Source organism: Legionella anisa, assembly GCF_001467525.1.
Taxonomy (GTDB): domain Bacteria; phylum Pseudomonadota; class Gammaproteobacteria; order Legionellales; family Legionellaceae; genus Legionella; species Legionella anisa.
Genome location: NZ_LNXS01000054.1, coordinates 1 through 57671 on the forward strand (window position 1 = coordinate 1; position 57671 = coordinate 57671).

Consider the following 57671-nt stretch of genomic DNA (forward strand, 5'->3'; position numbering starts at 1 on the left):
AAGGGTTTCATAGAAAGATGAAGTTGATTCAAAGAAGAGCTTATGGCTTTCGTAACTTTGAAAATTACAGAACTCGTGTTAGGGCGCTGTGCTGTTAAATGTGAGTGCCCCCGTAATTGGGAAAGACCCATGATTTTATGGTCGGGACGGAAGGATTTGAACCTTCGACCACTAGCACCCCATTCTATTCTTTTTCGATTTTAACCCGTATCAAATCATTTCAAAAAACTCATTTAGTCCTTGTAAATACAAGTTTATTTCCATATTATAGATTTTAATTGATATCAACTCATTTCACTTAAGAACACAAAAAGTGGTACCAAAACTGGTACCAAAAAAAGTTTAAGGAACTTCATGAAATTTACAGACACCTTCATTAAAAATCTTAAAGCAGAAAAAGAATGGGTCGAAAAAATTGAAGCAACGGGTCTAGGAGTTCGAGTAACACCCACCGGAAACAAATCATGGTTCTATCGATTTACCCTTAACGGCAAACGTTGCAAAATGAGTTTAGGTAAATACCCCGCGATTAGCATCAAACAAGCACGAGAACTCTTCTTAAAAGCTCAATCCATGAAGGAAAATGGCATTAATCCCATTGAGCACAGCAAACAAGAAAAACAAAAATATAAAAAGACAGTAAAATCCTTAATTCTCTCTTGGTACACCAACTACATTGAAAAACACCGCAAGCAACCCAAACAAGCAAAACAACAAATCGATGCGGATATTATTCCTTTGCTTGGTGATATGGAACTGGAAAAAATCCAACCTCGAGATATTACCAACGCCTTAGATAAAATTGTAAACCGTGGCTCCCCTATTCATGCAAACAAAGTGTTGAGTACGTTGAAGCAAGCATTTAATTATGCAGTGAGCCGAGGCGAAATGACAATCAACCCTGCTGCAACGATTCGCTCCCGTGATATTGGTGGTATTGAAAAACCTCGTGAACGGTTTTTAACTCTAGATGAAATTAAAGCCTTATGGCTTTTTTTAGACAGCGATAATAGCCGTATGTCATTGCAAATTCGCACCGCTTTAAAAATTATCCTACTCACAGGCGTACGCTCAAGCGAACTAAGATTAGCAAAATGGAATGAAATTGATTTCGAGCAATCACTCTGGACAATCCCATCAAACCATACAAAAAATGCTCTGGTCATGAAAATTCATTTAACACCACTCACTCAATCGTTGTTTGAATTATTAAAAGCAGAGAGCGACTCATCCTTTGTCATTCCGGGTCTTAATGATGAAGAACCCTTAACTGATAAAGCCATTGCCAGAGCAGTCAGCAGGATTCAAACCCGAGTAGGCATTCCTCATTGGACAGCGCATGATTTACGTAGAACTTTTGCAACCCAATTGGGACAAACATTAAATGTAGATCCCGTAGTGATTGAAAAATGCTTGGGGCATAAGATGCCTAAAATTATGGCCACTTATAATAAGAATGAAATGTTACCGCAAAGACAAGCAGCACTGAATCAATGGTCAGAATTTATAGAAAATTCGCTACTAGAGACGGTTTCCACCCAACTAATACATATAAATGAAGATGCAATATCTAGCCTCTAATAGCATAAATTTCAAACAGACTTGTAAACTAGGTTTACAAATATTATAATAAAAATAAGGACTGTAAGTGAAATCTGGGAAACCTTTAAAGAAAACTGATAAAGACCTTTTTGCTTTAATTGAGCAGAAAATTAAGGAGAAAAACTATCTCTTTATGCCCCATGCGAGACAAAGAGGACAAGAGAGAAATATATCAGATCTTGATGTCATTAACATTTTAGAAGGCAAACCAGGTTACGAGAGAAGCCGAAATAAACAGAAAGACTCTTATGAGCTACAGTACCTCAATGAACAACCTCAAGACTGGAAATATTGTATTGAGGGTAAAGATATAGACGGCAAGAAAGTCCGAATAATTATTAGTTTTACTGAGGATCTCATGCCTATTATTACAGTGATGAATATTCGCTAAGGTGAAATACTATGAAAACCAAAATCAAACCGTTGTTTTTGTATGAAGGCTTAGGATTTCCCATCGAATTGGAAAATGTCGAAATGCTCTATATTAATGGAGAATGGCTACCTAAAATCGACGTACGTACAATCGCCGATGAGGCCATTAAAATGCTAGCAACACAAGAAAGCAGACTTACTGGTAATCAAGTTAAATTTATTCGCTCATACTTCTCCATGCCCCTGAGAGAATTTGGTGAAACTGTAGTCCATGAATCTCATACAGCGGTCAGTAAATGGGAAAAGTATGGAGATAAAGCCACCAACATGAATGAAAATACCGAGCAAGTATTACGTTTATTTATTATTGAACAAACACAAGCAAAAACAAAAAGCCAACAATCGGATTTTTATAAAAATTTTCAGCGAAGCAAAGTTTTTCGAACTACAAAGAAAGGGAATAAATCAAAACCAGTTCATATTGATCTATGTGCTTAATTAGAAATTCAATCAGCATTATTCATTAACATAGCAAACCTGGCGCAAAGTTCATAAGTACTCAGTAACGTTTCTTGAACCTAAGCTACGATTATTGAAATTCATTTATAGTTATGCTGGAAAAATATTATTTTATAACTATAGTAATACTACTATTTTGAGAAGATTTTTTTTGAGCTTTTTTCATAATTTCCTGTATTTTTTTAGATATCTTAATAAGAGGGTTTGAGTTATCTTCGTCGTTAAAAAAAGATATGTATTCTTCCGAATTTTTATATTCAAATAAATGATCTAAAACTTTAAAGGCATTTTCTAAATTTAAGTGACTTAAATATTGTAGATGTATTTCTAAAATTAATTTAAAGTATGATTGTAATTCATAACAATAATCCCTGGCATTTTTATGTTCTTCAATGCGATGCACATAGTTATTCCTCACATTTTTTAATATTTGTATTATTTCTGAATGTTTTGTTTTACCTACAATACCTCTAAATCTATTAATTACATTGTTATAGTTGCCAGATTCAGAGTTTGTCAATTTATCAATAGCATTCCAAGCCAAAATCAGAGAAATATTAGGATCATAAGAATCAAATGCTTTAACATAAAAAATTAAACTATCAATAATAACTTCCTTGTAAGGAGATTTATTTATTAAGCTTATAATTGTTTCGAAGAATTTTTTTGATTGTGGAATTTCAATTATTGGTGCTTCAATAAAATCGATTTCATAATATAGGTTATTTTCAACTAAGCCTTCTTTATTGTGAAGAGTATGGAACTCATCGATTCTGACTCTATTTAGAGGCATTCGTTTTTTCGAAAAAAGAAATTCAAAATCATAATTGTTATATAAACAAAATAAAGCTCTAAGAATGTTTAAATTCTTTAATGGTATATCTATTTCATTTGAAAAAGTTACTGTTTCAATAACACAACTACAGTAATTACTTTTAATGTTATTTTTTGAAACTTCTTTTAATTTATTTACTCTAGAAGAAAATTTTCTGGGAATATTTGTTTTATAAAATCGTATAGTGGATTCATTAATTTGAATTTTATTGAAGCTTGGTTTTAAAATCGAGAGACCGGTTATAAAATATCTAAGTTCTTTTCTTTTGTTTAAAAAATTTTCTACTTCTAATGTTAATAGATCGATAAATTTTTTTTCAGAAATACCCCCTTTATTAAAACATTTTTTAATAGTTTGTTTAACTGCAGTAATTTTATCTTGTTCATCAATAGAACAACCAAAATTTATACTATCAATTAGGTAATCAATATCATTAAATCTAAAACCTCCTGCCTTAAATGAGACAGAACCATCTCGTCCTACAACCCCATTCTTTGCCAATGCATTAAGAATTTCTATAGGAGGTTTATGACTCCATCGAACTTTTTTTTTCATATAAATCCCTTTTCTATAATTTTGATTATAGATTTATTAAATTGTAGCAAATAAAAGTCTGGTGACTAAACAAGCGCAGGTTATGTAGACTAGGCAACTAATGGATCATCCGAATTTGATTTGTCTAATGTATGCTTCAATGCTAGCGTTGTCTAAGGTTCCGAAATGTCTTTCACTTTTATTAATACTAACCGTTTCAATTTTACTTTACGCGATTGTTCATTCATATCCTCATCGCCAACAAATAAGAAGTAATATCGATGCGCAGTTTCTTTGCATAACTTTGCAATTTTTGGGGATCAATTTGCTTTTCTCTCAAACCAATATGAAGTGCCTTAAGGGCAATTTCTTTTGAAAGAAATCGAAAGGCATCAATAATAGTACGCTCCATGTTAAAAATGGGTACTGATTCTCCATCAATATTCCATGTTGTTAGACCAGTGCTTACATCCCTCATTCTTTTTATAATGGTCTTTGTTCTTATTGGTTTCGTTGTACTATGAGGTACTGCTATCCAATGCTTACGAGGCATTTCATCTGTAAGCTCATAGATTGCTAGTGCGCTAACGAGGCAAATAACACCTTGAGAAATTGATTTCACTGTAAATATCAAATCTTCCCACTTAAAATCAAATTTCTTCTTCACTGAAACGGCTTGATAAAGGCCTTTGTCGACCCGATGAATAATATCTTTTTGTATGTAGTAGCAAAGCAAACTTGGAGACATACCAAGTTCATTAGCCTCTTTACTTGTAAAAACAGGCTTTTCTAGAAGAAATTGAATGTTAACAAGCTTAGTCTTAGTTTTCATATTTATATTTTAATAAATAAACCCAATAAAATCTAATGGGTTTATTTATTAAAATATTTGTTAAAGCCGACACAAAACCGACACCCTTTGGGTCTGTAAAATCCTGGGACTTTCAAAGATGAATATTAAAATCCAGTCATATCAAATTTTAGTTCTCGAAGGGTTAAATTAAGATATAACGGGAACACCACTTATGTAAGGAGGAAGTCCCCTCGGATGTCTTTTTACAAAATCTTTGTAGTTATTTATAAAATTTTTATCAGTACTTATTGCACTTATCCAACTTTTTGTTGCGTCTATTATATCGTTGCAGAAAATTTTTATGTCTATATTTAAGGCATTGTTTATAATATTGTTATGAAAAATATATGAAGAACTTGGTTCAACGAAAAGAATACGGGTGAAGCTACTATTTTTATGAGTTGTTTTTCCTTGGTGAAGCATAGAGCATCTAAAATAATAACAATCCATTCCATTCAAAGTATAACTATTCGGAATTCCAACATTTTTATCGAACCAATTCGCATACTTAGTACCCTTAGCTACGCCATTTACTGATTCAAGTGCTCCACAAATATCAGGAATAGCAAGACTGACAAATAGGGATAAATAATACAAGTTATTTTGAATTCCTGTCTCAATTTGATCTAACAAATCATCCATAATTTCCCACTTTCATTCTTTTCAAATGATATCTAGTAAAGTTGACTTATTTTTGTTTAAAAGAAAGTATAGACCAATATTCGGTTCATACTGCTTTATAAAAAAGTAGTAGCAATAGAAATCTTCCAAACCAACGCTTTTTATTTCCTAATAGAATTAGAGCAGATAGATGTTGAGCAAGATAAGTTTTATAAGTATATAATAGGTATAAAATTAGTATAAATTATACCTATTTAATGTTTCCGGCTTAGTGATCTGAATGCAAATATGAGTCAAATCCTCTCATTTATTCTGCCCCCCTTCCTGCCGCTAGAAAGAGTAAATTGGAATTTATTCCAATCTTTAAGATAAAATCTTATTGATGATTCTCCCCACGATACGTCCGAATATTTTGAATCACTGTCCCAACTATTTCAACTTGATCGCTTTCATTAACAGCAATATTCGGCCAGTTATCATTCAAGGTAAGTAATTCAAACTCAGATGAGGTATAGGATAGCTTTTTATACTGGCAAATAATGACATCCTGCTTGCCACTTATTTTGACAACAACAAAATCCCCAGGATTGGGAGATATGGAGGGGTCGACTATTTGAATGTCATTAATTCTTATTTCCGGACTCATACTGTCATCAAGTATTCTCAAAGCAAATGCATTTTTACCTATCTGATTTGTAATGTCTGGACTAACTGGGACAAAAGTTATTTTTTCAGAGTAAAACTCTTCTTTAATCTTTTGGATATGAGAGCTCGGCTCACAAGCTTGTTTGTAGTCGAGTAATGGTATTAAAGACCCAAATCGAGGGTTCCTGCCAAATTCACCATCGCGTTCATCGGATAAGCCCATTAGAAATGCTGGGGATACTTCTAAAGCTTTAGCCAACTGCGTAATTTCTTCGGGTCCCGGCATTCTTGTGCCGTGTTCCCAATTATTTATTCGAGAGGGTTTTATATCATTGGTTAAATCAGCTAAAGCCTGCCTGGTTAAGCCTTTTGCTTTACGCGCTTCATGAATACGTTTCCCAATCTTTTCTCTAATGCTCATTACAATAAACTCACCAAAATTGAAAAAAGCTCTGATTTATACTTGATTGTTACACGTAAGGTGTTATATTCAATATAAATTGCACGATACGTGTAATTTAATGCGTTTTACCTCTTAAACTTAACACAAAATGAGTAAGTTAACGAGCGAGAAGTTGGAAAACAACGGCATCCTACAACAAAACGTTTGCAGCCTATTATGGAGTTAATATATGGAACATACAAAAAATAAACCCTTCAAACAAAAATTACTCTTTATTAAAGACGTAGAACAAATTATTGGACGAAATAGACTGACATTAAGAAGATGGTGGTCTACCGGTAAGTTTCCTAAACCAAAGAAGCTTAATAACACTGTATTAGTATGGCAAACAGATGTTATCGAACAATGGATTAATTTGCATACCGAATCAAAATAAGTACATCTATCAAAATATCAAAAAATTTTTTAGGAAGAATGAAAATGCATTTTTTATTTGTAAATGCTCAAGAACTTGAAGCGCTTATGGAATTACCTTATATTCAACGTTTAGCTTATCTCATGGGCATTCGCCCCTATATGGACAGAGAAACTCATATAGTTGGGATAAAGCGTAGAATCAGTTATCAATCACTGCGAGAGGCGTTATACGTTGCCCCTATTGCAGGTGTAAAAACAGGCAGCCCAAGCCAGCAACAGGTAAAACGAGCAGTTAAATCGTTAGAACGTGCAGGTTTGATTGAAATTAAATCCACAACACGGCATCTTATTTTAAAATGCCTTTTAGCCGAAGGGCATCAATCTTTTCCAAAACAGGCCGACCCTAGGCCGAACCCTTTAGCCGACACAAACCCGCCACACTTTTGGCCTTTTAAAATATAGGAGTTTTATAACATGCATTGTAAAACCCGACATACCTATAATTGTATAGGCCGACCCACCTCATAACTCAGAAATTTATATTATATATATATATATATATTGTTTTTTTTAAAAAATTTTCTTTAAAAGTTATCCACAGAAAAAGTTATAAATGGTGCTGGAATTTTAGTGAGTATAAGTGACTACACAGATCAACTCCATTTAGGAAAAATCGGTGCAGCAATTGTAATGTGTTTTATGATCTAGAAGAATTAATGTAACTACCATTTAATGGTTTTACTTTACTATTAACTCATTAATAAAAGTTTCTATTCCCTTCATTTCATGGTGAACTCGTGATGAATAAGTGATGAAGGAGTTATATTTATCCCAGAAAGAGACTAGATCCTCCTTGCACCACCTAATTCACCACCCATTCACCGCATTTTTTTGCTGTTTGCCCCACGTATTTTGGTAAAAATTCATTATTAATCAGACGAATATGGAGCATATTTATATCATGCGAAAGGTGTGTGTTTGTTTTATGTAAGTAGTAACTTTTATGCCTATTCATTGGAATTTTTGTAAATTGACTTAATTTTATACCTCACAAAGCGCATTTAAAATTGCCGCGATTGTGATTTACAAAATAACATCTGTATCAATCGATTCTGACCCCATTGATCTGTGAATAAGGGTTTAGAGCAACTATCAAATAAGTCAGTAGGAGCTAGTTGTATTATAATTTCATTTAATAGTATTTAAAATATTGAGCCAATTATGGACTGGAAGAGCGCAAATAGAAACGAGGATGATACTTTTGATATACCAATGAGATGGTTACATCTCCATTATTATGAAGCTCTAAATATCCTATTTAGAATGGAAAATGCATTACGGGTTTTTGCCTATATTATTTTAAAAAATCAAGCATACGATAAATGGACTAATACAATGCTTCAATTGGAAAATGGACAACAAACAATTGCTAATATTGCAAAAATTAGGATGGAACAAGCAGAAGGGTATGGTTATCTTGGATATCCTATTTATTCCCCCCTCATGTATTTAAATAGTGGTGAGCTAACTCGGTTAATGTTTTCAGATGCCCAATGGAAAATTTTTAAAAATTATTTTAAAGGAAAAAAAGAAATAATTAAGACAAAATTTGATGAAATAGGAACTGTAAGAAATAGTTTGGCTCATTTTCGACCAATTAAAATTGATGACATTGAACTTATCAAACAGAACATAAAGCACGCTTTTTTGGGGATAGAAAAGTGCCTCAAAGAAATTACCACTATTTCAAATATTGTACCCACAAATACTGAAATGGATTGGTACGAATCACTAAGTAAATTAAATAATGAAATTTGCAAAATTCAATTATACCAAAGTAACAGTGAAGAATGGGTAAGAATAGAAATAAATTATTCATGTGCCATTTTAAATATGAAACAATCCCTGTTTGGAAATTATTATTTTTATAAAGTCCTGAATCTAATATCACCAGCAATTGTAAATTACAAATATCCTGAACTTGGAAAATATTGTACTTATGTGATGGAAGACATTCCTTATGCCTTAATGGGAAAAGATTTTAAGCCAGCTTTTAAAAAAAACACTTCTCTTATTTTCAGTAAATCGGTTATATCAGAGTATCATGAAACTATTAAGATAGCTCTTCAAGGTCTTCTAGAAACAATTAAACAAGAGTCTTATTTAATTCAGGATGACAATCTTGCGAAGGGCTCATTAATTGAATCCGTTCAAACTAGTGCACATTATAAGAAAAATAAGGATGATAAAGCAAAAGGATCGTGGAACGTCAATAGTGAAAATTTAGCATATCCTTTTAGTGATAATAATCAAGCAGAATATTGGGGGGATCTTGGATTATTATATCAATCCGATTTTATTGCTGGAGCATCAAAATATCCCTGGATGCCTTCCGATATATCAAATAACGACTCTCTATTCTAAATACTTCTATGATGCCAAGGTGCAATACGAACATCAATGGGGGCAGCTCGATTGATTTTAAAAAATTCATTTAGACTGAGTTTGATATTTTCAGTTTATAATCAATCGAGTCTGACCCCTTTAATCCAAAGATTTGATTGAAATGATCGCCCTACTCGATTCAAAAAAAATTGGTCTTAAAAGTTTGCAGGAATCAATTGATACCTCTTCAAGCTCTGGAAAATTAATATTTCATATTTTGGGGGCTTTAGCTGAATTTGAGCGAAATCTAATTCGTGAGCGAACACATGCGGGTTTGCAAGCCTCCCGTGCAAGAGGTAGAAAAGGCGGTCGCCCAAAAAAACTTTCAGTAGATAAAACAAAATTAGCAATTCAGCTTTATGAAGGAAAACAGAATAGTATTTCAACAATTTGCGAGTTGATCGGTATTTCAAAACCTACTCTATATAAGTATTTAAAAGATAGAAAGAATTAACTTAATTTAAATAAACAATTTAAAAAATTAGAGGTAAGAGTACAATGGATATAAAACAAATTAAAAATGAAATTTATAAAGAACAGCCTCAAACCACCCTCTATCATTATACTTCTTTAGGCCCATTTACTAAAATTATCGAGACTAAAAGTTTATGGGCTACAGATATAAATTACTTTTCTGATACATCTGAATTGATATATTTTAGGGATCTATGCCTAGCCAGAGTTCGAGAAATTAAGTCCAGTAATCCATCCGACCTGATTATTGAACAACTTGAAGATTGGATTACACAACACTTCAACCGTGGTCATGGTATATATATTGTTTGTTTTTCTGCAAAAGGGAATTTACTTAGTCAATGGAGAGCATATAGCAAGGAGTCTAAAGGAATTAGCATTGGTTTTTCCGCGTCAAGAATTATAAAACAGGTAACTGAAAAGCAGTTTTTAATTGGTAAATGTATTTATAATCGCGATGATCAAAAAGAAATAATAAAAAAAGTGATTGATTCTCTTGTATCAAACGCAGAAATAAAAGGAATTGATACTAAAAAGCATCCAACACAATCTTATCACTCAGCTTTTGAAGAGTTGCTCGATGTGATGTTACAGATAGCAGCCTTAATTAAACACCCTGCTTTTTCTGAAGAAGATGAATGGAGAGTTGTATCAAAAGTTTATAATACTTATTTAATCGAAGAATTAAAATATCGTGAAGGTAGTTCATTCTTGATACCCTATTTAGAATTTCAATTACCTAGCTCACGTGATAGAGCTATTGAAATTGAAATGGTCATTTTGGGTCCTTCCAAAAATGAAAATAGGAGTATGCGATCAGTGAGTAATTTTCTTGCTCTAAAAAAGAGTAACCCACGCAATGGCATTCTCAATGGTAGGATTCCATATCATCCTTGAATAGCAATATTGGAGTATTTTTTTGAACTCTATTTACATAAGATTACAACATCGAGTAATGTTGAATTAATAAACTAAAAATATCCTAGATTTAAATAAATAGTCTAAAATTCAAAAGTTATGCTTATTGGACGATTCATCATGGTTAATCATAAACACATAGTTATGTTGATTATTATTTTAATCGCAATTGCTTTATTTATATTTAATTAAAGAGAGTATCTGTTTAATGCACTGAATCTGGATGGCTACGCATTGGTAATCTACTATACCTATCCTATATCAATGAGGTGTACACATTGAATTGATTACTTTAATTCCTGGTTAAAATGACAATTGCTTTTTCATGATCCATAATTTTAATCAAAATTAAAATCAAGGTTGATCGAAATGGAAAAAATAATTAGGACTTTTAAAGTCAAAGATTCAAATAACAATGTTTATGTAATAATCGAATATCAAACACAAATTCCTTGTGGAACTGCCGCTGATCCAAGAGCAACCCGTCCCGGATTATCAAGATTTATTACGGATAAGGGATATGCTGTAAATAAAATAAATGAAAGCGAATTTTTGCTTGTCCAGAATAATATACCTTTATATATCTATTAAAATTGATGCCCTGTGTATCTCATACAAGATCAGATTAATAAAATTGTTCCTCAAAACAAAATAATATGAGTTCACCAAAAATGGTGGTTTTTATGAACTATCACGGATAACTTTAAGGAAATGGAGAAATTCACACAGAATAAATCAAACAGCAAAGAAAGCCCAATATGCACCAATATATTTGCATTGAACCACTAGATATAGTATATTGATTCTGATTTGTACGCTTTGCTCGCGTAAGAAGGGAATTGTCTTAAATATTTGAACAGGAATCAAAATATGAGCTTAAAATTAAATGATGTAATTGAACAAACCTTAGCGACCGTGAGAAAAAATCTCAAGCCGGGTACAAGTACCTCTATTGAATTTGATCTACTTATATCAGAATCTTCAAAGGATGACCTTTTAATCACACCTACTCTTGGACAACATCAAGATGGGTCTAGATTAAAATTCAAACTAAGCACATCCGTAAATCAATAGTTACCAAGACCGGGCTCAATTGATCCCGGTGTATCTCCACTTAAATCTTACCTCTCCCAAATAAAAACTTTAAATTTGCTAAAATAACAATTCAAATCTAGATATTTTCCGTAAAACAATTCATTTGAGATAAATAAGGTACGTTATCCATCTCCAAACAATTAATTTAATGTATTGATATAACTCTTGTTGAACTACTAAATTTATTTATAGTGACTATAGTTTCTACAATTAGCCGTTATAAAATAATAATTTTAAAAAAAAGGTATGGTGAAGATAAAATGAGGCATCATTACATTCCAAAATTTTATTTAAAAAACTGGGAATCAAGTCTTGGAATCTTTTGTTATTTTTATGAATACCATAAATTTTTGATGACCAATAAAAAAGCCAGTGAGGTGGGTTTTTTACATAATTTGAATTCTTTTGTTACTACAGAGGGTATTTTAGATCATACAATAGAATCTGAGCATTTAAGTGTTCATGATAACTCCTCAGCTATAATATTGCAAAAAATCATAGACTTTGGGATTAGCAGTATAGATTTCAAAGAACAAGAAGATTGGTGTGATTTTATTCTCGCTTTATTTTTAAGACACCCTTATATAATGAATGAAGCGAGAAATGACATAGAAAGTTCAATTAAAGAATTTGAAATGCATCTTAATGCTACTTTGATTGAGTCAGAAGAGTATAAGCACTTCTATAATAATTATCATATTGAGAACATGAAAAATGACATCAAGAATCAACGCTCCGCACTAAAATCATTAATGTTAGAATTAAATTGGTTCCTACTGGATTTTAAATCATCGACATATGATTTGTTGACTGGAGACATGCCTGTATCAATTTATAACCTAAATGACAAAATAATCACAGCTTTCGATGACATTAACGATTCATCCATATTCTTAACTTTCCCTTTAACTCCCAAAAAGTGCTTTATTGCCACAAAATCAAAAAAAAATTTAGATAACTTTATATTTCCAATGAGGAGATTAATACGAGACTTGAATCTTAAGATGGTGGAAAAGTCCGTTTTTTATGTGTTTTCAAATACGAATCATCCCTATAATTTTATTAAAAAACATATGAACGATACCACTGATGTAAAAAGAATTTGGCAAGAACGATTGAAAAGATAATTAAAAAAATTCTTTAGGTTGCCGTAAATGGAACCACTAAACAGGGTAATCTATAATTCAACTATAACATTTTTCGTAGCTTTTCATTATGGATCGAATCAGAAGACTTAGACGAGTAGCTATACTATGTTGCCATTTTGCAAGGAATTGTTCCTATTACAGGGCTAGCTGGATAGATAAAAAAACATCAAAGGCTAAAACTCAATTTTGGATTACAATTCAGAGTAATTTTTTAGATATCGCTATAATGGAATGGATGAAACTATTTGGAAATAACAATGACCAACATCATTGGAAAAATATAGTGACAGAACCTGACTCATTTAAAGCAAATATGTTACATCATTGCAAACTTACCTCCGAGGAATTTGATAGCTATCATAAAGAAATGAAATCATATCGTGATCAGTTTGTAGCTCATCTTGATTCTGAATTGATAATGCAAATACCTGATTTAACAAATGCTATAAATACAACAGAATATTACTATGCTTCTATCTATAGCGAATTACATGATATATCAATTGATTGTCCTAAGAATTTAGGTAATTATTATGATATTTGTTTTCAAGAATCCAAAAATTATTTCGATAAACTTTGAGATGTGGTCGAATCATTAGACCGCTATCACTAAAATTAATTTACTATCTTTATTGTTTATATTAAATGGGACTTTGATTTTTGGAAAGAGTTTCTGAACCGCTTTTAGAATTCAAAATAGAAAAATACCCTGCCCTCTCGTGTAGTCCGAAAACCTATCGTTTTACGATTAAATTAAGGTTATTCTATCCGTTGAAATCGAGAAACTGTTTTTCCATGATGAATGACATTCTCAAAAAACATTTTCATAGGGCGAACCCAAAGTTGGTTATCACCAAATTTATCACAATGATAAAGTGCCCTGTACACTATCATATCTTCATCTGTTTCACTATGACGAGCTTGGCCAATGACTTCATATAATTTTTCGTTTTTATAATGCCTGTATTTTCCACATATAATAGGATCAGCTAACATTTACACTCTCACGTGAATCATTAGTTTTCACTGACTGGCTAGTACTATTTACAATCGGTACCAAAACTGGTACCAAATATTTCTGACGGGGTATGGAGAATTTTATAAAACCCTTACTGGGCTTGGTCGGGACGGAAGGATTTGAACCTTCGACCACTAGCACCCCATGCTAGTTCCAGGCGATTTCATTTAATTTCAAACATATTCAAATATATCTTAAAATTCCTTTAAAATAAAGGATATATTGCCTTTGCATAGTTCAAATGATATAAGTTGATTTCATATAAATAAATCAAAAAGTGTAGCCAAAGGTGTAGCCAATTTGGAATTGTTACAAAGGTCATAATTATGGAAAAATTTACGCATAACAAAATAGCTAATCTAAGTGCCGAAAAAAATCGATATCATATTACTGAGGGTAATGGTTTTTGCTTACGTGTATCTCCTAAGGGTACTAAAACCTGGTTCTATCGTTATAAATTCGGGGGTAAGGAAAAATGGCTCACCATAGGTAATTTTCCAGTAATGGGGGTTGCTGAAGCCAGAAAAGCTTTTAATGATTTATGGGAGATTAGGCAATCTGATCAAGATCCTGAGGAAATTATTCAACAACGATTACTCAAAAAAAATAATAATGTGAAAACTTTAACTACTGATTGGTACAACAATTATATTATTAAACACCGCAAACAACCCCAACAGATTAAACAACAAATTGATGCTGACATTATCCCCCTGCTGGGAACATTTGAAATTGAAAAAATACAGCCTAGAGATATAGCAAAAGCTTTGGATACTATTGTGCAAAGAGGTTCTCCAGTTCATGCGAATAAAGTTTTAAGCACTTTAAAACAAGCATTTAATTACGCCGTAAGTAGAGGCGAGATGGCAATTAATCCAGCCACAAACATTCGATCAAGAGACATAGGTGGATTAGAAAAGCCTCGTGATCGCAACCTAGATCTCGATGAAATTAAAAAATTATGGCTTTTTTTAGACAATGGTAATCACTCAATTTCCATTCAAATTAAAAATGCCATTAAAATTATTTTACTAACTGGAGCAAGAACAGGCGAGTTAAGGCTGGCAAAATGGTCTGAATTCAATTTCGAGAAATCCCTTTGGATAATTCCTGCGGAAAATAACAAAATCGGACTTAATATGAAAATTCATCTCAGTGAGTTCACTAAAAAGCTCCTGGTGGAAATAAAAAATATCACCCAATCTAACTTTGTTTTAGCTGGTATCAGTGATGACATACCACTAGCCGATAAATCGATATCTAAAGCGATTCAACGCATTCAAAATCGTGTAGGAATTCCTCAATGGACAGCACATGATCTTCGCCGTACTTTTGCTACTCAGCTAGGACAAACTTTAAGAATCGAACCTGTGGTTATAGAAAAATGTCTTGGGCATAAAATGCCTAAAATCATGGCTACTTATAATAAAGACGAAATGCTGCATCAACGCCAAGAAGCTTTAGATAAATGGAGTAACCTGATAGAAGAACTAACTATATCACCCATTTGAATATGTACAACTAAAGTGGTACACTTATAATGAATAAAAATATTGAGTATATCGCCTATCGAGGTGAGAAATTTACGATTGAATGGTACTTTGATGAAAAGGAGCATAGCCAATCTCAAGAATATTATTATGCTTTAGATAAAGATGAACGTATTCAGTTATTAAAGCTTTTAAAGAGAATGGGAGATGCCGGTATCATTCACGATAAGACCAAGTTTAGGCACGAAGGAGACAAAATTTACGCGTTCAAACCTAAACCGGATAGATTTTTGTGTTTCTTTTTTGAAGATAAGAAAATTATTCTAACTAATGCCTTCAGAAAGAAGCAGGATAAGTTGCCTGTAACCGAAAGGGCCAAGGCTTTAAAGGTTATGGAAGAATATACCCATAGAGTGAAATCAGGTGATTATTATGAGTGAGAAACAATTATCTACTTTTGAAAGAGAAATGCAGGATTCTTTTTTTCGTGAGCAATTTGAGAAAGAATATGATGAGTTTCTATTATCTGAAATCATCAAAGCGCTGATGAAAAATAGCAAAATGACTGTGAGGAAACTTGCTGAGAAAGCAGACCTCTCTCCAACTGTAATTCAAAAAATTCGTTCAGGCGAGCAAGCTGATGTAAAACTTAGTAACTTTTTAAACATCTCCCACTCCTGTGGCTTTAAAGTCATTTTGGAGAGAGGAGATGATAAGTATTATTTATAACACTTTAGGGATTAAAGGTAGCCGCTAAGGAATCCATTGAATGTACAAATTATACCTTTATGGCTACACGAAACTCAAATAGATGCTCTGAAGTTTTATAGGATATACTGCGAACTTTATTTAATTAAATAATATTAAACATGTTTAAACCATTAGTTTTTTGCATTGGATTACGTTACATTCGCGCTCAAAAAAAGAGCCGATTTGTTTCTTTTATCTCATTAAGTTCTATGCTAGGTATTAGCTTAGGTGTAATGGTGCTCATAACTGTGCTTTCAGTTATGAATGGGTTTGATGAGGAAATTCACACTCGTTATTTTACTTTGGCTCCTGAAGTCACAATAACAGGAATGAATGGAACAATAAAAAACTGGAAAAAAATAGCTGATAAGATACGAGATATTCCAGAGATTAATGCAATCTCTCCTTATGTGAATGGAAAGGGACTTGTAACACATGAAGGACAAGTATCGCCTATTATGTTAACTGGTATATTACCAAAAGAAGAGCAGACTGTTTCTCTCTTAAAAAATCAAATGTTATTAGGAAACTTAGATCAATTAAGTAATTTTGGTATTATTCTTGGTCGCGATATTGCTTCTCAGTTAGGAGCAACTTTGGGAGATAAAATAACAGTTTTGATCCCGACAAGTGACATGAACTCTCCTACTTTTAAACAATTTATAGTGCAAGGAATATTCTCTGCCGGATCAGGATTTGGTTTTGATGGACAGCTTGGTTTTATTAATATAAAGGATGCCCAAAAACTACTAAAGTTAGGAAATGATGTTAGTGGCATAAAAATAAAAATTAATAATGTATTTCAAGCACCCGAGATATCCGATGATTTATCAAGATTTCTTGGAGCAGAATATCAAGTAGGAAACTGGACGCAACAACTTACTGAGTTTTTTGAAGCAATAAAAATGCAGAAAAATATGATGTTTCTCATTTTATTGTTAATTATTATGGTGGCTGCATTTAATCTGGTTTCATCTTTGGTAATGATAGTAAATGATAAACAAGCAGAAATCGCTATTTTACGAACTCTTGGTGCAACACCAACAGAAATTTTATCTATTTTTATTGTTCAAGGGATGACTATAGGAATTATTGGTGTATTATTAGGATCAATAAGCGGGTTAATTCTTGCTAAGAATATTACTAGCATTGTTAATAAACTACAGTCACTGCTTCATTACCAATTTTTATCATCAAATATTTATTTTGTTGATTATTTACCTTCAAAAATATTACTCAATGATTTATTGATTGTTAGTTTATCTGCAATATTAATGAGCTTTATCGCAACGATTTATCCTGCTAGTCGTGCCTCAAGAATGCGAATTGCTGAATCACTCCACTATGCTTAAAAATTACATAAAAGGATTTAAATGGCTGTTGAATCTTTATTAGAAGTACTTAAATATAAGAACAAAGATGTCATCCACAGATATGAACAAGATTACCCTCATAATAAATTAAAGGGCAAAGATGCTTTTAACGAGTTATTAAAATTTTTTTGGATTGCTCAACGACATAAAACCGCAAAGAAATTATCTCCTGAAAATAAGGAATTGAATTTTACTTGCGCTATATATCCTGAAATGAGTGAAATAGATGATATGTGGCATACGTTTCTTTTATTCACAAAGGATTACATGTCTTTCTGTAAAAATTATTTTGATGAATATATTCACCATGTGCCAAATACAAAAGAAGAACCTATAAACGATGCACAATTTGAAGATGATCTAACCAAATATCTGTCTTTTGTATATGATGTTTTAGGGGAAGAAACGATTACAAATTGGTTTGAATAGACTCCACTAAGGGAGCCTATTTATAACGGATTACAGACCCTAAATAATTAGATTAAAAAAAGAGCCCGCAAGGATGACACATTTGACATTCCTTATAGTTTTCTTTTATTTTCAATTTTTTTCTATCAACAATTTTTTTAATTAATAAAGTTTTTTTATTTTCCATATTACTCTCCATTTTAAGTATTTAAAAAAGAGGCACTTGATAAGCACCTGACAAACTAATTCATATATGTTTCTTAGTAGTTATGAAAATCCATCAAACTATGGACTTTTATAGTGATAACCGAATATTTTTATCAATCCAGTGAGTGATAGTTTCTTGATGCCAAGCTAAAGTAGTCCCGTTTAATTTAACTGGCTCAGGGAATTTTCCACTCGTCCACCACCGTCTCAATGTAAGCCGATTACGACCAATAAGCCTTTCCAGATCGGTAATAAATAAAATTTGTTTCGGTATTTTATTTTCAAATTTTTCCATGCCTGACGCTCCAATTTAGGCTAAAGATCCTGAAAAGATTTAGCTTTCCATTTACTTTTTTGCTCCATATCAATAAATAACATGAATAATTTCAGTAAATTTAATTCAATATTATTGTCTTGAGGTAAGCGATTATGGTGATAAATCAATTGCAGATAAGCAATTGGAGAGTTTGATAAGTTAGCTAAACGATGCAGAGGATAATTTGTAGAATCCAATAAATACTGAATCATCCCTTTGTAAATGACGACCTTTTGATCGAAAAACATGAAAAGTACTCCTGTAAAACATATGTAATGAATCCAACTCTTGCCAAATTAACATTAAGTATCATTTGGCGAAAACAATATTAATACGATATTAATTTTATTATCAATATGTTTAATAAAGAAATTTATCTTAATATACAATATGATATTGAATGATATCGCTTTATATGATAATTTTTTTACGTCGTTCAAATATAAGGAAGATTTTATGAGTAATGGACCCTATCAATCGTTTGCAAAGCGATTGATTAACATGCTCAAAGATAGAGGCCATACTGCCTCTCGCTCACCAAATGGCATCTGCATCAAGACTTTGTCTGAGTTTACTGATGCATCTGAACAGATCTGTCGCCGTTACATTAGAGGGGATGCATTGCCAGATTATGAAAAAGTGAAACAACTGGCTTTCCATCTTCAAGTAAACCCAGGTTGGTTGCTCTTTGGAGAGGAAGGACATTCTGCTCCCCAAAAAAATGAAGTCGATGAAACGCTACTTCATTACATCTTAAAGCAAAGCCATCATTTATACCCTATCTCTCATGGTAGTAATGACGACTATGCCGATTTTGTGTTAGGATTGATAAAAGAAGTGCGCTCAATTGACACTTCGGAAAATAATTTACTAAAAATCATTGACTTGGCCATTGGATCTATTTCTTCCTACGAAGAAAAACGAAAAAAGCATAGTCATGCTGTATAAGAAATTTGTAGATATGGATGTAACAGCTGTTGAAGTAAGGCTTCACCCTAAAGCCAAAGAATTTCTTTTTGAACATTTTGTCATCATGCGTAAAGTGTTCTCTGATGTACTAGGACAAGTAGAAACAGACTATGCTTCTATTGCCCTTATTAATCATGAAGCACAGATCTTTTTTATGTCCTCGAATCCATCTATAGAACAAAATTTAATTGAGAAAAGTCTGTGGCTTTTTGATGGTTGCTATCAGCTAAGCTTTATCAACCAAGATCAACCAAAATTATGGAGCGAACTGCTTCATATAGGCTGTATAGAAGCAATTAATAAATACAAACAAATAGAACCTGGGCTGATTACGGGTATTTCCATTCCTACTGAATATGATTCTTATCGGGCAATCTTTTCATTTGGATTAAAACGGATCAATCCCTATATCCAGAATAAAAGCTCCATTCATTGCGAAAAACTATCAGCCATGGGCAAGTTTGCATTAAGGAGAATTCAAGAGTACTTAACTTTTCCCGACCATAAGTCCTGCATAACAACGAAGCCCAAACTTAAATTAATCATCAACAATCAGGTGAACTATGAACACACTCCTGGATAAAAGCGACCCTATTTTAAAACAAACTGCTGAGCCAATTGCAGAATCAGAATTTGGCTGTTCCTGGCTAAAAGATTTATCACAAACCATGATTAATATCATGGCTGAAAAAGGTGCTGTTGGCGTTGCTGCGCCACAAATAGGTATCAGTAAACGAGTGATTGTTTTTGGTACGAATTACACCAAACGCAGAAAACCAGAATATCCAATTCCTGATACTATACTTATTAACCCCTCTCTCAAAGTACTATCAGAGGAAATTCAGATTGATTACGAAGGGTGTTTGAATTGTGGTGAATTAATGGGAAAAGTACCACGAGCAATGGAGATTGAATATTCAGGTTTCGATATGGACGGCAATAAAATTACAAAAAGAGCCACGGGCCTTGAGGCACGTATCCTTCAGCACGAGATTGATCATCTGGATGGATTTTTATTTTTAGATCGAATAGAAGACCAAGATTCACTAACCACCTTATCAGCAATGCAAAGTAAAGGATGATAATCGCATGAAGCATCAAACCCGAATCATTCTGGCTGGCACATTAGGTAATTTAATTGAATCATTTGATATGGCCATTTGCGGTCTACTTTCAGTTTACATAGCCAAATACTTAATTGGTGATGCTTCTAAGGGTTTGTTCATCGTCTTTTTAACATTTTTTGCTGGTTACTTGGCTAGACCCATTGGGTCTATGATCATGGGATTATTATCGGATATCTATGGCAGAAAAATCATCCTGGCAGGCTCTATTCTCTCTATGGGGATATCAACAACCCTTATCGGATTTATCCCCCCTCGCAGCACCATAGGTACATTTTCTGTTATTACTTTATTAGCATTGAGAATTATTCAGAGTTTCTCATGTGGAGCTGAATATCTGAATTCATCTGCTTATCTTGTTGAGAATGCAGAAGCGACTAGAAAAGGTTACTCGGGAAGCTGGGCTTCTTTTGGTGCTATGTCAGGAATGCTTGTCGCTTCATTCATAGCCCTGATCGTTTCCTATCTTACCAAACACTACCCTGAATATGATTGGTTTATTTGGCGAGTACCCTTTGTACTTGCATTGTTAGGTTCTTCAATTGGTTTGTATATACGTTTATGTATTCCTGAGAGCATGGATTACATAATGTACTATGCGAACAGACCCAAACCTAAGTTTAGAAGTTTACTTTCTGAGTCAGTCAGCTATATCAAAAAAAATAAGATACAGTCACTTTATGTGTTCATTTTAAGTTGTTTAGGTGTTACAACCACTTTCCAAATTTATATTTACGGTCCTATGCAGGCTCATTTGTATGGCCATTTCCAGGATCACCAAATTATTTTATCGAATATGCTCTCTTTAATTGTTTTACTAGGAGTGTTTCCTATAGTTGGAAAGCTATCAGATAAAATTAATAGAGAAAAAATTGTGATCTTTGCAAGTATAGGGTTCTTATTCCTTTCCAAGCCATTTTTTTATGTTTTGTCACAACATGATATCTATAAACTTTTATTAGGGCAGGCATTAATTGCCATTCCTGCTGGTGCTTATTATGCTACTGTACCTGTAATACTTTCTGAGATGTTTCCTATCAATTTACGATGTACTGTGTTATCAGTTTTATACTCCACAGCGGCAAGTTTATCAGCGGGGCTTGCACCCCTCATTTCATTATTGCTAGTAAAAAATACTGGGATTCCGTCATCTCCATCAATATTAGTCTTTGGTTTAATAGGCGCTGTATTTACAGCAATAAAAATAAAACGCGCCCATGAAAAAAATCTAAATTACAAATTAATCTTATCTAAATCTGTAAATCAACGACCCTGACTTTTATCTGTCTTATAGCTTACCTTAAGGATTATGATGAACTTACAACATAAAATCGCGGAAAAATATTTAACCGTAATCAAAAAATCACTTACAGGCTCTTTAGACACATCGCAACCAGAGTATTGGCAATTTAATATTGCATCAACACAAGCGTTTAAATCATTTATGACCAATGGACAAGTTAGGACGCTCATTGGCCCCAAACGATTAGATAATATAGAACAGTCAATGAAACACATCACAAGTAATCATGTTATTGGCGATATTGTTGAAGCCGGATGTTGGCGAGGTGGTGCTTTATTGTATTTAAAAGCATGTCTGAATGTTTATGAGGATCCAAACACAATCTCACGGAATGTTTGGGGAGCTGATCTATTTCCTGAATCCAGCCAACTTGTTACGTCTTATTCTAAATTAATTCGCTTTAAGAGCTTATTAAAAATTAGGAAATTGCTCCCCAAAAAAACCCAACAGCGTTTAGCTAATTATGTTATGGAAGCCTTTCCTAATGAACAGTATGACAAAACAACCTTAAGTAAGATTTTTGCCCTGGCCAATTCATTAACCTATATCAAAAAGGAATCCTTGATTTCTACTTCCCATCATGATCTCCTCGAAGCATTTAAACGGTACGATCTTTATGATGAGTCAATAAAATTAATGCCTGGATGGTTTAAAAATACCTTGCCCCTAATGAAAGATAAAATTGAACATATTGCACTTTTACGTATTGACGCTGATTTTTATCAATCAACATTGGACGTACTCAACGCTTTATACCCAAAACTATCGCAAAATGGCATTTGCATTATTGATGATTACGGCGGATTTGCTGAGTGTCAGAGAGCAGTAGATGAATACCGTAAGCAACATCACATTACCGATCCTCTGGAATCAGTTGACGGGACTTGTTATTACTGGATCGTTAAGAATCCCATCCATCAATGAAGTTAATACTTTGCCTGGCCCAAGTTCAATAAAATCCAAATACCCTAAAGCCAGGCAATATTCGATGCTTTGATGCCAAAATACTGGGCTCACTAACTGTTGACTGAGTAACCGAGGCATTTCTATGAAACAATCAACATGTGCTCGTGCAGTGGCATTGAGTATGATGGGATATTGAGGTTGGTGGAACTGAAATTGTTTGAGATAGGAATAGAAAATTTCAGCAGCAGCTTGCATCAAAAAAGAATGAAATGCGCCGCTAACCTTTAAGGGAATAAAGCGTCCCTCAGCAAATAATTTTGAACTGGTTTCGATTGATTCCTTTGTTCCTGAAACCACGGTTTGCATTGGAGAATTATAATTAGCAATCACTAAAGACAGCTGATTTTCTTTAATGATTGCCTCAATTTTAGCCGCGCTCATTCCTACTATTGCTGCCATGGCGCCTTCTTTAGCTTCATTCATCAATTCTGCACGTCGCTTAACGACTCTCAGTCCAGTGGCAAAATCAAAAACTCCGGCCACATAAAATGCCGCATATTCTCCTAAACTATGCCCTAATACCATATCCACTTTTAAATAGTTTTTTCTCGCAAGCCAGTCCATTACGGAAATACAATAAATTAGCGGTTGAGTATATAAAGTTTGATTCATTACCTCACTCAATACTGCTTGCTCTATGTCATAACCAAGTATCTGATTTGCTTCAGAAACAACATCGGGAAATAATTTAAATAACTCTTGCCCCATTCCTTTGAATTGTGAACCTTGGCCTGGAAATAATAATACACTCATAACTCACCTAAAATTTAATAAGCCTTTAGTTTTTCTGGAACGAAACTGAATAAACTCATTGCGATCTTCAACGTTTAGATAAATATTCATTTTCTTAACTTCAGCAAAACGTTGTCCCAAATCATGATGATAACGATGACCAGGATACACAAGTACTTCATCCGGAATCACTTTTTTCAGATAATTCAGGGAATCAAGCATCATGCCTGCATCCCCTCCTTTACTGTGACAAAAGCCACAACCTTCATTAAATAAAGTATCACCCGTAAAGAGCGCATTATCTATTTGAAAACAAAGGCCACCAAAAGTGTGACCGGGGGTTTGATGAATAATAATGCTGGGGAAACTTTCAATATTAATCATGTTTTGTAAAGAATAAATCGGCTTAAGCTTATGACACTGAAATCCATAATACGCAATTTCTGCGCTGCTCACATAAACAGGACATTCGTAATATTTGGCAAAATAATTCGCCAAATGAGAATGATCCAGATGATGATGCGTTAATAAAATAGCAATAACTCGTAAATTATTTTGTGTTACAAAGTCCTGAAATTTTCTTTTTTCCCATGAAGGATCGATAAAAATACAGGTTTTATTTTCAGTATCCACAACAACAGGACAATAATTTATAAATTTAAATCGCTGGGTTTTAATCACTTCGATGTACATCATGAACTCGTATAAAATTAAAATCAGGGCAGTACGCCATTTGATAATGGTACTTATCAAAACAAATGATTTGATTCTTTTTGACTTCTAAAACAATAGGCTTGGTCTTTAATAACTGAGAAACCACATCCCCATCCGCTTGAAGAGTAAACAATGGATTTTTATCAAAATAGAGAACAGGAGATATCATCAGTTCGCCTGTGATTTGATGGGTATCAAACAAGTTAAAATAATAAGTTAAGTGCGCTTCATCTCTGGCTTTATGTAAGATAATATGATTTCTTGCGCACCAAGATTCTAACTGCTTCGTCTCAATACATGAGGCTAAATCGTCAAAAGACAATTTTAAATGAACATTTAAAATAAAATTATCCTGACAATGTTCAAGCAGCGTATGACTTTCCCATAACGTCAAATTCACATCCCTTTTTGCACATAAAGTGACATAAGAAATTGTTGAATCTAAATAATCAATATAGTGTCCCGGAGTACGCTCCTCTGCTGTAAAATCACCAACAACAATTTGTTTCTCCAAACTAAATGCAGCCTCAAACGATCTAAGTTCGAGATGATTTTTTTCCAAAACTTTAATCATCATGAACCCCAATCGCCTTCTCCATATTCTGGCGACGCATTTGAATGTTCCATATTCCACCCGTTACCATTTGATACTCATCGTTTAACAAGGGTTTAATTTTCAAATGGGCTTTTTCCAGTTCATGCCAAGGTAGGGCTGGAAAGAAATGATGCTCCACATGATAACCAAAATTTAAAAATAAATAATGTTGCAACCATCGTGGAAACCAGGTACTACGCGTTGTTAAAGCATGCTCTTTTAATGTAGGTCGGTGTTGGGTAGGTTCTAAACCTAAATGCTGTGGCGTTGATAACGTTTCCCAGAGTACCCCATAAATTAAAATCGCTGGAAATAAATTTTTAAAGGTTAAAACGCTTGGGAAACACCATTTTAAGAGCACGTAAGCAAAAAACAAAAAGAGTACTGAAAACAAACATTGTCGGAACATCACTCGAGATAATTGTTTTTGTTTTAAGAGTTTAAGAGGATAAGTCCAATAAACTAAATGTAAAAAAAACACATTTAGCGGAATAAAAGTTCTCCAGCCAACATGAAAAATCCAAGGTAGCTTCTTCGTTATTTTTGCTTGTTTCAATAATTCGAATACAGGATCCTTATCAATATGACCAGTCCATTTATGATGTTCTTCATGAATGATTTTCCAGGGAAAGAATGGCATACAACAAAAAATGCTGTTGTAATGACCAAGAACAACATTAAACCAAGATTTACTGGATAAAGTGTTATGGCCACATTCATGGAGTAAAATAAAATTATGCAGAAATAAAGTTGCCAGGCAAATTTCCCCTAAGCAATAAAAAAATAAGCTGTTCTTCCCCAGGAAAACAACTGCGGCATAAAGCAACACAATATCAGCAATTAGGAAACCGAGGCTTTTTGTCAGTCGTCGCTTAAAGTTCAGTGACTTCCTCACTTCAGTGTATTCTTCATTACTTAACATAAAATTTCTTCCTTTTTCTTTTCAATAGTATTAATGAGCTGCGATAAAGAAACATTTTCAAGTAATACTGTAGGTGAAATGCTAATCTCTAACTCACATTTAATTTGTTCTGCCAAATGAATTGCCGCTAATGAATCAAAACCATAATGTGTTAGTGATTTATTTAAATCTAAAGTTGCCGTGGAACAATTTACATGTCTGGCTAATAGTGTCAATAATTCATTATCTGTGTTTGCAATTTTAGGTGAAATCAACTGAGTTTCTTTTTGATAAATCAACGTTTCTTGTATCTGTTCCTTGTACCTAAACCGTGTTTTTAATGTTGCAATAAAGATCGATTGGTTGATTTCTTTTGGCATAGCATAAACATCCACTGCAAAACCCATTTCGAGGAGTAGTTTTTTCCAAGTGTGTGCATTCAGTAAGGCACTTGCAGAAATACGATATTCATCCTTTTGTGCATGCCATTGTTTAAATAAGCCAAAGGTAAACGCAAGAAATAAACTGTTTTCAGTTGCTTCATTGATAATGAGTACTCCATCATCATGAAGCAGTGGAATAATATTCATCAGACATTGACGAATATCATCTGCCGTATGCAATACATTACTTGCAATAATGAGATCAAATTGTTTGCTCATCACAGGCTTATTAATATCTAAAATACACGTTTCCACGCCAGCATACTGAGAGAAATAGTCTTTCGCTTGGGCAACAAATTGAGGATTAATATCACTAAACGTATAATGAATCTGATCGGAACATTGAGTTAATACTGCTTCCGTAGTAGCGCCAGTCCCTCCTCCTAATTCAAGAATATCAACTCGTTTATGACGTGTAGCAATGATGTCCTTAACTGCTGCAGCAATGGCTTGATTGTAATGACTTGCCAAAAGATTTTTTTGATAGATCGCACGGACTAAATCATCTCGTCCAAATGGAAACATCACTTGATGTATGGTTTTTTGCCCTGTGACCACTTCAGTAAACTGTGCGGCACACACGGTGAGCAACTGAACAAAAGGTTTGATTTGTGGGTATTTTTTAATTAATTGCAAATGATCGTGCAGTAATTCAGTAAGGGATTTAATTTGATATTTATTTTCAAGAATATGCTTTTGCTCAAAATCTTTTAAACAATTCATCAATGCAAAATAGTATTCTTCATAATCTTTGCATACACCTTGCCCCAAATGATTCTGACTCCACACAACACCATGGGTGAGTAAATGATGTTTCATTAAATGAAAACAGAAATGCTCTAACTCCTGTAATCCCTGATTAAATTGGAGTAATTCCTCCGCTTCCTGAGCTAAAGCATCTGAACAAATCGGCATCATCGCTTTAACTGATTCGGAAACATTGAAAAAACTCAGGTTGGATTGGGGCGAATACGTTGCTAATTGCAGTGAGTAATCACCTTGTTCTGCAGTAATTGGTGAAATACCAGAAGCACGCATCAGTTGATTTGCGGCTTCATCTTCTTGCTGCCAAAATCCCCAATGCACCACTTTTGTTTTCTCGGAATGCAATGCATTAATTAATGCATCAGCATAAAAACACGTTGCTGAATAAGCCCCTCTGTTTTTATTTTGTGTATAAACCTGCACTGAAGATGTAATGACAATTTGCTTCACTCCGTTGCGACGACACGCATTGATTAAATGATAAGCCCCCAATACCTTAACACTCATTTGTGACACATACTCTTCATAGCTTAATGAAGTTACTGGAGATTCTGCATAATAGGCACCTAAGTGATAAATGCAATCTATCGAGCCATAGTTTTGAATCACTTCGTCGATTAAAGACTCCACTTCATTGGCAACAGTACAATCCACTCGTCGCCAGTGCAGTATTCCTTCGGTTCTCGACACCGTACTACGACTGGCAATAATTAGCGCTCGCGGTTGACGCTCAAGAAACTTAGGAACTAAATACCTTCCTACTTGGCCATCGCCACCAATGATCACAATCACTTCATGACGAGGTATCGAAAGGTTAAAAGAGATATTCAGTGCTTTGAGCTGCCGATGCCAGACTCCATCATCCGCCATAATTAAAGGATAAGCCTGGCCTTGATGAGACACAGTAAACGCGAAAGGGCTCATTGCATTATCAGCAAGATCAATACACTCAATAAACCAAGATGGATGTTCTTTTTTTAAAGATTGAGCTAAGCCATGGAGGCTTGCTGCATAGGGATTAATCGTCGATTGTTTTAATCCATAAGCATTATTACTGAATAGATAAAGTTTTAAGGTTTTTTCGCTATAACCAAGCTCTTCCAGCTTTTTAACGCAATTTAAAAATCCAGCCATCCCATAGCGTTGGGAATAAAGTAAGGAAGCAGTATTGATCTCTTCATGACACATCCCGGCACAGTAATAAATCAACTCGCAAGAATGCTCTTTTAACCATTGCATGCCCTGCTCTACTGAATCTTGGGCATCGACAAATACAAAACGAATCACACCTTTATATTGTGTTTGTTGCAGCGCATTTTTTACTGATTGCTCTTGCGTACGTGTCAAAAAAATAGCTATATGCTGATAGTTATCAAGGTCAAAAGACCCAACCGTTTTTTTCCTCCAAATGGGTTCATAACATTCAATGACTTTATTGATTGGTTTAATCTCAGTCATCATTTCATCACCCATATACCCGCGTGTCATCCTGCGCGGGGATGATGGTGTGTTGCGTATGGGTGACGATACAGTGACTGAAGCCATTGGTTTTAATTTCTCTTGCTCTTCAAACCAACAATAATGAGGCGCAAAAGGATACACAGGTAACGCAAGAGGAATGGCATTAATTCCTTTATAAATTCGTTGCCAGTCAATCAGTTGGCCTGCTTGATAAGCATGCGAAAGCATATTTAAATAATCTTTTAGTTGACTGGGCGACTGTTGTAACTCAAGAAGCGTTTCTCCGCTTAAAATGTGATTATATGAAGGGAGTATTGAATCAGAACCATATTTTAGTTGTTCTCTCAAATCATTAATATTTGCCACAATAAAAAGCTTACGACAGGCAAAATCAGCTCGTCCTACGTTTAAGGTAAAGCTCAATTGAGTCAGGTTGATGTTATTGTTCACTGGGTTTAAATAATCCAGAAGCCGCTCCGCCATTTTTTCCAGGGCAACCTCCGTTTTTGCAGATAATTTGACAGGAACATAAGGCAAATTAGGTAGTTGTTGTGGTAAAAGCTTATTTCGCGCTAAAACACAATGACCATTACTGCCACCAAAACCAAAACTATTAATTGCGATCGTTGATAACAACGCAGGTTCAGCTTGATTAGCAATATGAAATGGACTCTCTGCAAGTCGAATGTAAGGATTAACTTCCTGAAAATTTGCCTGAGGTGGAATCATTTGATGTTTGAGCATCAACAATCCTTTAATCAATCCTGCGAGTCCCGCAACGGGTTCTGTATGACCAATATTGCTCTTTACTGAACCAATATAAAGTGGTTTTACTCGGGGTGCGAACAACTCGTTCAAGACTGAAAATTCAATAGGGTCACCTAAACGAGTTGCGGTAGCATGAGCTTCAAAATAATCGATTTCATCAACCGATATTCCATCCTGATATACTTGCGATAGCAATTGTTTTTGCGCTACAGGATTAGGGGCAGTCAATGATTGTGAATGACCTCCATGATTGACTTGAATTGCTTTTATATTGGCTTCGATACGTAACTTTTGTGCCACCGCCAAATCTTCCCCCACCAACCAAACACCAGCCAAGCCTTCACCTTTAACATAACCATCAGCTTGAGCATCAAAGGGCCGACAGCCATTCGTTGGCGAAAGAACATTTAACTGGGCAGTTAACTCGAGTGTTTTTACATCGCAAAGCAAACTGACCCCGAGGACAAGAGCGGATTCGCACTCACCTTGCTTAATTGCCTGTACTGCACGATTCAAGGCTGAGAAACTACTCGAACATGCTGTATCGATGGTTTCACTTGGTCCATGGAAATCAAAAAACTGTGAAATTCGATTTGCAGCAAAAGTCTTTGCACAACCTGTAACCTGGTAAAGATTACTTAACTGACTGCGATCCAATAAACGCGCATAGTCATCAAATTGAATGGCAACAAATACCCCAATCCTATTTCCTTTTACAGAGTGCGGTGAAACACCTGCGTGCTCGAATATATGCCAGGAAAGTTCTAATAACTTACGCTGTTGCGGATCCATATATTTTGCTTGTTCCAAATTCAAATCAAAAAAAGCAAAATCAAAATCTGCATAATGATCAATAAAACCCATCTTCAGCGAGTCATTCTTTTGATGATTAAAACGCTCGTTAAGTGGCATCTGGGTACAATCTTTCCCTGCTAACAAAGCGTGCCAGTAGTCTTCTGTGGTAGGACATTGAGCAAAAGAACAATAATAACCACAAATGACAACATTTGATAACGCTGGATCCAGCGTATTTAATGAGGAAGAGTCAGGAACTCTTGTTGTAAATACTCGCCCCTCGTCGACGTCCCGTCCCCACGACTTGTTCACGGGATTATCCGCGGGATCCAGGGTTCCAAGATCACCATTGGATTCCGCGGACAAGCCGCGGAACGTCGGGTTACATGAGGAGTGAATAGCCACATATTCATCTAATTTTCCTATTGTCTGGAATTCAAAAAATTGGTTGGGATTTATTTGCATTTCATAATATTTGCTTATTGCCTCTGTTAACTCACTAAGTGTCAATGAATTAAACCCCAATTGATAAAAAGTCTGTTCTGATTTAATTTGCTGAGCAGAAATACCTATGATTGATTCGATTAACTCATATAAAGAATGATTTTTATTCCTAGAAACTTTTTGATGTAGTTTCTGAAGAGGAACATTAAAACATTCTTGAGTTAAATAGTGATGAAATCGCTTGGGGTTCCCCTGAAATGGTATGTATTCACCTGCTGATAACGTTAATAAGTGCTGGCAAATAACATTTAAATCATCTGCCTTTAATGGCTCTAAACCTTGGTTGCTCTTACTCCATGTTAACCAGTTCAATTCATCCAATGACTGAGTTGACTCCGTCATCACAAAAGGTAAGTAAACACAAACATGTTCTTTACAATAAACATTTAATGCACGCAAAGAAGCATTATAAATCGCATAATCTGCTTGCCTGCTAAATCCAGCTAAAGCAGATAAAGAAGAAATACTGATTAATTTTTTTGGATGATTATGTTGAATGAATTGACTTAAATGATGATGTAGTCGTTTTCGTTGTGCCACTTCATTCGATCTATTTTTACCCGGCATAATCCCAAGACAATTGATGATGACATCATAAGAAGAATGAGCTTCGTAAGAATTAGAAAAATCATGCTGGATGTAATGGACTTGTCCTCCCAAAGTGCGAAGCATTTGTTGCCGTTTCGGATCAAGCTCGCTTCGTCCAATAATATCAAACTGAGAAATTCCAGCCCTAATTAAAGTCTGACAAAATTGATATCCTATAGAGCCCAAACCACCTAATACCACAACACGTGTTCCAGGTATTAGTGGCGATGATTGTCTATTCGTATTAATTAAGTTTAAAGCAAAAGTAGACCTTGCCCTGTCATACTTAATCATGCGGTAGTCATGCTGATGTGCTTCGTTACTTACTATACTCACTACTTCAGAGTTCGATAAACTCGTTACATGAGGAATCAAAATATTCTTATAATAATGGTTCAGTATCTTGGGTATGGACATCATCAGAGCATGTAACTCCATCCAATGATTCTGACTTTGATGAATAAAAATAAATTGAACCTCTGGATTTTCAGAAATGCATTTATTGAGTAATTCAATAAGGCGCTCTGATTCATTACCTGCTTCGTCAAGAAAAATTGCAGCTTTATTTAAGCAACTCTCTGGTGTTGCGCGTTTAAAATACATCTGCTGAGAACCATTATCTAACTGGCAAATGTCATCAGCCTTAATGACCGGCTCAAGAGAACAAAGCTCCATATCTAATTTAAAGCAATGCGGCATTATTTCTTCTGAATGAGACAGCCAATACTTCTGTTTTTTGTATTGTGTTTTGGGCCTTGTACAAAGATTATGGGAAAAATTTTGTAAAATTAAATGCGCATTACTTCCACCTGCGCCAAAACTACTCAACCCAGCAAAATGAAGTTCTTGCTGAGGTAAGTACTCAGTGCTTATTTTAATTGGCACATCATCAATATTTAATCTTGAGTTTAATGGCAAAGCATTGATGGAAGGAGCTAATGTCTGAGCCTGGAATTGCACAATGAGTTTCACAATACCTGCCATGCCGGCAGCAGATTCCAAATGTCCCAAATTACTTTTTATTGATCCTACATACAATAGTTTTTTTAGAGAGCGGTTACCATATACTTCCTTTAATGCGGCAAGTTCAATAGGGTCACCCAAAGAGGTTCCAGTTCCATGTGCCTCAATATAATCGATTTGATCAGGTCTAATCTTCGCATGAGTCAAAGCTTGTTGAATCACTTTCACTTGTGCTTGAACATTAGGTACGGTAAATCCACTACTCATGCCTCCATGATTCAACGCTAATCCTTTAATTAACGCATAGATGGAATCTCCATCCGCCAGTGCTTTTTTTGCTTTCTTTAAAAGAAGCACAACAATTCCTTCTCCAGGTATATAACCATCAGCATGTTCCTGAAATGGCGCGCTTTTACCCGTTGCAGACAAGAATTTATTTTGTACCAAGGATGCTAATTTATAGGGATGGGAACATAGATTTACTCCGCCAACTAACATCGCATCTACTTCATCATCGGCCAAATAACGACACGCTAAATCAATGGCAGTCAATGAAGAAGAACACATGGAATCTAAAGAAAAACTTGGTCCTGTTAAATTCAGCGCGTAAGAAACACGATTTGCAATACTTGCTCCTGAAGATTGCGGAAGTTTTAAGTTAACCTCTTGCTGACATTGTTCCACACCATAATTTTGATAAAGATGAAACATCGATGCCGCAATAACACCAATATTTTTCTCTTTACTGTGGGCATAACCTGCATCTTCGAGACAATGCCAGGCATTTGCTAAAAATAAACGCTCTTGCGGATCAATTAATGCGGCATCGCGTGGTGAGATATTAAAAAAGAAAGGATCAAAACTGGCGATATCTTCCAAATATCCACCCCAGAGATAAGGAATATAATGCCAATTTCTCTGTACCTTCGTAATTGAGTTTTTTGCTGTTTTTAAGTTGTTCCAAAGCTCTTCCAAATTTTCAGCATCAGGCAATTGTAATGAAATTCCGATAATCGCTATGTCGTGATCAGTGACTTCATGTGACTCAGATTGTGGTAATGTATTAGACTTATTTCGAAACTCTACTGTATCGGCGAATTGCTTCGTCAGTATTCCGCTCGACCCAGCGAGTTTCGAAGGAAGTCTATTGAATCGATAGTCATGTGATTTGACGATACGATGTGCTAACAAGGAAGAATTAGCAATCACCACATGGGGAACATGTGCGTCAAATGCTTGTTCCAATAATGCAAAAGCATGCGATGTTTCTAAAGGTAAGGTTCCATATTCTTCTTTTAATTTTTGTAATTGGTGAGGATTGATTTCCATCCCACCTTCTAACCAATAAGGCCAACTGATACTAATGAATCGGGAAGACTGTTTCCCGGCAAGGCGCAATTGTTCTTGTTCATAAGCATAGGTGTTTAAAGTGGCATTGGCCGCAGCATAAATACTTTGTCCAAGATTACCAATATCGGCTGATAAAGAAGAATAAATACAATAAAAATCTGGGGACTTATGGTGTAACGCTTGGTGAATAACACGCAACCCATCCAATTTGGATCGCAGCGTTTTTTCAATATCTTCTGGCCGGATATTCATCAGCAAACGATCATGTTTTTCGCCGGCTAAATAAAACAAACCATCAATAGGAAAATCATGAGTATTGAAAAAATCATGGACTGCTTCAACATCGCTTACATCCAACTGGTAATAGGTCACTCGTGGATCAGGAGCAATCTGATCACTTCGGCCAATGATATGAATCTGAGCCTGATATGTCTGAATCAGATAAGCAGTGAGCAAGCGGCCCAATCCGCCATTGCCTCCAACGAGTAAATAACTGCCTCCTTTTTTGAGCGTTGAATGGTTCAACGTAAAATCAAAATCGAGCTTGATGTAGCATGGGGCAAAAAACATTTCTTGATGCAGATATACACATCCATCCCTATTTGCCAAAGAGCCAGCATCATCTTTCACACATTCTTCACTGACCAAAATCAGACATTTTAAATAAGGATATTCTTTAGCAAAGCAAGAAAATAAAGCAGAAACAGATTGGATTAAACTCTGTTGCTTAGGTGATAGCCCCATAACAATAGGAGGTAAAACCCCTTGCGACCAACGGACAAGTTTGGAAAAAGTTTCTACGATATGATTTAAAACTGCTTGTAAATCAAGCTCAGTTTGATGATAACGGATGTCGTAAATAACCCAATCTGCTTTAGCTTGCCCCTGCAAAAATTCAAGTGCCTGGTCGTAATTATATTGGTCATTAATGAGCAATACTTGTTTGTTATCGATACTTCGATTTATTTTACTTTTTGTTGGAATATACAGTGCATAGTCAGTATTCTCTAATTGTTCTGATATCTGCTCAGTCTGCCCTGCACTACCGATTTCTCGTTGCGTCGATAAGAGGTGAATACTTTCATGATTTCTTGTTATGGGCGAGGAACAACGAGCATCAATATACGTTGATAATTTTTCCAAAGTATTTTGTTCAAACAATAAAGTAGGATAGAGTTCTAAATTAAATTGTTTTTCCAATACATCGACCAAAGCAATTAAACTACTGGAATCAAATCCCAAATCAAAAAAAGAAACATGAGGTTCTAAAACAGCAGGAGCGTCCTGTAAATTATTCTTTATCAGAGCAGTAATTTTGTTCTGAGTATCTCCAAAAACAGTTAGCAGTGAATCCATAGGACTCGGAATAACTTGCTGCGCAAACTGCTTGCGCTGAAATCGCTTATTCGTTAATCCTTCAACGGCTACTACTAAATGCCCCTCAGGTGTAAGTAGATGAATTCGGCATTTAATTAACGACTCATGATGCGTTGGTATGACCTCAGCTTTAACCATCAAAGTAGGCGTTGTCACTCGCCCAAATACACTCACCCGATCAATTCCTAAAGGTAAATAACTTATATCAGGGTCTGCATGTGCTACTTCATCAAAATGCAATGCGGCTATGGCAAACGTAGCACCATCCAATAAAGCTGGGTGTAAATAAAAACGAGATAAATAAGGGTGAGCCTTGGAGTTCAGTGTCAACTCCATTGCAATCGGTGAGGCATTGATTTGTGTGGTTCCACTAACCCGCATAAATTCACCATGCTCAATAAATGAAGCACGCGCCAAACTATATAGGGTATTCATTGAATGAATTTGTGTCTCTTCATTTTGCAGCTTAATTGATTCAGGCAAATCCGATACTTTAAACGCTATTTCTGCTTTAAAATGGACAATTTTCTTATCATGCTCTTGATGATAAATTTCTACAGTTTGGTAGTGTGAATCATAAACAACAGACAAGAGAATCGTTTCACCTTCGAGCACTTTGGCGGCATGAGGATAGGTAACTTGTGTGAGCTCAAAACACTCAGACTCAAAACAGCGAGCAATAATATCCAAATAGGCAATACCAGGTAACACGCGCACCCCATCAATACGGTGGTCTGCAACCAGATAATTATCTGCAGTTAATTTAATTTTAAATACGTTCGACATCAAAAAATTCATCCATTGTTTCTGAACACTGGTCTTCATCTCGCAAAGCGACTGAATTTTGCTGCATCATACTCGAGAAAATGACATGGGCATTCGTTCCACCAAAACCAAAAGCGCTGACACCAAAATAATGGGTTTGTTGAGTCTCTAAAAATTGAGGTTTATTCAACAAACATAAAGGTGAATTGGCAAAGTCATAACGAGGATTTGGCGTCACTTGCTCTGGTTGAGGCAACAAGCAATGATGGTAACTGCATAATGCAGTTTTTATAAATCCAGCCATTCCTGCAGCACTTAAAGTATGGCCAATATTTGCTTTCACACCGCCCACAACACATTTTTTAGTCGATGTACCCAAAACATGAGTTAACGCTTGCAACTCCATAGGGTCACCTAATTCGGTACCGGTCGCATGCATTTCAACGTAATCTAAATGTTGTGCTGTTAAGCCCGCATTATCTAATGCTTTTTGAATCACTTTTTGCTGTGCTTTAGGATTGGGCGTAGTGTAACCCATCGTATTCCCATCATTATTGACTGCAATTCCTTCAATAACACAATAAATCTTATTTTCATCTGCTAATGCTTGTTCCAAAGGCTTTAAAACAACAAAACCTCCTCCTTCACTTAATACAATTCCATTGGCACGGACATCAAAAGGACGACAATTGAAATCAGATGATAAAGCTTTAGCCGCATCCATTAAAGCAAAAGGTCTTGTATTGGCCAAACCATCAATACCTCCTACCAGAGCGAGTTCAATATCTCCTGATTTCAATGCAGAAACTGCATGATTCAAAGCAACTAAAGAAGAAGAACACGCTGTATCAACAACTTCAGCGGTTCCACTTAAATCAAAAAAATGATTGATATGAGCTGCTATAAAATTTTGTCCCTGACCAATGATAGTAAACTGATTAATCTCATGATCAGCACTAAAATCAGCGCGTGTTCCCACAAATACACCAGCGTTCATTCCTTTAATCGTTTCTTTTGTAAAACCAGCATCAACAATTGCTTGCTGGCTTAATGCCAACGCACGAGTCACTAAGGGATTAATTTGTCGTTGATGTTTTTCCGCAAACCCAAAATCAAGCGCAGTTCCCCATGCATTATCGTGAATAAATCCACCTTGAATAGAATCATACTCCTTGCGATCAACTCGCTCTTTAGGAATTGGAGTAATCGAAATGTTACCCTTCAACAAATTATTCCAAAATTCCTGCACATTATTGGCACCTGGAAATTGACATGCCATACCAATCACTGCGATTTTTTGCGAGTTTTTTTGTTGCTTCGAAACGGTAGCTGGTTTACTCAAAGTTTCTGGTGATAATCCATTTAATTTCTGGATATGTGACGTTAATCGATCAAGCGTATTGTGTTCAAAAATCACTTCGGCAGGAAGCATCAAACCCATTACCGCTTCGATTTTTTTTAATAATGCCATTAACAGAACAGAATCAACTCCATATTCGGCAAAACTCTTTTCTAATTGAATCTCATCTTCAGTGATACCAACTACTTCCATGAAGATCATTTTTAAAGTGTCTAGGGTTTGCCCAATGCTTACGTCCCGCGGCTTATCTGCAGGATCCATGAATGCCCCGGATAAACCTAATGTATTACTTTGAATCGATAAATTATGATCGAATGATCTCTTTGGAGACAGCTCATTTTTACTTGGCATAATAACTGAAGAAAGTGTATCGCTTTCTAATAAAGTTGAGAGTAAAGAAAGCGCCTCATTGGTTTTATAACTTCCCAATTGGCTTCGTTGATAACTGCTACTCGTTTCCGCATTTTTACTAAATTCACTCCAGGCAGGCCAGGCAATACTTACTACTTTTTCAGCATGCACTTGGGCAAATGCATTTAAATAATAATTACCCAAAGCATAATCAACTACACCCGTTGCAAGCTCTGGGAGGATGCTGGATACTGATGAAAAGAGGACTAATCGCTCCAAGCCAAAAGGACTAACTGCCGACCATAATGCTTCAAGCCCTGCTCTTTTCGGATGAAACATCTGGATGAAATCATTTTGGGTAAGCTCCGTAAACGGCTTGGTTTGTTTTGGTGTTACTCCTGCACAATGAAAAATCCAACCAAAATGGTCTTTTTCATTCATAACGACTCTTAAAAACGAAGCAAATAATTCCTCTTGAGCTAAATCACCAATATAGTAATAAACCGCACATCCTTGTTTTTTTAATTGATTAATTAATTGAATGGTTTTTCCTGCCTTACACGACGAATGCAGATAATGCTCCCATAATGTTTCTTGTGGCAATGGAGTGATGCCAGTTAGAATTAACTTGCGTACACCACGAGCAACCAACCATTTTGCAACTTCAGCACCAATACCACTAGTACCACCAGTAATTAAGTACACTTTCTCAGAATCAATTGGGATTGAAGCTGGTTTTTTATATTCTTTTGCTTGTAATACTTGAATGAATCGTTGTCCTTGAACATATCGTGCTTTGTGATAATTGAGATTTAACTGGCTTAATTCCTGTTGAATGAGCTCAGAAGTAAGAGACTGTTGATCAATCACTAAGGAAGCAGTTTTTAAGCCTATAGTTTGTTCATTCATACACCTTAAGAAATAACTGATCACATCCAAATCAGGAGATTGCATTTCATTAATTTGTAAAATGGCTCCTTTTTTTGCAGCAAGAGCAACCTGCTGTAAAAAGTTCAAATGCTCAACTAACTCAAGTTCATCATCACAGCAATCAAGAAGTACAAAATCATGATCCAACAATTCAATGATTTGTTTTTGCGTTACTGCGCGTCCCTCTCGAGCTAAATACCACCCGTTTTGTGATGCGTACATGATGTGGATTGCATTTTGAGGCAGAATCTTTTTTATCTTTGCCTCATTACTTTTGGTGCTTAATACAATCCAATTTCGGGATGTCTCATTATCAATGCGTCCTTCTTGCCGTTGCCAAACATACTCATAAAGTTTGTCTGTAGATACTTTTTTTTCAACATCATGAAAGTAGCGCCTACTTTGAAATACAGTTCGTGGTAATGGGCTAATATGAGGCTTAATAGTACTTTCATAACTTTGTAAAATCACATGGGCATTACTCCCACCCGCACCAAAACTGGACACACCGGCATAATAACACTGGTCTTTCGGATGAAGTGACCAATTCGATGGTGTTTGGCATAAAACCAACGAGTTTGGCAATTGAATATTAGAATTCAATGTACTTGCGTGAAGACTTGCATAAAGCTTTTTTTGTTGCATCTGTGCAATCACTTTGACGATGCCAGCAAGTCCTGCGGCAGCTTCCATATGCCCATAATTTGATTTTAATGAACCAATAAAGCAAGGAGTAGTACGTTCAGAAAATACTTTGTTTAGCCCCTTAATTTCAATGGGATCCCCCAATTGTGTTCCTGTGCCGTGACACTCTAAATAACTTATATCTTCAGGTTGCAAGCAGGCTTGTGATAATGCTCTTTTAACTACTTCTGCTTGGGCATTTGCATTAGGAACCGTATATCCTGAACTGGTACCATTATGAGCGATACTGCTCCCTTTAATCACCGCATGGATACGATCACCATCGTTAATTGCTGCTTTGAGTGGTTTAATTAAAATACTGACCACCCCCTCACTAGGAACATAGCCATCTGCCTGCTCTCCAAAACTGGCACAATGTCCTTGGAGGGATAGCATATTTCGATGCAAAAGCTCCTGGTATTTATAATCATGACTAATGAGGTTAACCCCTCCCACTAATGCCATTGATGCATCTTGGGCTTTGATGGCTTGAATGGCCAAATGTAGTGCAGTTAACGATGAAGAACACATACTGTCTAGAGTCAGACTTGGTCCTGTCAAATTAAGAACACTGGAAATGCGATTAGCAATACTCGCTGCTGTTGAGTTCGCCAATACAGTTCTTTGCTCTTTTAAACTTTTTTCAAAACCGGTTAATTGATAAAAATTATTCATTGCACCAATGAACACACCTACAGGACGAGCTTGATTATCAATGCGAATTCCAGCATCTTCAAAGCAATGCCACGCATTTTGCAACATAAGCCGCTCTTGAGGACACATAATTAACGCATCATGTGGGGCAATATTAAAAAATAAAGCATCAAAATCATTCGCATTTTCAAGCAATGCGCCATAACCATAACTACCCTCGTCAATTGCCTGTACGCAATTTATACCTTCTTCCAAGACTTCGATAAATGATGGGAAATCGGAGGCTTGAGGGAAATTAACGGCTATGCCAATAATTGCTATATCAGATACAGTCGCCATCGGATGCGATGAAGTTTCATGTGTCAATTCTTTTCTATCTTGGGAAATATCTTGCAACTGAGCAACCCGACCTACGTCCTGCGCCTTGTCCGCGGGATCCTGGAGTCTCGTGACATCAATTGATCCCGCGGATAAGCCGCGAGACGTAGCATACGGGTAAGTGCCTATAATATACTTACTGAAATGAGCAATTAATTCATCAAAAGTTGTATTCTCAAATAAAAGGGTTTTAGGTTGGCTGCCAAAATGAGCTTCGAGATCAAAAATAATATCCATAGCCAATAAAGAATCTAATCCTAGCTTACTGAACTGCCCAATTTTCTGTAGTTCATCAGAAGTCATATTCAGGCGATGGGAAAAAACAGAATAGACTAGCTCTTGAATCGATTCTGTTTCTGTAACAACTTGCTCATGCCTGTGCCCCGCAACTTGTTCGTGAGGTCTCGAGATCATTCCATTCTCATGGGGTTCGCGGACAGGCCGCGAGATGTTGGCTGTTGGTGACACAACTTGTGCAGTGAGTTCTTCAAGAACAACACATAAAGCCCCATCTTCATCAAAAATTTGAATATGAAAGCTGAGATGCCCCACTTTTTGCGTACACACCAAAGCATGATTTGACAGCTTTTTAAAAAGCGCTACCCTTTTAACGCTAACAGGTAAAGAAAGGGGTTGCTGTTGATATAAAGTAAAGTAGCCAACAGTTTGTAATGCTGCATCCAAGAGATAAGGATTAAATAAAAATTCACTAAAATCTTTACTCGATTGGATGTGAGCAAAGACTCGGTCCTCAAATGCAAAAAGTTGTGTGATATTTTTTAAATCCGGTCCGTATTGAATCCCTGCCTGCTCAAAACAGCGATAATATTCAGTACAGTCAATTGCATTGGAACTCTTTTTAAAATCCTCCAGATCAAAAGGAAGAACCCTCTTTTCATCTTTTGCAATTTCCGCACTAAAAAAAGAACGTTCCTCATGAAGTAATTCAATGGAATTTGTAGTGTTGCTCATATGGATATGCATCCTTTGGTGAAGTGCGGGCAATGCGCTTAACCAACGAACGTTCACGCAATGAAGCGGCAATTCATTAAAAAAATGCTGAGTTAATGCAAGACTCACAACACCAGGTAAAATCGCTTGATGATTCACTTGATGCTGACTGAAATAAGTCTTCTCTGCAGATAATGTGTATTCATTGGTTGTCTGCCAGTAACAATGAATTTTTTTAAAAGGATATACTGAAAATTCACGTTTCTTTTCGTTTGCAACTTGTTGAATCACTACATGTGCATTCGTACCAGAAAATCCAAATGAACTGACTGCGGCAAGCGATTTATTTTTAGGCCACGTGCATAATTCTTTGACTGGATAAAATGATGTACTGGCAAAATCGATTTGTGGATTTTCACGCTCACAATGAATTGTTGCTGGAATTTTTTGGAAGTAACTGCATAAAACACTTTTGATAAAACCACAAACTCCAGCTGCATGTACTGTATGACCAATATTAGATTTGATGCTTCCTAAACCACAGGACTTAGTGTTCGATTCTTTTTTTTGTGTCGCGAACAATCGCTGTAATGCATGTACTTCAATTGGATCACCAAGTTCTGTACCTGTTCCATGCGTTTCAATATAAGCAAGATCTTCAGTAGATAAGCCATAGGAAGTATAAATTTGCTGCATCAATTCGGTTTGTGCCAAGCCATTAGGCGCCGTAATTCCATTAGATTGCCCATCCTGATTCACCCCACTGGCTTTGATCACAGCATAAATGGGATCTTGATCTTTAAGTGCTTGTTCTAAAGGTTTCAAATAAACACAGGCTACTGCTTCGCCGGGAATAAAACCATTCGCTTTGTCACTAAAAGTTTGGCACGCATAATCAGAAGACAACATTTTGGCATGATGTGCTTGCTGCAAAAACTCATCACTGGTCATTACAAATACCCCACCAGCTAAAGCACTAGAGCACTCTCCATTTTTAATGGCTTGACATGCTTGATGTATGGCAACCAAAGAAGAAGAACATGCGGTATCTACAGTGATTGCCGGACCCGTCAAATTAAAGGTATAAGAAACTCGTCCTGCAATGACTGATGGCGCATTTCCCCAAAAACTTTGGGCTATAGGTTTTTGCTGGCTATGAGTCAAATAATTAGTTTGGCTCGCACCCACAAAAACACCACAGAATTTATCAGGTAGCTCCATTGGAGAATAACCCGCATCAATTAAAGCACCGGCTGCAGTTTGTAAAAATAAACGCTGTTGAGGATCCATCGCCTGTGCTTCAATTTTGGGGATGTGGAAATAGTCTGGATCAAAAGCAAAAACATCATCCAGCCACCCCGCATGATTGGGCTCGCGTAAGTGTTTTTTTCCACGCTTCTCTAATGAAGTAATCGCATCAAATCCTTCGCATAAGGAGTTCCATAATGCTTCAATTGACTCTGCTTGGGGAAATTTGCCGGCCATACCGATCACAGCAATATCTAAAGGGGCTTTAACAGTAGACCTAATTTTGTTCTTTGCTGGATCTTTGCTTGCCAGCTCAACACCTTCCATAATGATTTGCCATTTTCCTTGTGCATCAAAAACAGTTGCGCTCTGATCTTTAGTATATAAAAAAGCACTTTGCTGATGCTGTACTTGTAATAAAATCCGTTTTATTGCTTTAGGTAACCCAGGACGAGGATTTTTAGCAAAAGAAGGATCGTTGCAATAAATTAATGAATGCAACATGCTGCCTAAAACTGCAGGAAAGTTGGCATTAGGATCCAGGGCAGCAGAAAATGAATCGTCAGAATCATTATATTGTTTAATAACTTGGTAACAATCACCCAAATAATGTAATGAATCACTCTGATAAAAATCATGTGTCCCGTCATTCCCGCCCATGCTCGAACTTGGTTCAAACCAAGATTGTTGATGGATCCTCGCTTTCGCGGGGATGACGTCTGAAATCAAATTATTTGTTAAATCATCGAATTGATAAGAACTCTGCAATACTAATTCCTCACTGCCATCACCGTGTAATTGCATAATGCAGCAGTAATGATTTGTGGGATCAATTTCCAAATGCAAATTGATCTCCTGATCTTTTTGGGCAATTAATAATTTTTTTAATTCGACATCAGTTAATTCCACTATGGGTGAAGTAGCCGCTAAAGGACTTAACGCGGCATAAATCATCATGAGTAAATTATCTAATGGAAAAACATAATGACCATCAATTTGATGTGCTAACCAGTAGGGATTACTTTGAGGACTGTATGTATACCGACGCCGTTGCTTAGTCATCAATGAACTCCCCCACAAATAAATCGACTGCTTGTCTTTGAGCAACAACAGGCTCTTCGCTCTTTAATTCGGAATGAACAAAAGTTGCCAAACGCTGTAACGTGGGATAGTCAAAAATAACTGCAGTCCGTAAAGACAGATTGAATGTTTTATTGATATTGGTAACCAAACCCACTCCAGTAATCGAATCGAGGCCAATTTCTGCCAAAGGACGATCAACTTCAAGATGCTGATTTTTGGGTAAATGAAGTGCCGAAATAACAAATTCAGAAATTTTCTGAGTAATCTCTTGAAATTTATCGTTCCCTTCTCCCCAGAATTGGGGAGAAGGTGTCCAAAGAACGGATGAGGGGCGACTCACTTGAAATTCTTCCCGACAACATGTCTCATCAATGCCAGAGTGACAACAAAACACCTTTTGTGCTGTTCCCTGAGCACACAAATCCGGTTCTAACACATCAAAACCCGTTGCAGTTAATTTTTGCAGCCAGAGATGCTGGCTTAATAAAGGAGACGCATTTAATCGTTGTGCATCACAAGCTTGCCACCAACCATCAAATAAACCAAAAATAAAATTCAAATAAGCTTGTTCTTGTACTGCCTCATTTAATAGAAACATACCTTCAGGCTTGAGAATGCGCTGCAATTCCTTGAGGGTAGTTTCTAAATCATTTGCTAAATGGATTACATTAGAAGCCAGAATAACGTCAAAAGAATTATCAGCCCATTCTGCCAAATGATTCATATCCAAATGTTCACATTGCAGATTAAAGCGTACTTTGGCTTGTAATTTTTTACCTTGATTTAAGAAAAATGAAGAAACATCTGTATAGTAATAATCAACCTGTTCATAGTCATTCAGTACATCCATTAAAGTTTCAGTGGTTGCACCTACACCAGCACCCAGCTCGAGAATTTTAACTCGTTTGTTGTTTGCACAGAGAAACTCACCCAAATATTTTGCAATCTGCTGATTACATTGTCTTGATTCAGGGCTTTTGGCATAAAGTGAAACCAATAAATTAAGCCCTTCTTCTGAAAAAACAATCTCTGCAGGAGCCTTACTACCCATTAATATTGACTCATAGTTCAAATAACAAAGATAAGCTAAACGATAATAAGCTTCATAGTTGGGGTTCTGTTGGCAACAACGTTCAAGTAATTGATTTAATAATTCTTCATTGATCAAACTATGAGGCAATTCATTTAAATAGTCTACCAAGCGAGTGTATTTGGGTATTACCTTGTTTACAAAAACTTGCTTTTTTCGTAAATCATTAGCCAAGTGATAAACGAATTGATTTACGCCTTCTAGTCCTGTTTTTATAGAAATAACTGATGTCTTGGATTTTTGTAATTCATATACCCCCATCCTCTCACTGTCTACATCCCGTGATGCACTTTTATTTTGAATCGCAAACTGTACGTATTGGCTATTTAAACCGATTTGCATCGCCTCAAATGCTTGTTGTGTTGTCAAAGGAATAAAACCCAAATCACGCGCACGCTCAAGGTAAAAAGAATCAGTGACTGCTCCAACTTCTTGCCAAATACTCCAATTAATAATTTTAACGGGTAATGCCATTTCTTTTTCTAAGCGCAGGCAATAGGCATCCAGGGCATTGCTTGCTGCTGCATAATTCGCTTGTCCTGCAAGACAAGCACTGCTCTGCATGGAAGAAAAAATCACTGCTGCGTTCACTTTAGTGTACTGCTGCAACTGATAGATAAAATAAGCACTGAATAATTTGGCATCAACCACGCGACTAAATTGTTGCCAAGTCATAGAGTTCACTGTGCTGTCATGTAACTGCATCACTAAATTAAATACAGCATGAATGATTGGATGCTTGACATGCAGGTATTTAATGAGCAAAGCACATTCTGCTTCTCGAGTTACATCCGTTTGAATAAACTCAATCTGCTCACCATATGCCTGTAAAAATGCTTGTCCCTCTTCATTTAGGGGACTACGCCCTACAAGAATAACTTTAGCTTGATAAGATTCCATCAAGAATTGCGCCAAACGACGTCCAATTCCTCCCATACCTCCAAGAATCAAATAAGTTCCTTGAGTTACGAGAAAATCTTTCTCTTCGCAATCAGTAGCTAAGTCCAAAGTGTTTAACCAATACTGTTTGTTTCGATAATAAATAGTTTGATGTGGTCCTTCATAAACCCGTTCCACCATGGATAATTCTAAAGGTTTATCAATCATGAACTGTTTGAATTGCCAATGAGGTATTTCCTTAGCTAATGAACCTATTAAACCACTGACCATTGCCGCCTGTGGATGATTGGCTTCAACAACATAAGAGTACAGATCAATATGAATATTTTTTGTGAACAAATAAGTATTTAAAGTACTCTTCAATAAATCAAATAAAGGTTTAATGAACTTGAGAAGATCATGATTAAAAAGATTAGTCTCTAAATTAAAGCTAGGTATCTGCGGATAGATAATTATGTAATCAAGATCAGTATGGGCGGCTAAAAATAACTCAAACTCATTAGGATCAAAGTGACTTAAATTATAACTCAAAATTTTATTATTTTTTTCAAGTTGAGCACTCATTTGATGAATTGTTTCGGCAAAACATTCTGCATAAATGATTAAAATATTTTTTTGGTGCAGAGGTTGATACTTTATTTTCTCATCAACATTCAACTCCTTTGTTATATAAACCAATTGATTCTCTAGATGTTTAAACCATATTTTTTTACGTTGGAAAGGATAGTCTGGCGTAGAATGCACAGCCAATGCGTCATTAGATTTTAATTCATGTGTAAATACTGCATCACCGGCAAGATAAGCTTGTGCCATGGATTTGTACTCATCAGCAACATATGGCACTGTAGATGACTTAAGCCAATTCTGCATGTGTTCAATTAATTGTTGTTGATTATGCCACTGAAATATGACCCGATAACGGTGATGAACTCGTCGTTTTTGTAAGGTAAAACAGAAACTTTGTGGTTCAAAATGATTTGTTTTTTGCAACCAATCAATATAATTGTTTACTAAATTATTCAAACTTGCTTCATTTGCTGCAGAAAGAGGAATCAACGGTACAAAAGCGCTTGTCTGATGCTGTTGAACTACACATCCCTGTTCTAAAATGACATGTGCATTTACTCCACCAAAACCAAAAGAACTCACCGCCGCACAACGCGGAATTAATTCACCATTGATTTGTTTCTCAGGCCAAGGATGGGTTTCCTGGCTAATCGATAACCCCGATTGCTGCAAAACAAGATAAGGATTGATTTCAGATAAGTTCACTTGTCCAGGGATCATTTGATGTTGGAACATCAACAAAATTTTTATTAATCCAGCCAGTCCTGAAGCAGGCTCTAAATGACCAATATTGCCTTTGACTGATCCCACCTCAATCGCCACATTTTTATCAGCAACAAAATGTTTCAAACCTTCCAACTCAATCGGATCACCTAATGGTGTTCCCGTACCATGGGCTTCAATATAACTAATACGTGTTATATCAGTGTTGCTATAGACTTGTTCATACAGTTGTTTATGTGCTTTTGAACTAGGTGAAGTGAGTGTATTTGCTTTACCGGTGTGATTGACGCCACTGCCAAGAACTCGCGCATAAATTGTATTATTTTGTGCTTGTGCTAACGTTTGTTTCTGGAGAAGAAGAACAATAATTCCCTCCCCTCTAATGTATCCATCTGCATGTTTATCAAATGGCTTGCACGTTTTCGTAGCCGACAACATCCCTGATTGAGTGAATGCATTAAAAAACTCATTATCAAGTAATAAATTAACACCGCATACAATTGCTTGATCAATTTCTCCTTGTTTGATGGCTTTAACGGCACGATCTAAAGCATATAAGCTGCTTGAACATGCTGTATCCACTGCCTCACTAGGTCCATTTAAATCAAAATAATGAGAGATTCGATTCGCCAGTAAACTGTGTACTGTAGCAACAGGAATGTAGGGATTATTAATTTGGTAACGAGTCAATAATTTTGCATAATCAAAGGTTGATGCCCCCACATAAACACCGGTAGCAGATCCTTTTAATTGCAATGGATTGATTCCGCCCATTTCTAAAGCATGCCATACTTCTTGCAATAATAATCTTTGTTGAGGGTCCATCACCATTGCTTCAAGCGGGGAAAGATTAAAAAATGCGGCATCGAATGTATCAACACCATCAATAAATGCTCCTGTATGTTGTTGCATGTAGTGCAAACGATTCGCTGGCGTTTGGCTAAAAACTGTTTGTTGTTTTAATAACAATTGCCAAAAATCATTTAAATCCTTGCATCCTGGCAATAAGGCACTGTAACCCACAATAACCGGGGCATTATCTTCAATCACATGATGTTGTTTTTCACTGCCTATGTCTCGCGACTTGTTCGCGGGATCCATTAGATGGCTGATTTGAGCAAGATTTCCAGACCCCGCGAACAAGTTAAGTGACGTAGCTCGAGGGACGCGTTGCTCATAGTATTCAATAAACTCAGAAACCGTCTTATAACCAAAAAAAGTTGCAGGTGTAATTGCCAAATCATAGGTATCATTCAAATGGTTTGCCAATTCAGTAAACAAAATCGAGTTAAAACCAAGATCACCAAAAGATGTTGTCACATCAAAATGGTCGTCAATCTCTAATATTTTTTTAATGGTGTTGGTTACAAAGAGTTTAAATTCCATATGTGCTTCAGACCTGTATTGTTTCGCAGAGCGCGAATGATTTAATTGCTGTAAAACGAGTTCTGGCTCTCCTTGATGCGCAATAATTTGCGGCCAAGTTAAAGCGGATAAGGTTTCAAAAATACGACATCCAGTAGCATTGCTAATTGCATGCATGCCCCACTCTTTTTGCATACGTGTTAAAACTGAATTACTAACCTGCATGCCTCCTTGCTCCCAAAAAGGCAAATTAATACTGCAAGTAAATCCAGTGCGTTCACCTTTGATTCGCATAGACTCACGTAACACAGCAAAACCATCTAAAAATCCATTAGCAGCCGCATATATAGATTGTCCAATATTGCCTAATATAGAAGAGTAAGAAGACAACAAAAGGAAATGATCCAGGTGATATTCCCTTGTCGCTTTATCCAAATTCGAGGTACCCAATACTTTTGCAGTCAACGCCGTTTGAATTGCTGCGGCTGATTGATTAAGGATTAAACTATCTTGCTGGACACCAGCTGCCTGAATACAGCCATTCAACACTCCTCCATGCTCTAAAACAAAATGAGCAATAACCGCATGAAGTTTTTCATAATCACTTATATCAACTTGTTTGTAGTTGATGTTGTTTTGTTGTATCCAAAGCATCTGTTCTGCTGATGGATTACGTCGACCAAGAAGTAACACACGAGCTTGATATTGGGTTACCAGATACTGGGCAATAGTTTTTGGAATAGCTCCAAGACCACCAGCAATGACATACACTCCCAATTTTTTAAATAAGAAACGCGTACTTTTTTTCTCTGGAGTGACTGCATGATAATATTGAGTATGAAAAAAACCTTCTTGATTTACTTTAACCCAAGTAGGCAATTGGCTTTGTGCTATCAGCGGTACTAATTGAGCACTAAATTCCCAAGGTAAAAGAACAACACTGTAATGCAATTCAGGAAATTCACGCTGTGCTGTACGTAAATAAGCATGAACTGCTTGTGCATAAACTGCAGTTTCTCCAAAATCATCAAAACACAAAATCAGGTTTAATTTTTTCCTTGATTGCAAAGCCTGCTGTATGTTTTGCAGTAAACTAATGAGTTGCTGTGAATCTTGCAATTGATTCACCAGAATTATGGAACACTCTGAATCTGTGCCTGGGCTATCGGTTACTTGCAGCCATTCAAATGTTCTTTCAGCTACTTTATCACAATGAACACGCTGCCAGGACGGCTTAAAATAATTCACTGGTACATGGAGTTCTTGTTGTTCGATTTCCCTCTGCTTGAGCACGGGATCCAGGAATCCATCAACATTGCTGAATTCCGCTGTCAAGCCGCGGAACGTCGACAGCCTTGTTTTTTGCGGGATAATTTGCTGCTTATGAATAGGAATCATACAAAAGCCAACAATGTGACTTACTAAATGATGATGCTCATCAAAAATAGAAATATCATAACGCGGAGAAAATTTTCGTTGGGATTTGTCTTCAACAACAACATAAATTTTAGAAGTCCACACGTGAAATAAATTCAGTGCCTCAATGCCGTGTGGAATATATACCTGATCTTCAGGCAACCGGTCTTGTAACACTGAAACACATTGCAAAACACTATCAAATAATCGCGGATCCAATGTAGGCTCTTCAGTAGACCTAGGAGATTCAGGGAGAGCTAATACAGCAATTGCTTTATTTTTATCTTGATTAACCCGAATTGTTTGTACGCATTGAAAGGCTTTACCATGATACCAATTGTTTTGGCGAAATTGGGCATACATGTCATCCACAGAACGATCGTGAGTACACTCAACAGTAAATGGCGCATATTGCTTAATTACAGTCTGTTCATCTAAAGAGGAATAAATATTACTTGAATGCAACATCTCTCCTGATAATTCACACACAATATGGTTTTCTTCAGGTTTAAATCGAATCGTTAATGAGATGTTACCTGTGTCATGATCCGCATAAATTGGATTAAGCCATTTTATGTCACGAATACTAATCTTGGATTTCTTATCTTTATAATGCACATAGGTTTGATAACAAAAATAAATATGCGCCACACCAGGTAAGATCGGACGTTGATGCAATCGATGTTGATCAAAATAATACGCTGAAGTTTCAAGAGATAAGGGGATCTCATGAGCCGTTACCGAATCACTACGTGTAACAATCCAATGTGCTTGCTTTTTAAAAGAATGCTGTTTTGTACAAGGTTCTGGAAGAATAGGATAGTCTTGTAAAATAACATGTGCATTAGACCCACCTGCGCCAAAAGAACTCAGCGCACTAAAACGAAATCCCTTATCCTGTTCCCAAATTGTATTTTTTTCTGGGATAATAAATTGTGTTTTTTCAAAATGACAATGCTCATTCAGCGGCCAAGCATTAACTGCAGCAAAAATCTCTTCATGTTGATATTGTAATAAAATTCGCACTAATCCTGCTAAACCAGCACATGCTTCACTGTGACCAATATTACTTTTAATAGAACCAAGGAATGCTTTATTTTGATAAACATCACTCAATGCTTTAATTTCGATTGGGTCACCTAAAACTGTTCCTGTTCCATGAGCTTCAATATATTTGATTTGCGACGAATTAATTCCTGCTTTTTTCAAAGCAGAAAGGATTACTTGTTTTTGGGCTTCAGGATTTGGCACTGTATATCCATGCATTTTACCGCCTGAGTTCAGTGCGCTGGATTTAATTACCCCATAAATTTTATTGCCTTCGGCAACAGCGTCATTTAATTTTTTAATACATAAAGACACTACCCCTTCAGCATACACAAATCCGTCAGCATTTTGAGAAAAAGTGGCATTGATGTTTTGTACTGAAAGCATGTGCAAATCAGAGAGCTCGACCATTTGTCGTGGATGCACAATTAAATTGACGCCACCAACTACGGCCATGCTCGATTCACCAGTTAACAAACTTTGGCAAGCTAAATGAAGCGCTGATAATGAAGAAGAACAGGCAGTATCCACTGCCATACTGGGCCCATGCAGATTAAAACTATAGGAAATTCGGTTTGCAGCTGACCAATAAGCGCAGGAAGAATTAGAATGTTTTTGGGTAGTCCAATCGTCATTCAGCCACGAATAATAAGCACCACTTATGCCGACAAATACTGCAATGTTATTGTCAAACGCAATGGGAAAAGCATTCGCATCATCAAGGGCAAAATAAGCATTTTGCAATAACAAACGTTCTTGTGGATCGATAAAAGCAGCCTCACGCGGAGACAATTTAAAAAACGCCGCATCAAAACAATCAATCTCATTTAAAAAGCTACCGTTGTACGCATAAGATTTACCTTGTTTTCCTTTTTGCGTATCAAAAAATGTATCATGCATCCAACGTGATTTGGGAATAGGTCCAAATGCTGTCTTACCCTGTTGCAGCATGGAAATAAAATCATCTGCACCTGTGTGTGGAAGCTGATAACTTAAACCCACAATGGCGATATCTGTTTCCCAATGATACTGTTCCAGATTCTGTTCCATTTCATCAGAAGTTTCACAATTTTCATTGTCAGTGAATCGTTGAACCAATGCATTTACTGTATCTACTGCAAACAATTCAGCAATACCTAATTCAGGATATTTGGGTTTTAATTTTTGATATAAATCACTCAAACTTAATGAATCAAATCCGAGATCAGATAATCGGTCATCTAATTGAATCGTTTCACTATCCAAATATAGTGTTTGTGCCAACTGCTCGATGATCCATTTCTGGTTTTGTGTCGAATGAATTTGGGATTGTTGCCCTTCGACCTGTATCTTATTCACGGGACTCATGGATGACTTCGATAAGGGAATTAACAAACTGGACTGTTCTTTTGTTTTTCCCTGACGATTTATTTTGGCAGTAAGAACAATTTGTTCTGCAGATGAAAAATTTAAATACGAACTTTGGCATTCAAACTCGTTAAAATGCATCTTCTGCAATACAGATACCCATTGTTCCGCACTCAATAAAGGTGAGTTTATTTGGCGTAGATGTTGGTCTTTTGCATTCCACCATCCATCAAATAAGCCAAAAATGGCAGTGGTGTAATTCGTCTTCTCCACTAACTCATTCAATAACAAATGCCCTCCATCAACTAAACATTCGCTTAGGTTGTGCAGGGAATTTAAAATATCGCTTGTTGCATGAATGGCATTAGTCGCAATGACACAATCAAATGCATGATAAAATTCATGCTGTGTATCCAGATGCTCCATATTAAAAACTCGGAACTCTACGGAATGCGCATACTCAGAAAAATAACGTCTTGCTTTATTAACCAATGCAGACGAAATATCTGTGAAATAATAAGTAAATGATTGGCCTTTCAATGAAGCTAAAATTGCTCGAGTCGAAGCTCCACTCCCAGCACCAACTTCAAGAATCTTGATTTTTTTTGAACTGGATAGACAGTACTTTTTCAATTTGCTGGCTACAATTTGATTGGCATAATCAGCAACAGCATGATGCTCGTAAAAACCTTGAACTAACTCTGTATTCCCCTGAGGAAAAATAGCCTGCTGCGGCAATATATTCCCTGATAATATGTCCTTGTAGTGAACACATACTGCTGCAAATAATTTAAGCCTGGAAGCATAATCCCCTTCTTTTAATCCATCCTCATAGTCGTTTTTTAGTGCTTCAAGTTGTTTTAGCTCTTTGGCAATAAAAATAAAGTCTTCATCCAAACGAATAAACTGCATTTTTTGCCAGATATGAAGTAACTCTCGAGCCAATAATTGAAAATGTTTTTGGAAAGGAGCCAGAAATGTCGTAAGGCAAAGACCATGCATGGGAATGGACTGGTTGATGTGCAGCAAAAGACTTAGGGCAACAAATTCTTCCAGGTTCCTATTTTTGTTGATCGTTGCATTGGTAATAAAATCGCTTTGCTTTGTAGTTCCAGTAATTAAAGCAAACGGTGTATTGGTATCAATTTGTAGTTCAAAAAGTGCCATCAATTGAGCAAAAGATAAAGGAGCCAAATCATTATTCGCCATATACTGCGAATAATCAGCAGATGTTGCCAAACCAATACCTTCGACCACCCCCAAGGCAGTGACAAAATAGGGAAGACTTTTTTGTTGCGCTGATAAATAACTTTTTAAAGCAGCTTCAAAACTGTATATCGTAGCCCCCAAATTTGGGTAATAGGCTTGGATGGATGTAAAGACATACAGGTTATTGGCGTACTGTGATAGTTCTTCAGCAACTAACCAACTGTTGCGTTGAATGACTTGCATCAATGTCGTGGATAATGAATTATTGTTTTGCTTAATCCACCACTCATCATGTCGTGCAACAGCTAAATGGAAAATACCCGATATTTTCTTTGTAGAAGCTATTTGTTTTAAACAGGTTAGAAGAGCTTCGTTTTTATCCGCATCACAGCAATGATAAATCATCTTTGCTTGTTGTAACTGTATCTGTACTTGTTCATTCAATTGGTCATAGGATTTACGACCTAACACATAAATTTGTGCCTCATAGTGTTCTTGGAGATAGGCGCCAAGCTTTAAGCCGATTCCACCAGCCCCACCCACTAAAACATAGATTCCTTGATATTCAAAACCTTTATTTGGCACATTAGGAAATTGCAAAGTAACTTTATCGTATTGATAAAACTTTCCTTGAAAATCAATCACTTTAATATGTAGCGGGTTTATTTCCAAATTAACTGCTTTTACAAAATGGGTTATTAATTGGACTTCTTCGGAAGAATAGAGCTCATCCAGCTGAAGGTAAATCACCCGTTGTTTTTTAACTTGAACACTGCATGTTACTGTGATTTGACGTATCGCTTCTAATACATGATGGATTGGATTTATATCCGGATAATCAATCGTGATCCAAACATCTTGCATCAAAAGATCATTTAAAGAAAACTCAGTCCAATGAATGTGTTTCAGGTGAGACAATTCTTGGTGATTGATACATTTCAATGTCGTTTGCAATGTGTCAAATTGCTTCATCCTTCCTACGTCCCGCGGCTTGTCTGGGGGATCCATAAAATCTTTCTCGAGGTGTGAATCTATGGTTTCCCCAGACAAGCCGCGGAACGTAGACAATGAGTGAGCAGTTACAGTTTTTCTAAAATAAGGTTCGCGTTTAAAAGGAATCACTCCTAAATAACGTTCAAAATCAATAAAAAAACCCTTAAGCCATAACTGAAGGATCATTTCATCACTTAATGTCAAAGCATCCAGTTTGCTCGCTCGATCCAGATCGACACAGATGCTTTGCCCTTCTTTAAAATGAAAAATACATTGATTGGAAACACTGTCTCTGGAACTATGAGGTAGCATTAATTTTGGTTCATAATAAGAACTCAATAAAGTAAATGAGTTTGCTTCGGAAACCGTAGTTACCTGTTCAATTAATCTGTTCTTAAAAAGATCTATAAAAACAGAATCAATCTGTAATAATAATGTGAGTTCCTCTGGTACAAGAAGTTGTTGCTCAAGTAGAGCAATTATTTCAACCAAGGCAGTAGAAAAACGGTTTAGCAATTCCTTTTTTACCGTGCTTAATTGCCATTTATTAATCACTCTTATCCTTGCCCATAAAAGAATTATGATAAGTTGATGATTTCTAATCCCTTCGTGTAGTAGATCTGCATTGCTTTGTTCAAACAAGACAATCAATTCAGGAGTAAGCAGATTTTGTAAAAGCGCTTTAAATGTATATTGATGCCGGTATAGCTCCATACTTTCAGCAATAAGTCGGTTCACTTCAGATGCTTCTATTACCAAGCCATCAATAAGTTTCAATACATAATCATCTAAATCACTGAGTGCCGGATAATGTTCACCATTTAATATTAAATATGTTTGCATTTTTTGATTGGCTTCTAATGCCAGAGAAACAGCATTTCCATAAGCCTCAATACAACGCATATCAGGTAAAAAATCATGAATCAGATTAATCCAATATTCCGGTAACGATCCAGAAAAAGTATGCTGCATATAGGGTCTTAATTGAATTGGACCTGCTTGTGTACAACGGCCAGGCAGAACTACCGAGTCATGATTCAATGATATCCAATCAATGGATTCATCATGATCACCGAGCCATCCTGCTTGGCGGAAAGAAACATGATGTCCTTGAGTATAAATTGAGTTTAATGCTAAATGATATTTTTGCTTTTGCAGAACATAACCTTCAGAGAGCGCAATGAGTAATTGCAAATCCTCTTTGGTCGCTGCACTGAGCAACAATGGTAATTTAAAGGGTTCATCTGTATGAATTGGTGAGCGTTCAGGAACTCTTTGCAAAATAGCATGCGCATTCGCACCACCAAACCCAAAAGAACTTACAGCAATTTGCGAGTGATTATAAGCAATAGACTCTGTATTAATACCTAAAGTTTCAGGTAATAAAACATTAGGTGTATCTGATAGTACATGGGGTGGAATTTGCCGATTTTTTAAAATCAGCAAGCACTTGGCAATACCTAATAACCCCGCACCCGCTTCCATATGCCCTAAATTTGCTTTAATGGAGCCAATATAACAACTGGGGTAATTACTGCTTAAGGCTTCCAGTTCAACAGGGTCGCCAAGATTAGTTCCTGTTCCATGTGCTTCAACATATCCAACATCAAGACTCAAACATTGTTTTTGCGTCAAACGGATGAGTTTAGATTGTGCCATAACACTAGGAGCAGTCATCGTGCTTGTAGTTCCATTGTGATTACAACTAATACCCGCAACAGCTGCTAAAATGGGAAGATTCAATGAATCAGCCTTTGCCTTTGAAGTAACGAGCAAAGTAACCATACCTTCTAATGGTAAATATCCATCTGCTTGCATTGAAAAAGTATGACACCAGCCACTTCGCGAGAGCATTCCTGCTTTTTTGAAGCTTTGATGCCTTAAAGCACTATCAATGTAATTAACACCAATAACAAAAGCAAAATCGTTTTGACCCTGTTTGATGCTGTCACACGCATCTTTTAAAGCAACCAAAGAACTAGCACATGCTGCATTAATACTTTTACTCTCTCCAGTCAAGTTGAAACAGTGAGAAACTCGATTCGCAACGCAGGCTTCACAGTTATTCAAAAAAAAACGACTGTCACTCTCCACTGTATTCCTTGCATAAGTATGTAAGTGATCAACAGTCATCACTCCTGCATAAACACCCGTAGTTGCCTGTTGCAATTCCTGTCGCGTCATGCCGGCTTGTTCCAGACAAGTATGTACGCCATACAAAGCCAGTTTTTGTTGCGGATCGATATGAGCAATATCTTTTGCAGTAAGATTAAATAAGTCTGGAGTAAAAAAATCCCAATTAGAGAATAAATTGGCATAGGTCATTTCATTTTCACTACGCCACATTCTTGAACTATAAACAGGACTGCGTGTTTTTTTACCTGCAATTAAAAATGACCATAAGGCCTCCTCATTTTCAATATGAGGAAGCTTTAAACTTAAACCTATAAGTACAGGTGTTGTATCATCAAGAGGATAAGTCTTGTTTGAAACTTGCGATAATTCCTGTTCCATTTTTTTCATCTAACCCGTCTGATGAATGTGCAAAAAAGGAGGGAGTATAGTCCGTTTTAAACCCTTGCTGATAAGTCTTTAAATGAGAAGTGAACTGTTTGTCCTTAAGCAAATTCATCGCTGCTTTTACAAACATCCGAGCAATATAATAGCGCCCTTCATTCGTGTTTTTATCAATTTTTAACTGAAAGGGATTAAATTGATTAAAAGGAGGTAAGTTACTTAATATGCTTTGATCGATTTTTAATTCATAACTTGAATTCAAGCCAAGCGAACAAATAGCATATCGCAAATAAACATAGGCTTTAGTAATTTGATAACACGCTTCATCCAGTGCAGTAATACGCCCTTTTTTATAAGCAATATGCAGGAAAGTTTCTTCCAGTGCATTCAAGCGCAAAAAATTTGCGATTGTTGCTACATCAAAAAGTGGATTGCCAACCCGGGCAAACTCCCAATCAATTAACGAAAATTGATTCCCTTCCGTTTGAAATAATATATTCCACGGATTCATGTCATAATGACACAAACTGTTTTTGGGATTTAGACTGAGTAAATGATCTAAGTCATTAAATAGAGACACTACTAAAGAAAAATCCTCAAACCTGGAATCAGTTTCAGCAAGATCTTTTACTTTAGACTTTAATTTCAGAAACTTATCGCTTTCTTCACTTACTCTTTTTTCAGGTACTTTGATTGCATGCAATGCACTAATCACTGAACCAAGTGATGCCAATCGATCCAATGATTTATCCAATGGCCAACGAGGATCATTAGCTACAAATTCATATACTGCTACTTTTTGTGCTGAATTAAAATAAATCATTCGTGGACCAATGCCCATACACGATGCTGCTTGTGCGGCATACAATTCCATCCATCCCTGAGCACTGTCTTCTTCTAATATTTTAATGACGTATTTCTGATTATACGCTTCCACTAAGAAATTCTGGCAAAAAGGCGATAACCCTCCACTCAGTGGTTTTATAGCTCCTGCATTCCAAGGAAGAAATGACTTCACTACTGACTTTAGACGAGTAGCAATCGCAGTAGAATTACTTATTGCCTCTACTGTGCCATCAGCAACCAGCTCTTTGGGTTTCACAATCTGCTCATCGATAAATAAACGCCAACTACGACAAACCAGACGAAGCGTTTGTAGATCATCCTTACGGAGATATTTTAAAATTCCTCCCATAATAAAATAAGGAACTTGTAGCGCTCCAAAATTAAAGTCTTTTGCGGGCTTACTTCCGCTTCCTAATAGCTTGGTATTAAGTTGTCGTTTAAATTGATAATCATTAACGGTTTGCATGGCTTGTTTGATTAGCATGA

37 protein-coding genes (1 of these 37 running past the window's edge) are annotated in these 57671 nt (G+C 36.0%); 22 read left to right on the plus strand and 15 right to left on the minus strand.

Features of this window, described 5'->3' with window-relative positions; translation table 11 throughout:
* From Lani_RS19950 to Lani_RS16520, 4 genes are all read left to right on the plus strand, one after another.
* Positions 1 to 98, plus strand: a 98-nt coding sequence (locus Lani_RS19950; protein ID WP_156415177.1) for a transposase, incomplete at its 5' end; no start/stop codon positions are given.
* Between the two features lie 256 nt (positions 99 to 354).
* On the plus strand, positions 355 to 1581 hold the full coding sequence (locus Lani_RS16510) for a tyrosine-type recombinase/integrase (protein WP_019234916.1): 1227 nt from the start codon (positions 355 to 357) through the stop codon (positions 1579 to 1581).
* A 67-nt stretch (positions 1582 to 1648) separates the two neighbouring features.
* Positions 1649 to 1993, plus strand: coding sequence for a DUF4258 domain-containing protein (locus tag Lani_RS16515; protein WP_019234915.1), 345 nt, complete (start codon positions 1649 to 1651; stop codon positions 1991 to 1993).
* Between the two features lie 11 nt (positions 1994 to 2004).
* On the plus strand, positions 2005 to 2472 hold the full coding sequence (locus Lani_RS16520; RefSeq protein ID WP_019234914.1) for a hypothetical protein: 468 nt from the start codon (positions 2005 to 2007) through the stop codon (positions 2470 to 2472).
* A gap of 127 nt (positions 2473 to 2599) precedes the next feature.
* On the opposite strand, the gene Lani_RS16525 is transcribed toward Lani_RS16520, so the two are convergent.
* From Lani_RS16525 to Lani_RS16540, 4 genes are all read right to left on the minus strand, one after another.
* Entirely contained in the window at positions 2600 to 3883 is a 1284-nt protein-coding gene (locus Lani_RS16525) for a hypothetical protein (RefSeq protein ID WP_019234913.1), read from the minus strand.
* A gap of 223 nt (positions 3884 to 4106) precedes the next feature.
* Positions 4107 to 4694 carry a type IV toxin-antitoxin system AbiEi family antitoxin domain-containing protein gene (locus tag Lani_RS16530; protein ID WP_019234912.1) on the minus strand — a complete coding sequence of 196 codons (588 nt, stop codon included), beginning with the start codon at positions 4692 to 4694 and terminating at the stop codon, positions 4107 to 4109.
* A gap of 168 nt (positions 4695 to 4862) precedes the next feature.
* Positions 4863 to 5357, minus strand: a complete 495-nt coding sequence (locus Lani_RS16535) for a hypothetical protein (RefSeq protein ID WP_019234911.1) — start codon at positions 5355 to 5357, stop codon at positions 4863 to 4865.
* Positions 5358 to 5712: 355 nt separating this feature from the next.
* Positions 5713 to 6402: a LexA family protein gene (locus Lani_RS16540; protein WP_019234910.1), complete on the minus strand. Its 690-nt coding sequence runs from the start codon at positions 6400 to 6402 to the stop codon at positions 5713 to 5715.
* Positions 6403 to 6613: 211 nt separating this feature from the next.
* Here Lani_RS16540 and Lani_RS16545 point away from each other — a divergent pair, with 211 nt between their 5' ends.
* The 8 genes from Lani_RS16545 (at position 6614) to Lani_RS16585 (ending at position 13461) form a co-directional block, all read left to right on the plus strand.
* Positions 6614 to 6820: a helix-turn-helix transcriptional regulator gene (locus tag Lani_RS16545; protein ID WP_019234909.1), complete on the plus strand. Its 207-nt coding sequence runs from the start codon at positions 6614 to 6616 to the stop codon at positions 6818 to 6820.
* Between the two features lie 44 nt (positions 6821 to 6864).
* Complete coding sequence (locus Lani_RS16550) at positions 6865 to 7263, plus strand: hypothetical protein (RefSeq protein WP_019234908.1); 399 nt, start codon at positions 6865 to 6867, stop codon at positions 7261 to 7263.
* Between the two features lie 861 nt (positions 7264 to 8124).
* Positions 8125 to 9225, plus strand: a complete 1101-nt coding sequence (locus Lani_RS16555; protein WP_127908253.1) for a hypothetical protein — start codon at positions 8125 to 8127, stop codon at positions 9223 to 9225.
* A 133-nt stretch (positions 9226 to 9358) separates the two neighbouring features.
* Positions 9359 to 9700, plus strand: coding sequence for a recombinase family protein (locus Lani_RS16560; RefSeq protein ID WP_396426819.1), 342 nt, complete (start codon positions 9359 to 9361; stop codon positions 9698 to 9700).
* A 44-nt stretch (positions 9701 to 9744) separates the two neighbouring features.
* On the plus strand, positions 9745 to 10617 hold the full coding sequence (locus Lani_RS16565) for a DUF2971 domain-containing protein (protein ID WP_019234905.1): 873 nt from the start codon (positions 9745 to 9747) through the stop codon (positions 10615 to 10617).
* Positions 10618 to 11007: 390 nt separating this feature from the next.
* Positions 11008 to 11229, plus strand: a complete 222-nt coding sequence (locus Lani_RS16570; RefSeq protein WP_019234904.1) for a hypothetical protein — start codon at positions 11008 to 11010, stop codon at positions 11227 to 11229.
* Between the two features lie 764 nt (positions 11230 to 11993).
* Complete coding sequence (locus tag Lani_RS16580) at positions 11994 to 12860, plus strand: DUF4238 domain-containing protein (RefSeq protein WP_019234902.1); 867 nt, start codon at positions 11994 to 11996, stop codon at positions 12858 to 12860.
* An 88-nt stretch (positions 12861 to 12948) separates the two neighbouring features.
* The gene (locus Lani_RS16585; protein WP_127908255.1) at positions 12949 to 13461 is read left to right on the plus strand and encodes a hypothetical protein; all 513 of its coding nucleotides are present in this window, start codon (positions 12949 to 12951) and stop codon (positions 13459 to 13461) included.
* A 179-nt stretch (positions 13462 to 13640) separates the two neighbouring features.
* Here Lani_RS16585 and Lani_RS16590 read toward each other — a convergent pair whose 3' ends face one another.
* The gene (locus Lani_RS16590; RefSeq protein ID WP_019234900.1) at positions 13641 to 13877 is read right to left on the minus strand and encodes a DUF1653 domain-containing protein; all 237 of its coding nucleotides are present in this window, start codon (positions 13875 to 13877) and stop codon (positions 13641 to 13643) included.
* Between the two features lie 348 nt (positions 13878 to 14225).
* On the opposite strand from Lani_RS16590, the gene Lani_RS16595 reads away from it, so the two are divergent.
* From Lani_RS16595 to Lani_RS16615, 5 genes are all read left to right on the plus strand, one after another.
* Positions 14226 to 15410, plus strand: coding sequence for a tyrosine-type recombinase/integrase (locus tag Lani_RS16595; RefSeq protein ID WP_019234899.1), 1185 nt, complete (start codon positions 14226 to 14228; stop codon positions 15408 to 15410).
* A 29-nt stretch (positions 15411 to 15439) separates the two neighbouring features.
* A complete protein-coding gene (locus tag Lani_RS16600) occupies positions 15440 to 15829 on the plus strand; it encodes a type II toxin-antitoxin system RelE/ParE family toxin (protein ID WP_019234898.1) in 390 nt (129 codons plus the stop codon).
* A complete protein-coding gene (locus Lani_RS16605; RefSeq protein WP_019234897.1) occupies positions 15822 to 16118 on the plus strand; it encodes a helix-turn-helix domain-containing protein in 297 nt (98 codons plus the stop codon). Before Lani_RS16600 ends, Lani_RS16605 begins: the two co-directional genes overlap by 8 nt.
* Before the next feature lie 140 nt (positions 16119 to 16258).
* Positions 16259 to 17491, plus strand: coding sequence for a lipoprotein-releasing ABC transporter permease subunit (locus Lani_RS16610; RefSeq protein WP_040523163.1), 1233 nt, complete (start codon positions 16259 to 16261; stop codon positions 17489 to 17491).
* Positions 17492 to 17512: 21 nt separating this feature from the next.
* A complete protein-coding gene (locus tag Lani_RS16615; RefSeq protein WP_019234895.1) occupies positions 17513 to 17941 on the plus strand; it encodes a glycine-rich domain-containing protein in 429 nt (142 codons plus the stop codon).
* A 274-nt stretch (positions 17942 to 18215) separates the two neighbouring features.
* Here the strand turns inward: Lani_RS16615 and Lani_RS16620 are convergent, their stop codons facing one another.
* Together Lani_RS16620 and Lani_RS16625 are read right to left on the minus strand one after the other, a co-directional pair.
* A complete protein-coding gene (locus tag Lani_RS16620) occupies positions 18216 to 18422 on the minus strand; it encodes a helix-turn-helix transcriptional regulator (RefSeq protein ID WP_019234893.1) in 207 nt (68 codons plus the stop codon).
* Between the two features lie 20 nt (positions 18423 to 18442).
* Positions 18443 to 18691: a hypothetical protein gene (locus Lani_RS16625; RefSeq protein ID WP_019234892.1), complete on the minus strand. Its 249-nt coding sequence runs from the start codon at positions 18689 to 18691 to the stop codon at positions 18443 to 18445.
* A gap of 208 nt (positions 18692 to 18899) precedes the next feature.
* On the opposite strand from Lani_RS16625, the gene Lani_RS16630 reads away from it, so the two are divergent.
* Genes Lani_RS16630 through Lani_RS16650 form a run of 5 tightly spaced genes read left to right on the plus strand, consistent with a single transcriptional unit; the run spans position 18900 to position 22763 of the window.
* Positions 18900 to 19391 carry a hypothetical protein gene (locus Lani_RS16630; RefSeq protein ID WP_019234891.1) on the plus strand — a complete coding sequence of 164 codons (492 nt, stop codon included), beginning with the start codon at positions 18900 to 18902 and terminating at the stop codon, positions 19389 to 19391.
* Positions 19381 to 19995 carry a hypothetical protein gene (locus Lani_RS16635; protein ID WP_019234890.1) on the plus strand — a complete coding sequence of 205 codons (615 nt, stop codon included), beginning with the start codon at positions 19381 to 19383 and terminating at the stop codon, positions 19993 to 19995. Before Lani_RS16630 ends, Lani_RS16635 begins: the two co-directional genes overlap by 11 nt.
* Positions 19976 to 20494, plus strand: a complete 519-nt coding sequence (gene def / locus Lani_RS16640; protein WP_019234889.1) for a peptide deformylase — start codon at positions 19976 to 19978, stop codon at positions 20492 to 20494. Before Lani_RS16635 ends, def begins: the two co-directional genes overlap by 20 nt.
* Before the next feature lie 7 nt (positions 20495 to 20501).
* Positions 20502 to 21812, plus strand: a complete 1311-nt coding sequence (locus Lani_RS16645) for an MFS transporter (protein ID WP_019234888.1) — start codon at positions 20502 to 20504, stop codon at positions 21810 to 21812.
* A gap of 33 nt (positions 21813 to 21845) precedes the next feature.
* A complete protein-coding gene (locus Lani_RS16650; protein ID WP_223499394.1) occupies positions 21846 to 22763 on the plus strand; it encodes a TylF/MycF/NovP-related O-methyltransferase in 918 nt (305 codons plus the stop codon).
* On the opposite strand, the gene fabD is transcribed toward Lani_RS16650, so the two are convergent.
* The 8 genes in view from fabD to Lani_RS16690 are tightly spaced (at most 3 nt apart) and all read right to left on the minus strand, a layout consistent with a single transcriptional unit that may run on beyond the window.
* On the minus strand, positions 22710 to 23558 hold the full coding sequence (gene fabD / locus Lani_RS16655) for an ACP S-malonyltransferase (RefSeq protein WP_019234886.1): 849 nt from the start codon (positions 23556 to 23558) through the stop codon (positions 22710 to 22712). The two genes, Lani_RS16650 and fabD, sit on opposite strands and share 54 nt — an antisense overlap.
* 3 nt (positions 23559 to 23561) lie before the next feature.
* The gene (locus tag Lani_RS16660) at positions 23562 to 24233 is read right to left on the minus strand and encodes an MBL fold metallo-hydrolase (protein ID WP_223499392.1); all 672 of its coding nucleotides are present in this window, start codon (positions 24231 to 24233) and stop codon (positions 23562 to 23564) included.
* Entirely contained in the window at positions 24211 to 24828 is a 618-nt protein-coding gene (locus Lani_RS16665; protein WP_058388722.1) for a hypothetical protein, read from the minus strand. The genes Lani_RS16660 and Lani_RS16665 overlap by 23 nt, the downstream gene beginning before the upstream one ends.
* Entirely contained in the window at positions 24818 to 25768 is a 951-nt protein-coding gene (locus Lani_RS16670) for a fatty acid desaturase family protein (protein WP_019234883.1), read from the minus strand. Before Lani_RS16670 ends, Lani_RS16665 begins: the two co-directional genes overlap by 11 nt.
* On the minus strand, positions 25762 to 35547 hold the full coding sequence (locus tag Lani_RS16675) for an SDR family NAD(P)-dependent oxidoreductase (RefSeq protein ID WP_019234882.1): 9786 nt from the start codon (positions 35545 to 35547) through the stop codon (positions 25762 to 25764). The genes Lani_RS16670 and Lani_RS16675 overlap by 7 nt, the downstream gene beginning before the upstream one ends.
* On the minus strand, positions 35531 to 43144 hold the full coding sequence (locus Lani_RS16680) for an SDR family NAD(P)-dependent oxidoreductase (RefSeq protein WP_019234881.1): 7614 nt from the start codon (positions 43142 to 43144) through the stop codon (positions 35531 to 35533). The genes Lani_RS16675 and Lani_RS16680 overlap by 17 nt, the downstream gene beginning before the upstream one ends.
* On the minus strand, positions 43137 to 56345 hold the full coding sequence (locus Lani_RS20330; protein ID WP_019234880.1) for an SDR family NAD(P)-dependent oxidoreductase: 13209 nt from the start codon (positions 56343 to 56345) through the stop codon (positions 43137 to 43139). Before Lani_RS20330 ends, Lani_RS16680 begins: the two co-directional genes overlap by 8 nt.
* Positions 56290 to 57671 carry the 3' portion of a phosphotransferase gene (locus Lani_RS16690; RefSeq protein WP_019234879.1) on the minus strand. It continues 1060 nt past the right edge of the window, so 1382 of the gene's 2442 nt are visible here — the last part of the coding sequence; its start codon lies beyond the right edge, outside the window; the stop codon is at positions 56290 to 56292. Before Lani_RS16690 ends, Lani_RS20330 begins: the two co-directional genes overlap by 56 nt.

What these genes read in the sequence shown, in the direction of transcription:
- Lani_RS16610 (WP_040523163.1), top strand. Translation starts at nt 16,259, where the DNA reads ATGTTTAAACCATTAGTTTTTTGCATTGGATTACGTTACATTCGCGCT.
- Lani_RS16615 (WP_019234895.1), top strand. Translation starts at nt 17,513, where the DNA reads ATGGCTGTTGAATCTTTATTAGAAGTACTTAAATATAAGAACAAAGAT.
- Lani_RS16595 (WP_019234899.1), top strand. Translation starts at nt 14,226, where the DNA reads ATGGAAAAATTTACGCATAACAAAATAGCTAATCTAAGTGCCGAAAAA.
- Lani_RS16590 (WP_019234900.1), bottom strand. Translation starts at nt 13,877, where the DNA reads ATGTTAGCTGATCCTATTATATGTGGAAAATACAGGCATTATAAAAAC.
- Lani_RS20330 (WP_019234880.1), bottom strand. Translation starts at nt 56,345, where the DNA reads ATGAAAAAAATGGAACAGGAATTATCGCAAGTTTCAAACAAGACTTAT.
- Lani_RS16525 (WP_019234913.1), bottom strand. Translation starts at nt 3,883, where the DNA reads ATGAAAAAAAAAGTTCGATGGAGTCATAAACCTCCTATAGAAATTCTT.
- Lani_RS16675 (WP_019234882.1), bottom strand. Translation starts at nt 35,547, where the DNA reads ATGTCGAACGTATTTAAAATTAAATTAACTGCAGATAATTATCTGGTT.
- Lani_RS16665 (WP_058388722.1), bottom strand. Translation starts at nt 24,828, where the DNA reads ATGATGATTAAAGTTTTGGAAAAAAATCATCTCGAACTTAGATCGTTT.
- Lani_RS16555 (WP_127908253.1), top strand. Translation starts at nt 8,125, where the DNA reads ATGGAAAATGCATTACGGGTTTTTGCCTATATTATTTTAAAAAATCAA.
- Lani_RS16545 (WP_019234909.1), top strand. Translation starts at nt 6,614, where the DNA reads ATGGAACATACAAAAAATAAACCCTTCAAACAAAAATTACTCTTTATT.
- Lani_RS16625 (WP_019234892.1), bottom strand. Translation starts at nt 18,691, where the DNA reads ATGTTTTTCGATCAAAAGGTCGTCATTTACAAAGGGATGATTCAGTAT.
- Lani_RS16580 (WP_019234902.1), top strand. Translation starts at nt 11,994, where the DNA reads ATGAGGCATCATTACATTCCAAAATTTTATTTAAAAAACTGGGAATCA.
- Lani_RS16530 (WP_019234912.1), bottom strand. Translation starts at nt 4,694, where the DNA reads ATGAAAACTAAGACTAAGCTTGTTAACATTCAATTTCTTCTAGAAAAG.
- Lani_RS16535 (WP_019234911.1), bottom strand. Translation starts at nt 5,357, where the DNA reads ATGGATGATTTGTTAGATCAAATTGAGACAGGAATTCAAAATAACTTG.
- Lani_RS16620 (WP_019234893.1), bottom strand. Translation starts at nt 18,422, where the DNA reads ATGGAAAAATTTGAAAATAAAATACCGAAACAAATTTTATTTATTACC.
- Lani_RS16550 (WP_019234908.1), top strand. Translation starts at nt 6,865, where the DNA reads ATGCATTTTTTATTTGTAAATGCTCAAGAACTTGAAGCGCTTATGGAA.
- Lani_RS16565 (WP_019234905.1), top strand. Translation starts at nt 9,745, where the DNA reads ATGGATATAAAACAAATTAAAAATGAAATTTATAAAGAACAGCCTCAA.
- Lani_RS16680 (WP_019234881.1), bottom strand. Translation starts at nt 43,144, where the DNA reads ATGACTAAGCAACGGCGTCGGTATACATACAGTCCTCAAAGTAATCCC.
- Lani_RS16660 (WP_223499392.1), bottom strand. Translation starts at nt 24,233, where the DNA reads ATGATGTACATCGAAGTGATTAAAACCCAGCGATTTAAATTTATAAAT.
- Lani_RS16635 (WP_019234890.1), top strand. Translation starts at nt 19,381, where the DNA reads ATGCTGTATAAGAAATTTGTAGATATGGATGTAACAGCTGTTGAAGTA.
- Lani_RS16520 (WP_019234914.1), top strand. Translation starts at nt 2,005, where the DNA reads ATGAAAACCAAAATCAAACCGTTGTTTTTGTATGAAGGCTTAGGATTT.
- fabD (WP_019234886.1), bottom strand. Translation starts at nt 23,558, where the DNA reads ATGAGTGTATTATTATTTCCAGGCCAAGGTTCACAATTCAAAGGAATG.
- Lani_RS16605 (WP_019234897.1), top strand. Translation starts at nt 15,822, where the DNA reads ATGAGTGAGAAACAATTATCTACTTTTGAAAGAGAAATGCAGGATTCT.
- Lani_RS16645 (WP_019234888.1), top strand. Translation starts at nt 20,502, where the DNA reads ATGAAGCATCAAACCCGAATCATTCTGGCTGGCACATTAGGTAATTTA.
- def (WP_019234889.1), top strand. Translation starts at nt 19,976, where the DNA reads ATGAACACACTCCTGGATAAAAGCGACCCTATTTTAAAACAAACTGCT.
- Lani_RS16600 (WP_019234898.1), top strand. Translation starts at nt 15,440, where the DNA reads ATGAATAAAAATATTGAGTATATCGCCTATCGAGGTGAGAAATTTACG.
- Lani_RS16670 (WP_019234883.1), bottom strand. Translation starts at nt 25,768, where the DNA reads ATGTTAAGTAATGAAGAATACACTGAAGTGAGGAAGTCACTGAACTTT.
- Lani_RS16510 (WP_019234916.1), top strand. Translation starts at nt 355, where the DNA reads ATGAAATTTACAGACACCTTCATTAAAAATCTTAAAGCAGAAAAAGAA.
- Lani_RS16630 (WP_019234891.1), top strand. Translation starts at nt 18,900, where the DNA reads ATGAGTAATGGACCCTATCAATCGTTTGCAAAGCGATTGATTAACATG.
- Lani_RS16650 (WP_223499394.1), top strand. Translation starts at nt 21,846, where the DNA reads ATGATGAACTTACAACATAAAATCGCGGAAAAATATTTAACCGTAATC.
- Lani_RS16540 (WP_019234910.1), bottom strand. Translation starts at nt 6,402, where the DNA reads ATGAGCATTAGAGAAAAGATTGGGAAACGTATTCATGAAGCGCGTAAA.
- Lani_RS16585 (WP_127908255.1), top strand. Translation starts at nt 12,949, where the DNA reads ATGGATCGAATCAGAAGACTTAGACGAGTAGCTATACTATGTTGCCAT.
- Lani_RS16570 (WP_019234904.1), top strand. Translation starts at nt 11,008, where the DNA reads ATGGAAAAAATAATTAGGACTTTTAAAGTCAAAGATTCAAATAACAAT.